The sequence below is a fragment of the Rhodococcus sp. KBW08 genome (assembly GCF_003852455.1).
Lineage (GTDB): Bacteria > Actinomycetota > Actinomycetes > Mycobacteriales > Mycobacteriaceae > Rhodococcus_F > Rhodococcus_F baikonurensis.
On record NZ_QAJJ01000005.1, the window covers coordinates 288,358 to 346,028 of the forward strand.

Here is a 57,671-nt window from a genome sequence, read left to right on the forward strand (position 1 = left end):
TGTATTCACGGATGGCGTCGCGGTTTTTCACAAGAAAGCTGATCTTGTCGTCAAGTCCCGACGCCTCCGCCTCGAGCATCGACAGCATCTCCGGTGTCACATCGCTCATGTGAATGACGCGTTCTTGGTCCAGGCAAGGAAGGATCTGCCGGATCACCCGCGTCGGGAAACCCATGTCCAACAATCCACGTATCTGAAATACCCTGTCAACCATTCGTTCGTCGTAGTCGCGGTAACTGTTTTCGGATCGTCTCGGAGCAATCAAGCTCTGTTCCTCGTAGTACCGCAAGAGGCGGCGGGACACCCGTGTCGCTTCTGACAGCTCGCCGATCTTCATTTGGTCGCCGATGTTTCGAGCGACGCTGCCTGGAGTCGCTCTCTCAACGTGCTCACCCGGGTGCTCGCCCCGAAGACAGCGGCAAGCTGTTCGAGGACAAGTGGGATGTCCCGGCCGTTGACCGCCGGCCGCAGTCGCACACCGTGTGCGCCAGCGGATACGAGTTCGTCGATCCGGTGGATCAGCTCATCTACCGAACCGACAAAGATGTCGGTGTCGGACGAGTACGGTGCGCCTGACAGCTCGTCGAGGGCACGCTTCTGCTGGACAGCCTCGCAGTGGGTCGTGCCGAGGAAAACCACGAGATCCACCAGGATCGCGAGCGGCTCATCGATCAAATTTCTTCGCACGGCATCACATTCAGCGTTGACGGCGTCGAGTACATCGCCGATGGTGACGCCATTTGCACTCGGAGTGGGTGTCACCAGGATGGCATCAGCCGACGCAACCGCCAACCGATAAGGAACTTGGGCGTGATGTGCGAGCGCGAGAACGACAGGCTTCAAGCCTTCGACGACAGGGATGGCGAGTGGTCCGGCGACCTCGAAAGTCTTTGTCACAATCAACTTGTCAGAGATCTTGTCGATATCGACAAATCGGCCATCGACGCCTTCTTGGAGTGCGCCTTCCGACCAGGTCGACCACAATCCTCGGAGTATTTCGATCGACTCGGTTGCGCTCGAGAAGACCGGTTCGAGTCTGGTTCCAATCCGTTCAGGGAAGTAGATGTCGGACTCTTTCAGCTCCGGCACCGGTTGCGGGCGAACGAAATGACGTCTGTCGATGCTTCGCGAAGTGACCTGGGCACGGAGGCCGACTCGGCCCCCGCTCAAGAGATTGAGCGATGCGATTTCGGTGGCGATACTGTATGGCTCACTGTGAGTCAGATTTCTCGTGGCGATCACGCCGAGTCTCTGCGTCTCGAAAACAGCCAGTGCCGTCAGCGCTACCGGCGACAACCGACCACGAACCTGGTCTTCCTTGTCATCGATTCTCCTGAAGTCCGACGACTGCAACCCAATCGATTCTTCGAAAGTGACAAAATCGACAACAGATGAGTCAATGTCGCGCAACAACTCCGACCAGTAACGAGCACTGAAGAGTTCCGCGGGGGCAATTCCCTGCAATCGCCAGGCCGCTGGATGCCAGCCGGCTGGTTCCAGCGCGATGCCGATGATCGGTGACCGATGGATCGACGGCGTTGTGTTCATGCGTGTGCCTGACCTTCCTGATGGATTTGGGCCGGAGATCGAAACCCGTCTCCGCGGGCGGTCCACATGATCACCACGGATAGCAGCGCGAGTGCTACCGTCCACCACGGGAGAGATCGAGCACCGTTGAGAGACAAGAGAACTCCACCCATAACTGCACCTGCTGCCATGGCAGCGTTCCACAGCGTCGTGAGAACCGCCTGAGCCTCGTCTGCGTGTGAGCCCGCAGCAACCGCTGCTGAGGTTTGCAACATAGTCGGAATTCCGCCCCACCCCAATCCCCATACGGCAGCTGCTATGTAGACGAGCAGCGCATCCTCAGTGGTGACTGCCAGTGCGGTTGCGGCGACTGAAATCAGGACGGCACTGACAAGGGCAAGAGTCCGTAGTCGCGTGTAGATTTGTTTGCCCACAACAACAATGCTGAATAGACATGCCACTCCGAAGGTCAACAGAACGAGGTCATTGTCATCTCCCATTCCTATCGATTCGAGAAACGGAGCGATGTACGCATACAGGATGGTGTGACCCAACACGGCGGTGAACGTCACGATCAGAACTGCGTCGACACCGGGAATGCGTGCCGCCTCGAGCATGCTTCGACGTTTACGGTCGCGGGGCCGACCCGGACGATCGGGAACCGACACCGCGATTGCAACGAGAAGCGCAACAGCCAGTATCGACATGAGATAGAACGGTGCCCGCCACCCGGTAGCGTTGCCCAAATATGTCCCGAACGGAACGCCGAGCGCGAGAGCGAGCGGAATTCCGGCCATCGCGAACGCGATGGCGCGACCCTCGAGATGTTTCGGGGCAAGACTTCTGGCGTATCCGGCGAGCAATGCCCAGGCGATACCTGCAGCAACTCCCGCAATGAACCGGGCGGTCATCGTCAGAAGGTAGTCGGAAGAAAATGCAGTGACCGTGTTGGCGAATGCAAACCCGAGAATCGAGTTCAGCAGTAACACCTTTCGCGACCACGACGCCGTCACTGCGACGAGGGGAATTGTCGTCAGAGCCGTCCCCAGCGCGTAGATCATGATCGTCTGCCCGGCGGCTGATTCACTGACATCGAGGCCTTCACTCATTGCCGGCAACACTCCCGCTGGGAGGGTCTCCGTCAGGCTGGTGATAAAGACGGACGCGAACAACGCCAGCAGGGGAACGAGTGGAAGTGCGTCCCCGCGATCCTGTTCCGCAAGAAACTGTTTCACTCCTGATGTGTGGTGCTTCGAATCGATGTCGTCTGCCATGAAACGATTGTCAACCTTCACATCAATGTGAAGGTCAAGCCCTCCGCGAAGATCAGACCGCGAATCAATCAATCTGATGCCGTGCAAGTTTGGTCTATCCAGTCGAGGAACTGCCCATGTCCACCGGCTAGCCCGTGAGGTGTGCCGTCAAGAGAAACAACAAACTTCCCACGGCGCGCCTCTGGTGATGCCGTCAACTTGGCATCGACTTCGGGCAAAACCCCGAGACCTTCGTTCGCTATCCAGCGACATGGCAAAGCGTGAACAGCTTCTGCGAATTCATCTCTGGCAGTTGGTATCAGATAGTTGAGTACCGCACTGTGAAAGACCACGATCGTTGTTTCCCGTGGCGCACGTTCGACGAGATCGGTAACAGCCGACGTAAGATCTCCGCGAACCAGATGAGGCGGATCCACACGAGCGAGTGCCGCTGCGTCGCGCAATCGCCGCCGGCGGTGGTCCTGTTCCGGCCACACAAGACTCTCCAACCATCTCATGTCGTCGGTGTCGCCTACATCGAGTGGGTTCAGGTCGATGCCCGCCCGGTACACCACGTCTGGGACTCTCTCCGGAATTGGCGGACTGCCGGTCGTCGCACACTCCAGCAGAACGGTGGACGGACCATCGACTGGATGCAGATACTTTGTGCCGTCGTAGAGAAAGCTGTAGCGGTCAGGGTAAAGGCACAGGCCCGCCGAAGCACCGACTTCGATGAGGGAGAGCGGGCCCTTCAACAACCCGAGGACGGGAAGCAACACGGCAGAGCGGCCAGCTTCATTCGTCTGTGTAGTCCTGGTCTGCGCGAGTTGTTCCACCTCGGACCAGTTGTCGCTCAGCCACCGGCGAAACAACGCATACGGCGCGACCGGGGCACCGAGGTGACGGCACGCCCCGAATATCAGGTTGGGTTGCCTGCGGGGTTCTGGGAGCCGATCTATCAGAGCGAGGACTGCTGGATCCTCCGATACGCCGGTGCCCCATTCCTCGTAGATCGCGGAGTTCCCTCGAGCCTCCACTTCCGCGAACGATCGGTACCAACGCGAAGTGTCCACCGTCGATGTCTACCGGATGGCGCGTGGTGCTGAAAGGTTTTCGATCAAGCCGTCGCGTAACTCGCAGACGTCCCCCACGTCAGGCGTACTGGCCTGAGAACCCTCCCCGAGGCCCACTAGGCCCGAACCCTGCCGACTATCCTGTGGGGCATGACCGAGCCTGTAGCGACCGCTGACCTTGCCGACGAGATCGGACCCGACATCCGTAGCTGCGACACGCAGTTCACCCAGTTCGGTGGACGTGAAGTGTTTGCCGGCCCCATCACCACCATCAAGTGCTTCCAGGACAACCTGCTCGTGAAGCAGACCCTCAGCGAACCGGGCAACGGCGGAGTCCTCGTCGTCGACGGTGACGCGAGCATCCACACCGCGCTGGTCGGCGACATCATCGCCGGCCGCGGCGTCGACAATGGCTGGGCCGGCGTCATCGTCAACGGAGCCGTCCGCGACTCGGCGATCCTGCGCACCCTCGACATCGGCGTCAAGGCTTTGGGCACCAACCCGCGCAAGAGCACGCAAACCGGTTCGGGCGAAAAGAACGTGCCGATCGAAATCGGCGGCGTCACCTTCAACCCCGGCGAGATCGCCTACAGCGACCAGGACGGCGTCGTCGTTCGCGAAAGCTAGTCGGAAGTCGCGGGATCAGGCGGGGGCTTCCACTTTGGCGGCCATCCCGCCGATCTCGACGACATCGCCGTCACGAAGCTGACGGCCACGACGATCTTCGACCTCACCGTTGACCGACACCATGCCGTCGGCGATCACTTCCTTGGCCTCCGCGCCCGATTCGATGAGGTTCGCGAGCTTCAGAAACTGACCGAGCCGAATCATTTCGTCGCGGATGGGTACTGCTGGAATGTTGTCGGTCATGTCAATCATCTTCCTCCTCCCACAAAACTGGACACGACAGACCACACTTAGCGTGAGGATCTGATCGACCGGTAGGAGAGGAAGCTCGATGGCACCATTGACCGAGGTATCGGACACCACTGCAGAGTTGGTGGAATCGCCACCCGAAAATCCGCGCCAGGCGCGTCGATTCCGCAAAGGGCGGTTCAGCCAGGTTCCCCATATCTCGGGACTGATCCTCGGAGTCTTCTCCGTACTGGTGTTCCTGTGGAGCATCTCGCCGGTACTGCGGCACATCCTCCGCGTCCCACGCGAATACATCGACAGCTACTACTTCGACGCACCGGATACGAGCCTGTCGTGGGCGCTCGTCGTCGCCTTGCTCGCCGCCGCCCTCGCGAGCCGCAAGCGCATCGCCTGGTGGCTGTTGACGATCTACCTGTCGCTGATCACCCTCACCAACATCGCCTCCGCGATCGTCGACAAGAACCCGAACAACGCCGTCGCCGTTGTCGTTCTGCTTGTCGTGATCGGAATCCTCATCGCGGCGAGGCCCGAGTTCTACACACGCGTACGACGCGGCGCCGGTTGGAAAGCGCTCGGCGTTCTGATCGGCGGCATGGCCGTCGCGACCGTGATCGGTTGGGGCCTTGTCGAACTCTTCCCAGGTGACCTGCCGCAGAACCAACGATTCCTCTGGGCCTTGAACCGCGTCACCGCGGCCGCTTCGGTCGACAACGAGGTGTTCGACGGCCACCCGCGCGTCTTCGTCAACACGGTCCTCGGCCTGCTCGGCGCCATCGCGCTACTCGCCGCGGTCATGACGCTCTTCCGCGCGCAACGCTCCAACAACGCCCTCACCGGAAACGACGAGTCCGCGATCCGCGGGTTGATCCAGAACTTCGGTGCCGACGACTCCCTCGCTTACTTCGCCACCCGCCGCGACAAGGCCGTCATCTTCGCGCCGAGCGGCAAGGCCGCGATCACGTACCGCGTCGAGATCGGCGTCTGCCTCGCCAGTGGTGATCCCATCGGCGATCCCGAAGCGTGGCCGCACGCGATTGAAGCGTGGCAGGGGCTCGCGTCGCAGTACGGCTGGGCGACGGCCGTCATGGGCGCCAGCGAAACCGGGGCGACGGCGTACAAGAAGGCAGGCTTGAGTGTCCTGCAACTCGGCGACGAAGCGATCCTGCGCACGCGCGAGTTCAACCTCAACGGACGCGACATGCGCCCGGTGCGTCAGGCCGTCACCCGCGTGAGGCGCCACGGCGTCACCGTCCGGATGCGACGCCATCGCGACATCCCGCCCGAGGACATGGCGGCCGTCATCATCCGCGCCGACGACTGGCGCGACACCGACACCGAGCGCGGCTTCTCCATGGCACTCGGCCGACTGGGCGATCACCTCGACGGCGACTGCCTCCTCGTCGAAGCCGTCATGGGCGAAGGCACGGAGGACGAAAGCGTCGTCGGCATGCTTTCGCTCGTGCCGTGGGGACCGAACGGCGTTTCGCTCGACCTGATGCGTCGCAAGCCGACGGCGCCCAACGGTGTCGTCGAATTGATGGTCTCGGAGTTGGCCACACGTTCGGACGAGATCGGCGTCGTGCGGGTCTCACTCAACTTCGCCGTGTTCCGCTCGGTGTTCGAGGAAGGTTCGCGCATCGGCGCCGGCCCGATCCTCCGCATCTGGCGCTCGGTGCTCGTCTTCTTCTCGCGCTGGTGGCAACTCGAAGCGCTCTACCGCTCGAATGTGAAGTACCAGCCGGATTGGGAGCCGCGCTTCCTCTGCTTCGAGGACAACCGTGAGCTGCCGCGGGTCGGATTCGCGTCGGCCATCGCCGAAGGCTTCGTGGTGCTGCCCAGTTTCGGGCGCAAGTCGAGCCAGGTCGTCAAGCACACCGGAACGCATGCGGCGGTGCCTGCAGCTCTGGTGACGTCCGAAGGGTTGCATGCTGACGGCAGCCCACCGGACTCGGCGCCGTCGTTCACGACCAACGGTCCGCGACGCCCCGAGCAGGTTCGGGTGCGTATGAACAAGCTCGCGCAACTCGCCGACGAAGGGATCGCCGCCTACCCCGTCGCCTATCCGCCGACGCACACGATCGCTGCCGCAGCGAAGTCGCCGGAGGGCACCCGCGTACGCATCGCGGGACGCCTGCTGAGGGTTCGCGACTACGGCGGAGTCGTGTTCACGGACGTGCGCGACTGGTCCGGCGACATCCAGGTTCTGGTCGACCAGGACAACGTCGGCCGGGAGAAGCTGGCGGAGTTCGCCGCCGAGTTCGATCTCGGTGACCTGATCGAGGTCAGCGGAACCATCGGGCGCAGCCGCAAGGGCGAGCTGTCGCTCATCGCCGTCGAGTGGCGCATGAACGGCAAGTGCCTCCACCCGCTGCCGGACAAGTGGAAGGGCCTCTCGGATCCCGAGACTCGCGTCCGCCAGCGGTACCTCGACATCGCCCTCAACCCGAAGGCCCGCGAACTGCTCGAGGCCCGAAGCGCCGTCGTGAAGTCGCTACGCGATTCACTCGGTGGTCGCGGATACCTCGAAGTCGAGACCCCGATCCTGCAGCAGGTGCACGGCGGCGCGAACGCCGCTCCGTTCCTGACACACATCAACGCATACAACCTCGACCTCTATCTCCGCATCGCACCCGAGCTGTACCTGAAGCGCTTGTGCGTCGCAGGTATGGAGAAGGTGTTCGAGATCGGCCGCGTGTTCCGCAACGAGGGCGTCGACTTCAAACACAACCCCGAGTTCACGATCCTCGAGGCCTACGAAGCCCACAGCGATTACGAGGGCATGATGCGGATGTGCCGCGAGCTGATCCAGGCGGCGGCCGTCGCAGCCTTCGGTCGCGAGATCATCATGCGACCCGGCCCGGACGGCGAACTGGTCGAGGTCGACATCTCCGGCGAATGGCCGGTGAAGACGATGCACGGCGCCGTCGCCGAAAAACTTGGTGTCGACGTCTCCCCCGAGACAAGTCTCGAAGACCTGCAGAAGCTGTGCGACGCCAACGAGATCCCGTACCAGTCCAGCTGGGACACCGGTGCCATCGCGCAGGAAATGTACGAGCACCTGGTCGAGGACTACACCGAGTTCCCGACGTTCTACACCAACTTCCCCACCTCGATGTCGCCGCTCACCCGGCCGCATCGCAGCATCCCCGGCGTCGCCGAGAAGTGGGACCTGGTGGCGTGGGGCGTCGAACTCGGCACCGCGTACAGCGAGCTGACCGACCCGGTGGACCAGCGCAACCGGCTCACCGAGCAGTCGATGCTCGCGGCGGGCGGCGACCCCGAGGCGATGGAGTTGGACGAGGACTTCCTCCAAGCCCTCGAACACGCGATGCCGCCGACGGGTGGTCTCGGGATGGGCGTCGACCGAATCGTCATGCTGATCACGGGTGGCAGCATCCGCGAGACGCTGGCCTTCCCCCTCGCGAAACCGCGTCAGTAGTCCGGATTCTCGCGTGCCGGAATTGTTCCACGTGAAACCACCGGGCGAGATCCTGCAGGTCGGCGAGAGCCGACTGCACGTTCTTGCCGAGGGCGACGGCCCCGTCGTCGTCCTGTGCGGTGGGCTGGCGGGCAACTGGTTCGACTGGGATGACTGCGCACGTCATCTTCAGTCGGACCACACCGTCGTCCGCTTCGATCGACCGGGCTTCGGGCTCAGCGAACCGTCGTCCGACGTGCCGACCGTCCGCGGCGAAGCTCAGCGGATCCGCGATGTCCTCGACACACTGGGACTGACGGGGTCGGCTGTGGTGGTCGGCCACTCCATCGCCGGCTTCTACGTCGAAGGCTTCGCCCGCTTGTTTCCGGACCGGGCAGCGGGCATGCTGCTTCTCGATTCGAGCGCCGAGAAAGAGCCGAAACGTCTCTTCCCCCGCGACCTTCTCCTGATCGCCTCCCGGGCTGCCGCGGCCTCCTTCAGCACCACCGGACTTCAACGCCTCCTCGGCACCACGACGCGCAAAATCCTCAACCAGTCCGTGCCGCCCAGCGGCTCGTCCGAAGCCACCCTCGAATGGGTCCGGAAGATCTACCGCGAGCCTCATTATCTGGAAGCGGCGATGATCGAATACGTCGCGTACACCGATATGGCGCTGGAACTCACCGCTTTACGACGGTCGAGCAAGCACCCCTTGCCCGACATCGACCTCAGCGTCGTTGCCGCTCACACGGGCCACACCACTCCCTGGTCCATCGCGTGGATGGCAAAGCAGCAGAAACTCGCCACCTACCTCGGCGGGAGCTTTCACGTCCTACGCCCGGCGCATCACCACGCCATGATCGATCAGCCAGAGGAGTTGGCGAACTTGATCCGGCGCCTCACGCAGCCGAACCGTCGGGATGACACTTAAAGTTACAACTCGGACAGTAGCCGGATCATTGCTAGTCTCGGACAGCTTCTGCTTTCTACGACAGGCTGACCATGGACCGTTCGACACGTCAGGTGCGCTCGTGCCTGATTTTCGTGGCGATCCTCGTAGTCGCTCTGGCGGGCATCGCCGCCCGTCCGCCCGGGTTTCTCTCGACCTTCTGGCCCGCCAACGCGATCCTTCTGGGCATTCTCCTTCGTAACCCTCGCTCGTTCGCGCCGATCGGACTGGCTGTCGGCGGCGCCGCGCTGATGACAGCGGATCTTGCGACCGGAAGCCCCGTACAGCGGGCCTTCGAACTGAATGCGATCAACCTGGTCGGAGTCACGACGGGATTGATCGCCGCGAACTTGCTCGGCTGCTTTCCACAGCGAGTCTCCGAAGCGAAGTACACCACCAGAATCTTTCTCGTTTCGGTTCTGGCATCTCTGACGGCCGGGTCCGCCAGCGCACTCCGCACTCAACTCCACGAAGGAAGTGGTGCGGCAACGGAATTGGTGGGGTGGTTCTTCGCCGACCTGTGTACGTATCTGATCGTGCTGCCGATCGTTCTTTCGGCACCGACGCTCGAACACATTCTTCGCACTCTCGGGCCCTCGGTACGTCAAAGCCTCCGGCTCAGGCGGCTCGCACAGATCCTCGCGCCGCTGGCCGCACTCCTGGCCTGTCTGCCGCTCGCGTTGGAGGTGCAGGGCGCCCTCGCGTTGCTGCTTCCGATGCCGGCGCTCCTGTGGTGCGCGATGCGCGTCTCGCTGTTCAGCACCTCGCTCCTGGCAGCCGGATGGAGTGCGTGGGCGCTGGTCATGGCGGGCAAGGGGCGCCTGGCGTTGGCAGATCCGGTTCACCTGCTGAGCGAAGGCGTGACCACCAGAATCTCCGTCATCTTGATGGCACTCTCCCCCATCGCCGTAGCCGTCGCCACGGGAGCGCAGCGGCGCGCTGAGCGCGAACTCCAACGCATCGCCGAATGCGACGCCCTGACCGGAACACTGAGTCGGCACGCGTTCTTGACCCGGTCGCAGGAACTCCTCGACACCCAGCACACAGCGCAACGATCGATCGCCGTCATGATGCTCGATTTCGACCACTTCAAATCGATCAACGACAACCTCGGCCACCTCACCGGCGATTCAGTCCTCGAACAATTCGGAAACACCCTCCTCGCCACCACCGAAGGGCTCGGCCTCTCCGGCCGCCTGGGCGGTGAGGAGTTTGCCGTCGCGATGGCCGATTGCACCTTCGAGGAAGCCATCCAGCTCGCGGAGCGTATCCGGCAGACCCAGGAGACCCACGCCCGTTCCATTCGCGGCTTCGCGGGGACGGTCAGTATCGGCGTCGCCTGGGTAGACCGGGCGATGCCGGGGATGGAGACCTTGCTCGACATCGCCGACAACGCGATGTACCAGGCGAAACGCGAAGGCCGAAACCTCGTGGTGGCGTTCGATCTCTACATGGCAAGGTGACGTGGGTGCAACTACTCCTGATCCGACACGCGCTCCCCGAACTGGCCGAGGTCACCGAAGGCCGCGCCGATCCCTCGCTCACCGACGAAGGCCGCGCCCAGGCACGTCGGCTGCCCGCAGCACTGGCGCCGTACCGGATCACCGGACTGTTCAGCAGCCCGCAGAAGCGTGCGCTCGAGACCGCGGACCCGGTAGCGCAGGCATTGGAACTTCCGGTCACCCAGCTCGAAGGTCTGGCGGAATACGACTACGAGCAGCCCCACTACATCCCGATGCACGAGGTCTTGGAACGCGCACCGGAAACGTATGCGCGCATCAAGGCCGGATGGCTACCCGAGTCGGTGGACGGCGACGCTTTTCGCGAGCGAGTACTCGGCGCGATCGACGACGTGGTCGCGGCGACCGACAACGACGCCACCGTGGCGATCTTCTGCCACGGCGGCGTCGTCAACATCGTTCTGCAGGAACTGCTCGGGCTGGAGCGTCCGTTGACCTTCCCGATCGAGTACGTCTCCGTCACTCGAATTCTTGTTTCCCGGAATGGAAGCCGAAGGGTCGGGTCGATCAACGAAACCGGTCACGTGCGAAACATGTTGCGCGTCTAGCACAACTCACACGTTGTGGCACGCCACCTGGTGTCCGCCCTCGACGAGACGAAGTTCGGGGACTTCCTCCGCGCAGAGATCGGTGGCCAGCGGGCACCGCGTGCGGAACCGGCAGCCACTGGGCGGATTGAGCGGCGACGGCAGTTCGATGACCTTCTGCTCGACGTTCTGCGCCGCGGTGACGGTGGCGTCAGGATCGGGAATCGACGACAGCAGTAGCTGCGTGTACGGGTGCAACGCACGGTTCTGCATGTCTTCCGCCGGAACGATTTCGCAGACGCGGCCCAAGTACATGATCATCACGCGGTCGCTGATGTTCTTCACGACGGCCATGTTGTGCGCAATGAACAGCAAAGACAGCCCGTGACGCTTCTTCGCATCCTCGAGCAGGTTCAGAATCTGCGCCTGCACGGAGACGTCGAGGCTCGAGACCGGCTCGTCACAGATCAGGACTTTGGGATCGAGCATCAATGCGCGGGCGATGCACACACGCTGGCACTGTCCGCCCGAGAGCTCGCGCGGGGTTCGGTCCCACACCATGTCCGGGTCCAACCCGACCTCGGCAAGAACCTCGCGCGCCCGAGCTTCGATGGCGGCCTTGTCTTTTCCGCCCCAGATCGACGGACCCTCGGTGATGAGAGCCTTGACCTTGCGACGAGGGTTCAGGGAGGAGATCGGATCCTGGAAGATCATCTGCAACTGAGTGCGACTGCGACGCAATTCCTCCGCGCCCAGTGCCGTCATTTCCGTCTCACCCAGGCGAATGGAACCCGACGTCGGTGAGGGCAGCTGCATGATCGCCCGGCCCGCCGTGGACTTGCCACAGCCGGATTCACCGACCACGCCCAAGGTTTCGCCCGGAGCGACGGTGAAGCTGATCCCGGACACCGCGTGAACGGTCTGCCCTTTGCCGACGTTGAATTCGACGACCAGGTCCTCGACCGTCAGGGCCGCGTCCACCGTCTCTGGCTTTCTGGTATCGGTTGCTGCAGTCATCAGACCATCTCCTTCACCGCGAGCGAGAGGCCCGCTGCGGTAGTACCGGCCTTCTCGTTGGCGACCAATGCCGTTGTGCCTTCCGGGGTATCGACCGGGTAGTGGCACGCGAACGTGTGGCTTTCGGTTGTGTTGTCTCCCGGACCGCCGGGAGCCAGAGCCGGGTCGCCGGTCAGACAGTCGTCCTGGGCGTAACGGCAACGCGCAGCGAAGCGGCAACCGGTGATCGGCTTCGTCATGTCCGGAAGTCCACCCGGGATTGTCTGCAGCACTGTGTGCGTCGGCGATTCGAGTCGCGGAATCGCGGCCATCAGCGCTTCGGTGTAGGGGTGACGCGGACGAGTGAACAACTCTTCTGTTGCCGACGTCTCCACGACGGAACCGGCGTACATGACCGCGACGCGATCCGATCGACCCGACACCACACCGAGGTCGTGACTGATCAGGATGACGGCCATGTTGAGCTTGTCGTTGAGCGAGGCGAGCAGATCGAGGATCTGCTTCTGCACGGTCACGTCGAGGGCGGTGGTCGGCTCGTCGGCGATCAGCAGTTTCGGCTCGCAGGCCAGCGCCATCGCGATGACGACGCGCTGTCGCATACCGCCAGACAGTTCGTGCGGGTACTGATCGAGCCGACGCTTCGGCTCGGGGATGCCCACCATCGACAGGAGTTCCGCAGCGCGATCGCGGGCCGCGTCCTTCTTCAGACCCAGGTGGAACTTCAAGGATTCGGTGATGTGGGTACCGATGCGCTTGAACGGATTGAGCGAGGTCATCGGATCCTGGAAGACCATGGCGATCTCCGGCCCCCAGAAATGCTTCATCTCCGACTTCTTCATGGTCGACATGTCGCGGCCGGCAAACGTCACCGTTCCGGTGATGTCGAGAGCCGGACCCTTCTGGAGCAATCCCATGATGGTGCGTCCGAGAACCGACTTGCCGGAACCGGATTCACCGACGATGCCGAGAGTCTCGCCGGCGGAGACGTGGATCGAGACGCCGTCGACTGCTCGCAACTGGCCACGGGGAGTGGCGAATACGGTTCTGAGGTTGTCCGCCTGCAGCAGCGGAACGTCGTGCTGAGCTGAAGTGGTCACAGCTTACTCCGATACTTCTCGCCGATGAGGTTGAAGGAGAACACCGTCAGGAAGAGGAAGACGCCTGGTACCAGGACGATGAACGGATGCTTCTCCACGATCCCGCCCTGACCTTCCGCAATCATGTTGCCCCACGTCGGATCTGGTTGTGCGATACCGAGCCCGAGGAAGCTGAGTGACGCTTCCGCGACGATCAGGCCGGAGACGGCCACCAGGCCGAGCGCGGCGACGGGGACGAGGACGTTGGGAACCAGCTCACGCCAGATGACGCGCCATTTGGTGGCACCCATGGCCCTCGCGGCAAGCACGAACTCCCGTTGGGCGACGACGATGGTGTTGGCCCTGGCGATTCGAACCATGCTGGGAATGCAGAGAATCGAGAGTGCGAGGGTGATGTTGCGCAGGTTCGACGTGAGCACCGCCGCCAGTGCGATCAACAGCACCAGGGAAGGAATGGCCAGCAGCGAGTTGGTCAGGATTCCGACGACTGCGTCGACCTTGCCGCGGAAGTAACCGGCCATGACGCCGATGGTTCCGCCGATGATCATGCCGATCAGTACGGCGCAGATGGCCACGGTCAAGGATGCTCGAGCACCGAACAAAGCGCGGGCAAGCAGGTCGAGACCGAAGTTGTTGGTACCCAACGGGTGATCTGACAGCAGGCTCGGCGAGGCGAAGCCCGGCTCGGCCAAGGTCTTGACCGTGTCCTTGTACTCACCGAGTGGCAGCAGCGGTGCGAAGATCGCGGCCAGGATCAGTGCGACCAGCCAGATGCATGCCAGCCAGTACGAGAGATCGAACTGACTGCCCCACTTGGACGTACCGAGTTTGCCGAGACCTTTGAAGAGGAAAACCAGGGCAACGAGCGCGAGCACGATGCGGACGGTCATCATGATGGCCGAACCGAAGAGTGCGGTGCCGAGCAGCGCAACGCCGACCACCGTGAGAATCGATCCGATCAGGACCAGATTCTTGGGCTGTTCCAACGTCTCGACGGGACCGGGAGCCAGCAGGACTGTCTGCTGCCGGTATGTCATCACCTCGGACGGGGCCGGCGACGGGGCCGCTCCGTCTGGCGTCACTTCAGACATGGACACGACGACTCCTCGGGTCAAGATAGGTGTACAGAACATCGATCGCGCTGTTGACGAGGACGTAGATGACCGCGATCACGACCACCGCGCCCAGCAGCATCGGTGAATCACCCTGCTGCGCTGCGCGGACGATGAGCGTGCCCATTCCGGGCAGCGAGAACAGCGTCTCGACGATCACGGTGCTGCCGATCATGCCGCCGAGAGCCAGACCCATCATCGTGATGAGCGAGAACGACGACGGGCGAAGCGCGTCACTGAAAAGCACTCGCAGCGTGGGCATTCCCTTCGCTTTCGACGCGAGGATGTAATCCTCACGGAGCGTCGTCACCAGGTCGGAGCGGAGAACGCGAGTGAACATCGCCATCTCGAGGAGGCTGATGGTGATCGCGGGAAGTATTGCGTGTGAGAGGTTTCCGGAGAGGCTGTCTCCGATGCGCACCCACTGTGATCGGGGGAACCAGCCGAGCCAGTTGACGGTGACCATGATCAGCAACAGACCGGCGAGGAAGCTCGGGACGGACAGAACACCGAACGTCGCGGCGCTGATGACGCGGTCGATGACGCCACCCTCGTGGTGCGCCGACCAGAGTGCGAGCGGAACTGCGACGACGAGGGCGATGACCAGACCCATCACTGCCAACTGAACGCTGACGGGGAGAGCGGAACTGATCGCGGTGAGGACGTCCTGCTGCGGGGGAACGAGCGAGTTGCCGAGGTCGCCCTGGAGAGCGCTGGTCAGCCAGTCCCAATAGCGAACCAGGAGTGGGTCGTTGAGCCCGAGCTGCTGGCGAACTTCCTCGTACTCGGCAGGCGTTCGGCCTTCCCCGAGAACGGAGACAGCGGGATCGCCGGGGATCAGTGATGCCAGCACGAAGGTTCCGAAGCTGACGATCAGGATCACAATGACGAGCTGGCCCAATTTCTTACCTATTGCGCCGATGTTCATCGATTTCGTCTCCTTCGGACAGCGAGCTCGCAATACACAGCAGTTCCTCTGATTTCATTTCTTCGTTCGCAGCCGGCCCCGATCCGCTGCGATATGGGCGCGGGGCCGGCCGTGAACTTCAGGCTCTCTAGGACTTCCAAGCTCCGTCGAAGAGCACGATTCCGTCGAGGCTCTGCTCGAGACCGTGAACGTTCTGGTTCCAGACATCGAGTGCGGCGACGTTGCCCCACACCTGCCACGGGACGGTCTCGTTGGCGCGCTCCTGGATCTGGGCCAGGACTGCCTTCTTGTCGTCGTCGGTCGTTGCGACGCCCAACTTGTCGAGGAGAGCGTCCATTTCGGCGTCGGAGTAGCCGGTCGCGTTGTTACGGCCGCCGGACTTGATGCCCGTGTACAGACGCTCGTAGGGATCGGCCTCGGCGAGGCTCAGTGCTGCGGTGCTCATGTCGTAGTCGTGATCGGCGTACATCCGCTTGACCAGATCACCTGCACCGGTGACGTATTCGATCTGAGCGTCGAAGCCGACTGCGTTGAGCATCGCCTGGATCGCCAGCGCCGTTGCCTGCGCGGACGGTTCCTGGATGGAGAGGAAGGTGATCTTGCCGTCGTAGCCGTCGGCCTTGGCCTGATCGAGCAGTTCCTTCGCCTTCGCGGGGTCGACGCCGATCGGTGCGACGTCGTTGTGCCAGCGCGAGGTGTCCTGGAAGATCTCCTGGCCGGGCAGTCCCTTGCCGTTGTTGACGCGGGTGTTCAGCGTCTCCGGGTCGACGGCCAGCGCCATCGCCTGGCGGACACGGACATCCGATCCCGGGCGGCCCGGGGCCATGTTCACGTTCGCGATGTAGCCGAGCGACGGGATGTCGACGAAGCCGGGGTAACCCGACTCGATCAGATCCAGGATCGGAGTGAGCGTACGCATGTACGCGGCGTCGATGCCGCCCGTCTTGAGAGCTTCAGCGGTGGGCTGAGCGCCGACGATGCTGATCAGCTTGAGTTTGTCGATGTTCGGTGCGCCGTCGTAGTAGTCGGGGCGAGCGGCCAACAGCAGTTCCTCGTTGGGAGCGAACTTCTCGAGGGTGAAGGCGCCGGCACCGATCGGGGTGAACTGGTCACCCTGCTGGGCGCTCGGGGCGACGATCATGCCGGGTCCGGTGGCGAGCATCGACTGGATGCCCGTCCACGGATCAACGAGATTGAAGACGACGGTCGTCGCATCGGGGGTGTCGATCGAGGCGACCTTGGAAGCCCACAGGCTCGACTGCGGTCCCTTGTTGGTGACGTAACGGTTGATGCTGTCCGCGACGGCCTTCGAATCGAAAGCCGTTCCGTCGCTGAACTTCACACCGTCGCGCAACTTCAGCGTCCAAGTCTTGCTGTCCGAACTCGCTTCGAGCGACTGGGCGAGCTTGGGCTCGAACTTCTGCGCGATGGGGTCGTAACGCATGAGCACGTCGTAGATGGCGCTGAGTTCGCTGCCACCGGTGGCGCCGGCAACCTGAGCCTTCGCGGGATCGAGAGTCGTGACTGCCGAGTAGCCGCTGAACGTCAGCGTGCCACCCTTGGTGGGAGTACCGGGATCGGCCTGCTCGTTGACCATGCCGATCTTCAGCGAGGAACCGGAATCAGCGGATTCGCCGCCGCCATTGCTCGAGCCGTTGTCGGCGCACGACGCCAGGAACATACTTGCGGTGATCGCCAGCGCAGCCGCAGCCAATCTGCGACTTCCGCGGCGGGAACTACGACTCATTCGAATGCCTCCAAGGCGGGGTAAGACCGTGACGTGATGTTGAACACGAAACAGTCTGTGACGGGAGGCACAGAAAATTGGATCGAGTCTCGCTCAGTGGAATCGGTTAAGTTGCAGGCCTCAACGGTCAGGTAAACCGACCCTGGCCAGCGAATACCCTCACCGACATCAGACCAGCCGGTCTAGTCTCGGTCGAGCGTGGCTTCCTCGAGATCGAGCTCTCGAAGCACCTTCCGAAGAACCTCGTCGTCGATCCGGCCCGCATCGCGCTCGGCGATGAACACACCTCGCTCGGCGTCGATCATCTCGAGGCGCAGCGAGCGGAAGGCATTCGACGGGCTCTCCCCCAGATCCTCGTCGCTGCGTCCGAGCCGCTCCCACGCCGAGTTCGCGCGGTGAGTGTTCCAGCTTCGCAAGATGTCGGCGGCGCGATTGCGGACCTGAGGGACGTCGTCGGCGTCGGCTCCGACCAACTCGTCCAGCCTCGCCGCAGCCGCGCGGGCAGCCTTGTCCTGAGCCGCCGCCTCGGCGCGTGCGTCCGACTGCTCTTCATCGCCCTGCACGCCGAGGACACGGATGACCCACGGCAACGTCAGGCCGTGCAGCAACAGCGTGCCGACCACGACGACAAACGTCAGGAACAGGATCAGCGAACGGCCCGGGAAGTCTTCACCACTGTTGACCGTCAACGGAATGGCGAAGGCAGCAGCCAGCGACACGACCCCTCGCATACCGGCCCACGACACGACGAACACTGCCCGCGCCGAAATCTCCGGCTCCCTCGCTCGGATACGGGGAGACAGCCAACGCGGTACGTACGTGAACGGGAACACCCAGGCGATCCGGACCACCACGACGGTCACGAGAACGGCAACCGATGCCCAGACGACGATCGAGGTGCTGTACCCCTGCAATCCGTTGACGACACTGGGCAATTGGAGCCCGATCAACAGGAAGACGAAAGACTCCAGGATCAGGTCGACGGCCCTCCACACTGCCGTGTCCTGCAAACGCGTCGCATAGCTCGCACGGGTGGAGCGCTGGCCGAGGAACAATCCGGCTACGACGACCGCGATGACGCCCGACGCGTGGACCTCTTCCGCAGCCAGGTAGGTGAAGAACGGCACCACCAATCCGATTCCGCTCTCCATCACCGGATCCTGGAGTTTGCCGCGAACCTTCGAGATGACGAAGCCCACCGCCAGGCCGATCACCGTTCCACCGACCGCTGCGACGAGGAAGGTCTCGAAGCCGCCGATCAGCGTCGCACCAGTACCCACGGCGGCGGCGAGAGCAACCTTGTACGCCGTCAGAGCGGTGGCGTCGTTGAGCAGGCTCTCGCCGCCCAGCAGGGTCATGATTCGGCGCGGCAGACCGAGCTTGCGTCCGATTGCGCTCGCGGACACCGCGTCCGGCGGCGCCACGATGGCGCCGAGAACCAGAGCAGCCGCTATCGAGAACTCCGGCACGATCAGGTAGGCGACAAAGCCCACCGCTGCCGTCGTCGCGAGGGGCAGCCCCACCGCGAGAAATCCGATCGGACGCAGATTCGAGCGCAAAGCCAGGTATGAACTGTCCAGTGCTGCCGAGTAAAGAAGTGGAGGCAACACGACGAACAGGACGAGGTCGGGATCGAGTTCCAATTCCGGAACACCCGGTATCTGACAAGCGATCAAACCGACCAGGACGAGGATCAGCGGCGAAGACAGCCCGAACCTTCGCGCGACCGCCGCCACCAGCAACGCCGCTACTACAACCCCCAGTAATATGCCGTTCACCCTGGCAGCATGCAGTATGGAAGGCGATGAAGAAAATCCTGAAGCGAGCAGCAGCTCGCACACAGCAGCCCGCACCCGCTCCGACCGGTTGCGAGGAACTAACCAATGCGCCCGAAACGGACCCGGCGGCGCTGACGCCCGGCGTCTGCCAGGAGTGCGCCGAGTTGGGCGAGGATAACTGGTCTCACCTGCGTATGTGCCTGTCCTGCGGCCACGTCGGATGCTGCGATTCCAGCCCTCATCAGCACGCCACCAACCACTACCGCGACACCGGGCATCCCGTCATGCGCTCGCACGAGCCCGGCGAATCCTGGCGCTGGTGCTACGTCCACGACCTGATGGATTGACCGCGCGCGACTCGCAGTGCACTGCGCATAGTGCCCACCTGTCACGGCGCACAGCCCTCGGTGTTGCGCACATTGCTCAATCCGTCGGGTAGCTATTGCCCAATCCGTATGCCGATGATGGACTTTGACGCAGAATCTGCACAACAGATCGACAGGTGCGGCTGGACTTTGCCGCACCGAACGGTTCGGCCTCAGGAAGTCCTGCCAAACATCACAACCACATCGTCGGCCCCACGATCTGGGGTACAGGCGGTGCGGTGATCGATGTCAACTATTGAAGGCAGGACCGGCCGTGAACAGCCCCAGCATCAACCAGAACGCTCCCGAATCACTGGCGGAGATCGAGAAGCGCGTTCTGTGGTTGTCGACCGCGATGATCCATCACGCCAACCGGGTTCGGCCGAATCCCAGCGGGCTCAAGGTCGGCGGTCATCAGGCCTCGTGCGCGTCGATGGTCTCGATCATGACGTCCCTGTGGTTCGGCCAACTTCGTTCCGGCGACCGGGTTTCCGTCAAGCCGCACGCGGCTCCGGTGCTCCACGGCATCAACTATCTGCTCGGTGAACTCGACGAGTCCTACCTGACAACGCTGCGCGAGTTCGGGGGCCTGCAGAGCTACCCGAGTCGATCAAAAGATCCTGATCCGGTGGACTATTCGACCGGTTCGGTGGGTATCGGCGCGACGGCTCCCATCTGGGGCGCCATCGCACGCCGATACGTCGACGCCTCCCTCGGCGGCGCCGGAACCGGACGTCAGTACTCCCTCGTCGGTGACGCCGAACTCGACGAGGGCGCTGTGTGGGAAGCAGTTCTCGATCATTCGGTTGCCGAACTGGGTGAGATCGTGTGGATCGTCGACCTCAACCGCCAATCACTCGACCGGGTGGTCCCGAACATCGCGGCAACCCGCCTGGAGCGCATGTTCTCGGGCGCCGGCTGGCAGGTCGTCACCGTGAAATTCGGCGCGCTCCTGGAATCGCTGTTCACCCGGCCGGGCGGCACCGCGTTGCGCGAACGAATCCTGGACATGCCGAATCCGGAGTATCAGCGTCTGCTGCGATGCACGGCCGACGAGGTACGTCTGAGACTGCCCGGCGACGCGGCGGACGCCGACGCGATCACGTCGCTGATCAACGAGCTCGACGACGCCACGGTGCTCGCGGCCATCCGCAATCTCGGTGGCCACGACCTCGACGCCCTGCGAGAGGCGTACGCGCAGATCGACGACACCCGTCCCACCGTGATCATCGCGTACACGATCAAGGGCCGAGGCCTGCCGACGCAGGGTCATCCACAGAACCACTCGTCGCTGCTCACCATCGAGCAGTACGAGCACCTGGCGGCGGAACTCGGCATGGATCCGTCGAAGCCCTGGGAACGGTTCGAGACCGACAGCCCGTCGGGCCGCATCTGCGCCGAAACCGCTGGGCGCCTGGCTCGCCCCAAGGTGGAGCATCTGGTGCCTCCGGCAGTTCCGAAAGATATCGGCCGCACTCCCTCCGGCACGTCCACCACTCAGGCAGCTCTCGGTCGGGTGCTGCTCGACCTCAGCCGCGAAGCGCCGGACGCCGCGAAACGTGTTGTCACACTGAGTCCGGACGTCAGTTCCACCACGAACCTGGCAGGCTGGCTGAACAAGGTCGGGGTGTGGTCCCCCGACGAGCGGCACAACTGGTTTGCCGACGACGCCGAAACGATCATGCACTGGCGTGAGAAGCCCACCGGGCAGCACATGGAACTCGGTATCGCCGAGACCAACCTGGTCGGGCTGATGGGCGAACTCGGTGCAACCTGGAGTCGCTGGGGCCAGCCGCTCTTCCCCATCGGCGTGATGTACGACCCGTTCATCGAGCGGGCTCTCGAACCGTGGTCGTACGGCATCTACGCCGGTGGACAGTCGATCATGGTCGGCACTCCGTCAGGCGTGACCCTGGCTGCCGAAGGTGGTGCGCACCAGTCGATCAAGACCCCCTCCATCGGACTGGAACAGCCGGGTTGCGTCAGTTTCGAACCGGCGTTCGCCGTCGACGTGGAGTGGACGCTCCTCGACAGCATCGGACGCCTCGGCCGCCCCGACGGCAGCTCGTCGTATCTGCGTCTGTCGACCCGTCCGGTCGATCAGGCCCTGGCCGCGGTGCCGACCGATCCGGCTGCGCGAGAACGCCGTCGACGTCAGGTGGTCGCCGGGGCATACACACTGCGACACAACCCTGATCCTGCCGTCACTCTGGTCGGCATGGGTGCCACTGTCACCGAAACGCTGGTTGCAGCCGAAAGACTCGGCGAGCAGGGCATTTCCGCCGACGTGGTGTGCGTGACCAGCCCGGGCTTGCTCTTCGAAGCACTCCAGTCTCGGCGCGGCCTCGCGGACGGTCCGTCGTGGATCCTGGATCAGGTCTTTCCGAGTAGCCGGTCCGCGCCGATGGTGACCGTTCTCGACGGACACCCGCACACCCTCGCGTTCCTGACGGGAATCAACAACGTTCCGGGTGCTGCGCTCGGAGTGAGCCGGTTCGGTCAGGTCGGTTCACTCGAGGACGTCTACCGGTACCACGGCCTCGACTCCGACAGCATCGTCCGCGCTGCCCTCGATCTCACTTCTTGACCAATCACACTCTCCGATGCCGAGAAGCGTCCCCGCAGGGACGCTTCTCGGGTCTGGTCAGTGCTTCAGGTTTCTAGTTCTTCCAGGCCTTGTCGAAGAACATGATTCCGTCGAGACTCTGCTGAATGCCGTGGACGTTCTGTCCCCACACACCGAGCCACGGCGTGTTGCCGTAAACCTGCCACGGCACAACCTCATTGGCGCGCTCCTGAATCTTGGCGAGCACCTCGATCTTCGCGTCGTTCGACGTCGCTACACCCAGCTGGTCGAGCAGCGTATCCATCTCCGGATCGGAGAAACTCGCGGCGTTGTTTCGCCCACCGGTCTTGAGGTTCGAGTACAGACGCTCGAACGGATCGGCTTCCGCGAGGTTGGCGGAACCTGTTGCCATGTCGAAGTCGCGGTCGGCGTACAAACGCTTGACGACGTCGGCAACCGAGTTGACGTACTCGATCTGGAAATCGAAACCGACGGCGTTGGCCATCGACTGCAGAGCCAGAGCCATCGCCTGCGCCGAATTTTCCTGCAGCGTCAGGTAAGTGATCTTGCCGTCGAAACCGTCGGCCTTGGCCTCGTCGAGAAGCTGCTTCGCCTTGGCGGTGTCGACTCCCATCGGAGCGACGTCGTTGTGCCAGCGAGAGGTGTCCTGGAAGATGACCTGCCCGGGCAGACCCTTACCTTCGTTGAGTCGGTTGTCGAGTGCGACGGGATCGGTTGCGAGGGCCAAGGCCTGGCGTACTCGCACGTCGGCACCGGGACGACCGGGAGCCGTGTTGACCAGCGAGAGGTACGACAGCGACGGGATGTCGACGAAGCCCGGGTAGCCGGAATCGATCAGATCCAGCACGTTCGGTAGCGACCGCATGTACGCGACGTCCGTGCCGCCGCTCTTGAGCGATTCGGTGGTGGACTGCGAACCGACGATGCTGATCAACCGCAGTTTGTCCACGTTCGGGGCGCCGTCGAAGTAGTCCTCCCGAGCGTCGAGGATCAATTCCTCGTTGGGAGCGAACTTCTCGAGAGTAAACGCACCGGCACCGATGGGGGCGAACTGATCGCCCTGCTGCGCGCTCGGCGCGACGATCATGCCGGGACCGGTGGAGAGCAGTGACTCGATACCGGTCCAGGGGTCGACGAGATTGAAGACGACCGTCGACGGATCCGGAGTGTCTACCGACGCGACCTTCGACGCGTACAGACTCGACTGCGGTCCCTTGTTGGTGACGTAGCGATTGAGGCTCGCCGAGACGGCCGCCGAATCCACCGGGGTGCCGTCGCTGAACTTCACGCCGTCGCGCAGTTCGAGGGTCCATGTCTTGAAGTCCGAACTCGGCTCCATCGATTCGGCGAGCTTCGGAACGAATTCCTTGGACGCCGGGTCGTACCGCAGGAGCGTGTCGTAGATCGCGCCCAACTCCGAACCGGCGACCGAACCGGCGATCTGAGTCTTCGCGGGGTCGAGATTCGTGACGGCGGAGTACCCGCTGAACGTGAGCGTGCCGCCCTTGACCGGGTCGCCCTCGCCGGATTGCTCGTTGACCGGGCCGATGGACAATCCTGAACCGGAGTCCGGTGCGTCGCCGCTCCCACCCCCGTTCCCGCTGTCAGCGCACGACGAGACGAACAGGCCGGCGGAGACTGCCAGCGCGACGGCGGCAACCTTGCGGTGACCGCGCCGAGAACTGCGACTCATTCAAAACCTCCAGGTCAGAAACTGTGATGTGAAGCATTGTCGAGACAGTTTGTGACTTAAGGCACAGGTATTAGTCGCAGGTCCCGCTCAGTGGAATGAAGCGCGACAATTGGTCAGTTTTCGAGCGACATTCGCAGGTCAGACCCTTAGCGAAGGTCAGGAATTCATTCTGATTCAGGCGCCTTTCAACGGATGAATCGCCGGAGCGCCGTCGAGGAGCGGACCAGCAGCGGCAAGCGCTGCCTGCAAATGCGGGGACTGCATATGGGCATCCAACTCCTCTTGCCCGCGCCAAGTTTCGATCGTGACGAAGGTGCCGGGCGCAGCCGCTGACTCGAACAGTTCGTACGACACACAGCCGTCCTCGGACCGACTCGCCTCCGCGAGAGTTGTCAGAGCCGATCGGACGTCGTCCTCGGAACCGGACTTGGCCGGGATGGTTGCAACTACACGAAGCTCGCTCATCGGATACCTTTCGCAGAGAGGAAGTCAGCTAGAGACGCACGCCACAAACGTACACACGAAAAGGGCAACCAATGGGGCTACTGAAGGACGTCACCGGCTGGCGACGCGGATCGAAGTTGCAGCGTCGCCTGCGCGATCTCACCGGCACGCTGGTGGTGATCACCGGTGCGGGCAGCGGCATCGGGCGTGAAACGGCCCTCGCCTTCGCGGCCCAGGGAGCTATCGTCGTCGTCTCCGACATCAACCTCGAAAGCGCGCAGGACACTGCGGCGCTCATCAACACACCCACTCAGGCCAGCGGAGCCGAAGCGGTGTTCGGTGGCGGTTCGCACGCCTACCAGGTGGACGTGTCCGACGAGCAGGCCGTGATCCGGTTCGCGGAGACCGTCGCGGCGCATCACGGCGTGCCGGACATCGTCGTCAACAATGCCGGGATCGGGTTCTCAGGGACGTTCGCCGACACCGAGCAACGCCAGTTCGAGCGCGTCATGGACATCAACTTCTGGGGAGTTGTCTACGGCTGCCGGGCATTCACCCCGATGATGATCGACCGGGGAACCGGTGGGCACGTCGTCAACCTGTCCTCGGCTGCCGCGTACACACCACAGAAGGCCCTCACTGCATATTCGACAAGCAAGGCGGCAGTATTCATGCTCTCGGATTGCCTACGGGCAGAGCTGCTTCCACACGGCATCGGCGTCAGCACCATCTGCCCCGGCCTCGTGCACACGAACATCCTCAAGACCACCGAGTTCGCCGGGACCACCGCCGAAGAACAACTCGAGAACCAGACCAAGGTCGACAACTTCTACCGCAAGCGCAACTTCACCCCCGACCGAGTCGCCAGTGCCATCGTGAAAGCGGTTCGCACGAACAAGGCGGTCGTGCCCGTGACCGTCGAAGCCAAGCTCGGACGCACGATCAGCCGGTTGTCTCCCGGGTCGATGCGCGTCGGAGCTCGGTTCGAGATCTAGGTCAGCTTCCGAAACTCAGGCTGCCCGTGAAACCCTGCTGCACATCGGCTTCCGAGCGGGGAAGAACCTCGTAGGTGCTGGCGTACTGGCCACTGAAACCGGTGACGGTGATCGGGCGTCCGACGGCGACGGCATCGACGTCGATTCCCGTCTGTGTGTTGACGAAGATGACGGTGTTTCCCTCGGCGCCCGAGACCAGGATCTTGTGGCCGTACGGCAGATCGTCGACGACGGGTCCGCTCACGATTCCGGACACCGTCACGAGACGACCTTCGCTGCCCTCACCGATTGCATTGAGGGGCAGTCGCGCCGGGCTGATCTGCGTAGTCGTGCCGATTACCTCGACGCCAGTCGGGCGGACGACGAGCAGGCCTTCCTGATCCGCGAGGACTCCGGTGACCTGAACCTGATCGCCGAGAGCAATCCCGGAGTTGTTCGGATCGCTGATGTAGATGCCCGAATTGCCGCTCTGGAGACCAAAGCCCTTGTCGTAGAAGCTGGATTCGAACACTCCAGACGGCGTAGTCGCGGTTCCCACGACGGTGACCGTCGTTCCGATGGCCTGCGCACGGGCTGCCGCGATGGAGTCCGCGGACACCTCACCGACAACTGCTGCCGGCTCCGCCGTCGCTGCAGTACCGACAAACATGGTGGCTGCGGCCGCAACTGCCAGTGCCGTCACACCCCGGCGCAGGACCGGACTCGCAAGAACGCTGTCTCGAAACATGTTTGAGGACTCCCCTGTGATTTCGTGGCCGCGCAGGTGCTCCTGATGGAGTGCCGCCTTCGCCCACCCTGAGGCACAGGTTATTACAGGTCGGACACCGCAGCGGTGGTGACATTCCGTCACCACCGCTGCGTCTAGGCTTCCGATTTTTCAGGAACCGGAGCTTCCGGACGAACCGCTCGAGCCACTGGAACCGCTGGATCCTGTTCCGCCACCGAGATCGTCGAGAGGATCGCTACCGGTGAGGCCGCCCGGGTACAGGTAGGCGTCGGAGATCGTGCTGAGCGAGGTTCCGGACGTGGCCGGTACCTTTGCTCGCCAGTTGACGATCGGGTTCAGCACTCCGAACGGTCCGCAACCACTGGCGGCGGGCAGCGCGAAGCCGGTGGCCTGGTTCCCGACCGGGCTCACCTTCAGTGCATTGTCCGGGAGCACCGTGTAGGTCGGTACCACCGACGGGTCAGGCGCGAGACGAAGATTCACCGGCGCAGCCGCGGAGCCCAGGTAGCAGTTGTCGCCGAGGAACGCGTTGTTGATCTTCATCCGCACCGGGATGCTCAGATCCATGTCGGTGATGATGCCGTTGAGGGTCGGGGCAGCGGTCGCCTCCACCTCGGCGGTGACTGCGGCGAGGCCGAACAGATTGCCGAACGGCAGGTCGATTCCGAGGACTCCACCCGGAACGGTCAACGGCTTGGAGTAGACACCGTGGTGTCCGTCGTCGCGCGGGAGAAGAACGGTGGACTCACCTTCACCGGAGCCGGCCTCGGCGGCGATGATCATGTCGCCTTTTCCGATCGGGAGGTTGAAGCCGTTGTTGTCGAAGGTTCCGCTCTGAACCACAACCGACACACAGGATTCGGCAGTAGCCGGACACACTGCGGCACCGGGTATCGAATTGTCGACCGGATCCTGAGCCGAGGCCATCGGCGCCGCGAACGCGAGGACCGCACCTGCGGTACCTGCAATGACGGCCACGCGCGTGCCGAGACGTCTGTTGCCGTTCTTGTGAGATTTCTGCACTGATTTCTCCCTGCCGTTTATGTGATGGGGGACGAAACTCGCAGTCATTGCTTGTGTTTCGACCGCCGCCGACAAGGTCTTTGCGGTGTGCTCCTACTCACAAGTAACAACTGAACAGATGTATATCACAGGACTTAGACTTAAAAACAGGGCAAAAGGGAGTTTCCTTAAAACGGACAAAATAAGCGGTACGGTGTGTAACACTCACGGGTGATGAACACGAACAGACTGGTCCTCTGCGTCGCGGCAGCGGGCCTACTCCTCAGCGGCTGCAGCAGCCAATCCGACAGCGACGCATCGGAATCCACTTCTGCTGCCACCAGCACGTCGGTCGCGGCGACGTCGAGTTCGACTGCCCCCAGTACGCTTTCCGAGCTGCCGACCAGCCCGCTCGCCGCAACAACTCCGGAAGCGGCGCCGAGCGTCGTCGAATCGACGCCACCGGCGGTATCACTACCGGTAGCGCCAGCGGCCAATGCACCGATCGACGCCCGCTCACCGGAAGAGATCGTCGCGAACGCCGGCGAGAAGGGGCAGCGGTACATCGCCGCTCTGCGTCTGGCCGGGATCCCGCCCGCCGGAATGGATTCCGCCGAGATCCTCTACGCCGACGGCACCTGCAAGGCGCTCGCTGACGGTATGCCTCGGTCCGAAGTGCTGGCGGAGTTCAACTCCGTCGGCGAGGTGTACTCACAGATCACGCCGATGTCCTCGCAGCGCGTTGCCGAGATCTACGTCGACACGGCGGAGCAGACGTACTGCTGATCAGGCCTTGCCGGCCAACCAGCCGTGCAGCCAGGATGTAGCCGAATTGCCTGCGCCGTCAACGACGTAACGCGTGTAGTCGGTGTGGACCTGCGAGCCGTAGAAGTCGACCAACTGATCGATGCGCCGCGAGTTCGCGCCCGGATCGAGCTGGGCCATCAGAGCGGGGAGACCGCCTGCGGTGATCAGATCATTGACGATCACGGCGGCCTCGTCGCGCAGCGCGAGCGCACTGGCCGGAGTGGGATCGGACGCCTGAGCCATGAATCCGGCCAGACGCATCACGAAATCGTCCTTCGGCGTCGAGCAGTACAGGTCACCGACCGCGCAGAGCGTCACCGTTTTGCCTGACAGCCAACCGAATCCACCGATGCGAGGGCCGCTGGCACCGTTACCGCCGACAGCGGGGCCGATCAGGACGTCGGACTCGGAACGACGGGGATCGGACAGCAAGCCGACGCCCTCGACGCGAGTCGGGGGGACCACGCCGATGCCGGTTCCGATCTCGGCGGCGAGATCGCCTGCCGCGTCCGCGCCCTGGCTGTATCCGACGATGGCGAAGCGAGTGTCACCGCACGAGGCGGCCATGGCGCCGATCATGCCGCGGGCATTGTCGACGGCCTGCTGCTTCGACTTGGCGTAGACGTTGGACTCCCACGGGAAGGCCGTCGCCGAGTAGGTGACGTAATCGGTGCGAACGGAGCCCGGAAGCCCGTTGGTCACCGGGGCGAGCATGCCGGCGCCGGGCCTGGTGCCCGAGGGCTCCCAGGTTCCCGGGATGGCCACGACGTACAGGCTGGGGCAGGGATCAGCCGACGCCACGGGAGCACTGACAACCGGTACCACTACTGCCGCAGCAAATGCCGACAACACCGCAACGAGACGCCTCGCACGCATGAAACTCCCCTGTTTTACCTTCAGCAACCCATACACCACTATCGGTGCTCCGGAATCATACTGTCTGGGCGTTGTGTCTGTCCGATGCACGATTGATGAAGGTTTGTTACAGATCTTGCGAATTGCTTGCAGAAACAAAGCCGCACCCCACCGAATGCGGTGGGGTGCGGCTTAGTGAGAGCCTCTAGCGCTGCGGAGCCGCTGTCGGGTGGATCGGTGACGGAAGGGCCGTGACGCCCTCGAGGTAGGTGTCCACAGCGGCTGCCGCGGAACGTCCCTCGGCGATGGCCCAGACGATCAGGGACTGACCGCGGCCCATGTCGCCGGCCACGAACACACCGTCGACGTTGGTGTTCCACTTGGACGTGCGGGCGACGTTGCCACGCTCGTTCAAGTCGACACCGAGATCGGTGAGCAGACCCGGCTTCTCGGGACCGACGAAGCCCATGGCCAGGAGCACGAGATCGGCTTCGAGCTCGAAGTCCGAGCCCTCGACCTTCTCGAAGCGACCCGACTTCATCTCGACCTCGTGAGCCTTGAGACCGGTGACCTTGCCGTTTTCACCGACGAAGTTCTCGGTGTTGACGGAGAACAGACGCTCGCCGCCTTCCTCGTGAGCGGAAGCCACGCGGAACATGAGCGGGTACGTCGGCCACGGAGTCTGCTCGGCGCGAGTCTCCGGCGGACGCGGCATGATCTCGAACTGGTGGACGCTGGTCGCGCCCTGACGGTGCGAGGTGCCGAGGCAGTCGGCTCCGGTGTCGCCGCCGCCGATGATGACAACCTTCTTGCCCTCAGCGGTGATGGTGGGAGCGTCGAGGTCACCCAACTGCACACGGTTGGCGATCGGCAGGAACTCCATCGCCTGATGGATGCCGTCCAGTTCGCGGCCCGGGATCGGCAGATCGCGAGCTGCGGTGGCGCCGCCGGCCAGAACCACTGCGTCGAACTGCTCGCGCAGCTCGTCCGCGGTGATGTCCACGCCGACATTGACGTTGGTCTTGAAGACGGTGCCTTCGGCTTCCATCTGCTCGAGACGGCGGTCGATGTGCCGCTTCTCCATCTTGAACTCGGGGATGCCGTAGCGCAGCAGGCCGCCGATGCGGTCTGCCCGCTCGAAGACCGTCACTGCGTGACCGGCGCGGGTCAGCTGCTGCGCTGCAGCCAGACCGGCCGGACCACTGCCGACAACTGCGACCTTCTTGTTGGTGGCGTGCGCGGCGCGAACCGGCTTGACCCACCCTTCGTCGAAGGCCTTGTCGATGATCTCGACCTCGACCTGCTTGATGGTCACCGGATCCTGGTTGATGCCCAGGACACAGGACGCCTCACAGGGTGCGGGGCACAGACGACCGGTGAACTCCGGGAAGTTGTTGGTCGCGTGCAGACGCTCGATGGCGTCGTGCCAGTGGTCCTTGTAAACCAGGTCGTTCCACTCGGGAATCAAGTTTCCGAGAGGGCAACCGTTGTGGCAGAAAGGAATTCCGCAGTCCATGCAACGGCTGGCTTGGGTCTTGAGGGTTTCCTTCGGGAACTCCTCGTAGACCTCTTTCCAGTCGAGCAGGCGCAACGGCACCGGCCGGCGAACCGGAAGTTCGCGCGACGTGTGCTTCAGGAAGCCGCTTGGATCACCCACGAGCTGCCTCCATAACTGCCTCGTCCACGTTCTTGCCATCCTTCTCTGCGGCCGCGATGGCCAAAAGAACCTTCTTGTAGTCGCGGGGCATCACCTTTGCGAAGTGACCCACCTGCTGCGACCAGTCAGCGAGGATGCGCGTGGCAACCTCGGAGCCGGTTTCGTCGCGATGACGTTCGATGGCGCCCTTCAACCAGGTGAAGTCGTCGCCCGAAAGATCCTCGAGGTCCACCAGTTCGGTGTTGAGGTTCTTCTCGAATGCCTTGTCGGGGTTGTAGATGTACGCGACGCCACCGGACATGCCGGCGCCGAAGTTACGTCCGGTGGCTCCGAGGATGACCACCTTTCCACCCGTCATGTACTCGCAACCATGATCGCCCACACCCTCGACGACGGCAGTGGCGCCGGAGTTACGGACTGCGAAGCGTTCGCCGACGACACCGCGAAGCAGAGCCTCGCCGCTGGTGGCGCCGAACAGGATGACGTTGCCACCGATGATGTTGTCCTCGGCGACAAAGCCTTCCGCTGCATCGAGCGGCGGGCGTACGACGATGCGTCCACCCGAGAGGCCCTTGCCGACGAAGTCGTTGGCGTCGCCGTGCAGGCGCAGGGTCATACCGCTGGGCACGAAAGCACCGAAGCTGTTACCGGCGGAACCGGTGAACGTGATGTCGATGGTGCCCTCGGGCAAGCCCTCTCCACCGAACGCCTTGGTGACCTCGTGGCCGAGCATGGTGCCGACCGTGCGGTTGACGTTGGTGATCGCGGACTCGAAGGAGACCGCCTCACCCTTGTCGAGTGCGTTGCGGGCCGAAACGATCAACTGCTGATCGAGTGCCTTGTCGAGACCGTGATCCTGCGTGCCGGTGCAGTGGACGTCCTGGTCCATGAACGCGGACTCGACCTGGGTGAGGATCGGCGACAGATCGAGATTGCCTGCCTTGCTTCCCTTCCAGTGATCGAGAGCGCGCGTGGTGTCCAGCATGTCGACCTGGCCGACGGCTTCGAGCAGCGTGCGGAACCCGAGTTCCGCGAGAAGCTCGCGAACCTCTTCGGCGATGAACATGAAGAAGTTCTCGACGAATTCCGGCTTGCCGCTGAAACGCTGACGCAGCAACGGGTTCTGCGTCGCGACACCGACGGGGCAGGTGTCGAGGTGGCAGACGCGCATCATGATGCAGCCCGAGACCACCAGCGGTGCGGTGGCGAAACCGAACTCCTCGCCGCCGAGCAGGGCAGCGACGACGACGTCGCGACCCGTCTTGAGCTGGCCGTCGACCTGCACGACGATGCGGTCACGGAGACCGTTGAGCAGCAACGTCTGCTGGGTCTCGGCGAGGCCGAGTTCCCACGGTGCGCCCGCGTGCTTGACGGAGGTCAGCGGGGTGGCGCCGGTGCCACCGTCGTGACCGGAGATCAGAACGACGTCGGCATGCGCCTTGGAGACACCGGCCGCGACGGTTCCGACGCCGACCTCGGAGACCAGCTTCACGTGGATGCGGGCCTGCGGGTTGGCGTTCTTCAGGTCGTGGATCAGCTGAGCGAGATCCTCGATCGAATAGATGTCGTGGTGCGGCGGCGGCGAAATCAGCCCGACGCCAGGCGTGGAGTGCCGAACCTCGGCCACCCACGGGTACACCTTGTGAGCCGGAAGCTGGCCGCCCTCACCGGGCTTGGCTCCCTGCGCCATCTTGATCTGGATGTCGGTGCAGTTGCTCAGGTAGTGCGAGGTGACACCGAAGCGTCCCGACGCGACCTGCTTGATGGCACTGCGTCGCAGATCGCCGTTCTCGTCCGGCGTGAAGCGCGACGGATGTTCGCCGCCCTCACCGGAATTGGAGCGGGCGCCCAGACGGTTCATCGCGATGGCGAGAGTCTCGTGAGCCTCGGCGGAGATGGAGCCGTAGCTCATCGCACCCGTCGAGAATCGCTTGACGATCTCGCTGGCCGGCTCGACCTCGTCGATCGAGATCGACGGCCGCTTGCCGATGTTGAAGTCGAACAGACCACGCAGAGCGGCAAGGCGCTCCGACTGGTCGTTGACCATGGTCGTGTACTCCTTGAACACCTCGTACTGACCTGTGCGAGTTGCGTGCTGGAGCTTGAAGACCGTGTCCGGGTTGAACAGGTGGTACTCGCCTTCACGACGCCACTGGTACTCGCCGCCGACCTCGAGCTCGCGGTGAGCGCGCTCTTCGGGGCGATCGAGGTACGCGATGCGGTGACGTGCTTCGACGTCGGCTGCGATCTGGTCGAGGCCGATGCCACCGAGCTGCGACTGCAGACCGGTGAAGTACTCGTCCGTCAGCTCCTGCGAGAGGCCGATGACCTGGAACAGCTGAGCACCGGTGTACGACGCGAGCGTCGAGATGCCCATCTTGGACATCACCTTCAGGACACCCTTGCCGGCTGCCTTGATGTAGTTCGCGATGCCCTTCTCGAGGGTCAGACCCTCGAGCTCGCCGTTCTGCAGGAACTCGTCGATGGTCTCGAAAGCCATGTACGGGTTGACCGCTGCGGCACCGAAGCCGATGAGGAGCGCCATGTGGTGCACCTCGCGGGCGTCGCCGGCCTCGACGATGAGTCCGACCTTGGTGCGCGACTTCTCGCGAACCAGGTGGTGGTGCACGGCCGAGGTGAGGAGCAGCGACGGGATCGGCGCGTAGTCCTCGGTGGACTCCCGGTCCGAGAGCACGACGATGCGTGCGCCACCCTCGATTGCCTGCGAGACCTGGTACTTGATGCCCTCGAGCGCACGACGGATACCGTCGCCGCCTTCCTTGACGGGGTACAGGCCGCGGATCACGACGCTGCGGAAGCCCGGGAATTCGCCGTCGTCGTTGACGTGAACGAGCTTCGACAGGTCGTCGTTGTGCAGGATCGGCTGCGGGAGCGCAATCTGCTTGCAGGAGTCCGCATTCGGGTGCAGCAGGTCGCCCTCGGGGCCGATGGTCGCGCCGAGGCTGGTGACAACCTCTTCACGAATCGCGTCGAGAGGCGGGTTGGTGACCTGAGCGAAGAGCTGCGAGAAGTAGTCGAACAGCATCCGGGGACGTGACGAGAGCACGGCGATCGGAGTGTCGGTACCCATCGAGCCCAGTGCCTCGGCACCGGAAAGTGCCATCGGCTTGACCAGCAGGTTGACCTCTTCGTTGGTGAAACCGAAGAGCTGCTGACGCAGCACGACGCGCTCGTGCGACATGTACGTGTACGGACGGTCCGGCAGGTCGTCCATGTGGATCAGACCTTCGTCGATCCACTGCTGGTACGGGTGCTCGGCAGCGAGTTCGTTCTTCAGTTCCTCGTCGCTGATGACCCGGCCCTGCGCAGTGTCCACGAGGAACATGCGGCCCGGCTGGAGGCGGACCTTGCGGACCACGGTGGACGGATCGATCGGCAGAACGCCGACCTCCGACGCCATGACGACGAGGCCGTCTTCGGTGATCCACAGACGCGACGGACGCAGACCGTTGCGGTCCAGCACGGCGCCGATGACGGTGCCGTCGGTGAAGCACACCGACGCCGGTCCGTCCCAGGGCTCCATGAGTGCCGAGTGGTACTCGTAGAACGCCCGACGAGCGGGGTCCATGCTCTCGTGCTTCTCCCAGGCTTCCGGGATCATCATGAGAACTGCGTGCGGCAAGCTGCGGCCGGCGAGGTGCAGCATCTCGAGCACCTCGTCGAAACGAGCGGTGTCACTGGCGCCCTGGGTGCAGATCGGGAAGATCTTGTCCAGGTTCTCGCGGCCACCGAAGACGTCGCTGTCGATGAGGGACTCGCGAGCGCGCATCCAGTTCTCGTTGCCGGTGACGGTGTTGATCTCACCGTTGTGAGCGACCCGGCGGAACGGGTGCGCCAGCGGCCACGACGGGAACGTGTTGGTGGAGAAGCGCGAGTGGACCAGGCCCAGTGCGCTCTCGACACGATCGTCCTGCAGGTCGAGGTAGAAACCCTTGAGCTGCGGGGTGGTGAGCATGCCCTTGTAGACGAACGTCTGGCCGGACAGGCTGGGGAAGTACACGGTCTCGCTACCCGGGCCACCCTTGCCGGCGCCTTCGGAGCCGAGTTCGTGCTCGGTGCGCTTACGCACCACGTATGCACGACGCTCGAGATCCATGCCGGTGTACTTGTCACCCTCGGAGCCGATGAAGATCTGACGGAACGTCGGCATCGCGTCGCGCGCCAGTGCGCCCAGCGATGAGTCGTCGGTTCCGACCTCGCGCCAGCCGAGAACCTTCAGGCCCTCTTCGACGACGATCTTCTCGACTGCAGCAGCAGCCTCGTGTGCATCGGCGTCGCCCTGCGGGAGGAATGCGATACCGGTTGCGTACGCGCCTTCGGCGGGCAGCGCGAAGTCCACGACAGCTCGGAAGAACTTGTCGGGAACCTGCAGCAGAATGCCCGCACCGTCACCCGTGTTGGGTTCTGATCCGGCAGCGCCGCGATGCTCGAGGTTGACCAGAGCGGTGATCGCCTTTTCGACGATGTCCCTGCTGCGGCGACCATGCATGTCGACAACAAATGCGACTCCACAGGAGTCGTGCTCATTGGACGGGTGATAGAGGCCCTGGGGGCCTGGAAGTTGCTTCATACCCAGCCTTCGTATGCCATAAAGATGCACCGACGACCAGCAGCGCTGATGGCCATCAACTTGCAATGCAAGTCCTTCAAAGCACCGACACGACGATGTGTTCGGTACCACCGAAGTAGCCGCCCTGCGCAGACGCGATGGTGTGCGTTCTGGCACCCGGCGACGTGAGTCTTCGGTCGGTTGAAACTTTTGTGAGTCAACCGTGTAACGAAAACGATAATTCAGAACCCCGGCACGGGCGCAACTAAGGTAGCCCTATAATTGCTCTGAACTGCGGCGATGCAGGGAGCCAGAAGGCCCCTCGACAGATTTCGGAGCTGCGTCTGTGCAGAGAAGTTCCGATTCACAGGATACCGAATCCGCAGGAAACAGGCGCGATGGGCGATGAATGCAACAACTGGCCGCAGCGATAGAAATCAGCTGCGGCCAGTGCGCCTCGAACTGTAACAAAAGTTGATCGATCAACCAAGGTCCAGGCCTGAATTGTTTGCTCGCAGAATGCCATCGCTGTAATTTCCGTAGGCTCACCCTTGAGAAGACGGGTGGCGAAGAGCAAATGACAACAGCAGTAGTGGTGGGCAGTGGTCCCAACGGTCTCGCGGCGGCGATCGAACTCGCCCGCGCCGGAATCGACGTTCATGTCATCGAGGGTGCGGACAAGATCGGCGGCGGCACCCGCAGCAGCGAATACATCGTCGACGGACTCGTCCACGACGATTGCTCCGCCTTCCATCCCACGGCCTTGGCTTCTCCCTACTTCAAGGAACTCGACCGCGAATTCGGGCTCGCCAAGCATGGCCTGACGTGGCTGTGGCCCGAGATCGATTTGGTCCATCCACTCGACGACGGCACCGCCGGGGTTCTGTGGCGTGACATCAACCGGACCGCTGAGGGACTGGGTGTCGACGGCAAGCGCTGGCTCGACGTCTTCGGATACCTCGCCGAGAACTTCGACGAGTTGGTGCAGGACGTCTTCAAGCCGATCGTGCACGTCCCGAAGCACCCGCTGATGCTCGCGCGTTTCGGGACGGGCGCTCTGCTTCCCGCGACTGGTTTCGCGCGGATGTTCAAGACCCCACAAGCCCGGGCACTGTTCGGTGGCGTCGCGGCGCACATGTTCGGGCGGTTGGACCTTCCCATGTCCAGCGCTGTCGCGTCGATGCTCACCGCGGCCGCTCATGCACACGGTTGGCCTGTGGCACAAGGTGGTTCGGGCTCAATTGCAGCCGCGCTCGCCTCGATTCTGCGCAGCCTCGGTGGCACCATCGAAACCGGGAACTGGGTCACCAACTACTCCCAGATCGCCGATTACGACATCGTGATGCTCGACATCGCTCCCGATGCGGCCGGTCGTCTGCTCGACGGTCGGCAGCCCGACCGCATTGCCCGGGCCTACCGCAAATTCCGCTACGGCACCGCCGCGTACAAGGTCGACTACGCCGTGCGTGGTGATTCCGACGGAAGCGTCGTGCCGTGGACGAATCCGCATGCCCGCAAGGCCGGCACCCTGCACCTGTCCGGGACGATTTCGCAAACTGCTGCTGTCGAACGTCAGACCGTGCGGGGTCAGATGCCGGACAAGCCTTTCATTCTGTTGGGCCAGCAATTCTTGGCCGACCCTTCCCGTTCCGTCGGAGACATCCATCCCGTGTGGGCGTATGCGCATGTGCCGCACGGATATCCAGGTGACGCCACCGATGTGGTCACGCGCCAGATCGAACGCTTTGCGCCGGGGTTCCGGGACCGGATCGTGGGCGTCCACGTGCGCAATGTGCCGCAGATGCAGGCGTACAACCCCAACTACGTGGGTGGCGACATCTCCGCTGGGGCGAACACTGCGCGGCAGATCATCGCGCGCCCCCGGTTCGGGCTGGACCCCTATGCCACCGGCGCCCCGGGCGTGTACCTCTGCTCGTCCGCGACTCCCCCGGGCGGCGGGGTCCACGGGATGGGTGGGTTCAATGCTGCGCGGGCTGCACTTCAATCCACGTTGATTCCATAATCAGTTGCGACACCCCTGAGACCAGATGCGTAGCCTTGCCCCACTGCTCGAAACTTCCATACCCCGGCGCGTCGATACAACTCCCCGACGACCAGCGCAGTTTCAGTCGTAAGTCCGTCGATCGGAAAGTTGATCACCGTCCGACCAGTGTCAAGATCGACGACGGTCGCATGAAGGCCACGAAGACTCGAGAACTGCCCACGGTCGACCGATCCGACAATCACGATCTTCTCGGTGTACATTTCCGCTCGGGGCAGATCCATCCGGATGGAATCACGACCGGCATTGCCGTTCTCCGCCTGGCGGCACTCGTAATTCACAGCGCCGGTGGGATGCACCGACTGGTTGTAGAAGACAAAATCAGCATCCGATTGCACTCTCTCGTTCGCGCCGAGAAGTAGGGCCGACGTGTCCACATTGACTTCGACAGGATTTTGGTGCCATGCAAGCGAGACACGAATCCGCATCGTCCCAATTGGGGTGTTCGAACCTTTGGCCAACGTCAAGATATTTGGAACGATGGATGTCTCGCCTGAGTCCAGGAACCTCCCTCGGTCGAGGACGCGTTCCGTCGCGGCCTGTACGTCCGCCAAGGAGGGAGACGAATACAGCGGTTTGATCAAGATGATGTGTTCGTATTCGACACCGATCAGGCAATCACCCAGATCGACACCACGCAAGCTCTCCGGAATCTGCCCATTCTCCGAAGGTCCGAGCACGAGAAAGACGGAGTATTTATCTCTCCACGGCGCAAAATACACATTCGAAATACCCGCCGGAGAAGATACGTCCTTCTTGTAACTGTCACCGTCGAGGGAGTCCCACCCGGCCCCCGACAACTCCCGCTTGAAAGCCCACGAAAGTTCGATCGGCCCGTGGTCGTGAGGTCTGAGATGTTGAAGACCTGGAAGGTGCCAAATACGACGGTGAACCGATCGGGCGAAGATTTCAGCAAAGGTGCTGGGCACCAGCGTTTTCTGTGCCAACCCCGTGAACCAAGGTGCCTCCAGCGCGTCAAGGGGATTGACGAATTCGCGGAGCACCCGACCAGAATCGGCATCCGGCAGAACAGTAACGATGATCGCGGAACTGTCCGCACTCTCGATCCCGAACCACAACACGTTCTCGATGCTCGGGAAGGATCCGAGCCATCCACCATCTGTCGCCGAACTGCGGAACGCGGGAATAACTCCGGCAACGGCTGTTAAGCAACTGGCCAGATTTGACGAACCGTAGACGACAAGGCTCAGACCTACGCTTGACATAAGCCCGAACGCCATCTGTATCGGGTCATTCTCGCCAAGGCCCGGGTCACTCAACCTAGCCGTGTCACTCGAGTCCGGAGACATAATTGGCAGCCCGTCAGGAGTGACATTCCCGGACCTCGAAAAGCGCCCTTCTCGTACCATCGCTTCATAAGTCTCGGCCATTTGCGGCCCGACCAGGATTCCACCGATATGTTCCGACACCGCAACACCTTTGGCGGCGCAATGAGTAAAGTAGTTCCAGATCTCGTCACGTTCGGGCCCGGGACGAGACATGATCGCCCTGATCGCTTCCGCACTTTCCGGAAGATGCTTCACGGCGAGCGATTCCACAATGTTGACAATAGCCTGGACAACCTTGTCCATATCGATGTCGTTGGAACTTCCCGAATAGCTGTCGACCAATGCCTGTGCCACGTCTGACAATCCTGGTCGCAGGGTTTGATGAGTCGCCCAGTTCGGAACGGCCGCTATTCGTTCCGTAGCCCAATCAGTGGTCGGCGCCTTCGTTCGGGAGAACATACCCATGATGCACAGCCCTTCTGATCCTGCTACAACCGAGCCTCGGACTCTCCTTCGAGTGCTGCGAGTTTCCTCAGCAACGTCCATCGTTTCGACACAACGCGGTCACAGGAAGACACGATCCCCGTACGAGTTGTCCACTTCGACATCCAGATTGACACCTCAGTGCCACCGTCAGCAGTGGGCGAAAGGCTGATTGACACCACAGGGTTCTCCGAGTTCCACGAACTGAGCCCGAACCCTCGCGATTGGAAGTTCATCAAACCCTCACCCTGGACGTTCTTCCATCCAACCCCACTGAAGTGGTTTTCGATTGTCTGTTGAACTGTCGGGGGGTCAGCGGAATGCACAACATCCATTTGCTGTTTGGCGTAGGCACCGAGAACGAAGCTGAAGACCACGACACCAACAACGAATACGCCGAGAAACCATAGGACCGCTGCCCCACCCATTGCAATTGTTCCGAAAAGTCCTGCTAGCCAAACGATCACAATTAGCAGAAAGATCTGCATCGAACTTCCTCTCACCTAATGTGCGACGGCCCCGGCCGGCTACTTCCAGTACCCACCGTGCTCATTGCACGTTGAGCCGGTGTTGTTGCACTTGCTGCACGTGAGCTTTCCGAACATGCCGCTCGCTCGGCCTCCATTGCAAGACGAGCAGTCATGAACTGGTCGCTGGCACTTCCTACAATTCGCCATGTCGAGTTCCTTTCAGTTGAAGTGGCGTTCACAACCATGCCTGACTCGGACGTCTCGCTCATATAGTCCGTTTGAACGACAGGCCGCAAACCAACCCTCCCAGATGCTCCGGGGGTTCGGTCTTCTCTGTGCACGGCGACAACACATCTCGCCACACGAGAGGAATATGTCCATGTATTCGACCAGTCCATCAGCAACCGCACCCGGCTCCGAACGTGCGTTGGCTACCTTCCGGCACGCCGTCGAGAACGTGCCCGCCTACACAAAATTCTTGTCGGCACAAGATTTCGATCCCGAGTCGGTGCGTTCGGTCGAAGACTTTGCCGATGTTCCGGCAACAACAAAAGGGAACTACGTCGCCGCTTACGGCCTTGACGAACTCATGCACCGTGGAGACGTCACCGGAGCACGAATTTGGTCGTCGAGCTCCGGATCTTCGGGGCAGCCGACGCATTGGGCTCGCTCCGATGTGTCTCTGACCCACAGTGTTCAGCTTCACGCACGCATCATGCGGCAATTCGGTGCGGACAAGCGATCGACGCTACTCGTCGTGTGCTTCGCGATGGGCAATTGGATCGGAGGAACCTATACGTTGCGCGCGGCGGAGGAACTGAACCAGAGAGGGTTCCCATTGTCCGTTGTCGCTCCGGGTGTGGATGTCGAGACCGTTCGCGAAAACGTCGCCACCCTGGGAAAACACTATGAGCAGGTTGTCATTGCCGGTTATCCACCGTTTGTCCGCGATGTTTTGGACGGCGCAGATGCGGCGGTCGTGCGCCAGGATCTGAAGCTGCTGCTCGCTGGCGAGAGTATCGGGGAATCATGGCGAGACGGAATTCTGGATCTGATCGGAAAGTCGGGGCGGACAGAGGACGTGTGTCTTGTTTACGGGACAGCAGACGCGGGGATGATGGGGCACGAAACTCCGACGTCGATTTCCTTACGCCGTCTCGCCCTCGAACACCGCGATGTCGACGAGGCTCTGTTCGGTGGTGCCGCCGCGTCATCGACTCTCGTCGAGTACGACCCCGCCTTCCGCTACACGGAAATCGATTCCGACGGTCGTCTGCTGTTCACAGTCGACAATTCGATTCCATTGGTTCGATACAGGATCAACGATGTGGGCCGGATCTTGAGTCCACACACCCTCGGCGTGAAACTAGCCGAACTCGGGCACCGCATGGATCTTCGAACATCCTCCGGCGAAGCAGGTTTTATTGTTCTCCAACGTCGTGCCGATGTAGCGGTGTCGTTCTACGCAGTCAATATCTATCCCGAACCTGTTCGTGTAGCCCTATCTCACCCGCAGTTGGTCGACACGATCACGGGAAAGTTCGTTCTCGCTCGACGATCCGGCATCGACCTTCGCGATGTGCTCGAACTGAGGGTCGAGTTGCGCCACGACACGGCTGCACAAGAGCGAGCGACGACAGAGAAAGCGCAACTGATTTGCCGAAAGGTGGTCGAAGCTCTCTCATCGTCCAGCAGCGAATACCGCGAACTACTGCAAATTCTCCGAGAACGGGCATTGCCCCGTGTGAGTTTTCATCTATTCGGCAGCACTGACTTTCAATATGAGATCAAACAGACCCAGGTGGAAAAGGTGAGCGCATAATGATCGAAATACTGCATCCAACAGAAGATTCCGCACGTATCAGGACACTGATGGCTGCGGATTCGGGGCTCCGGTTCGTCGATGCGTGGAGTACTGCACGCTCCGAACTTGCCGCCATCGATTCATTCGGCGACGCGGACCGACGCGACTGGAACGATGACCGCGTCGTCGAGTGCGCGAGTCGCTACATCGTGTATCCATGGCGATCAACGCTGGTCCGGTTGCCCGACGCAGAGATCTTCTACCGACTTCGCACCGCTCGAAACCGCTACTTGCTCGACGACGACGAGCAACACACATGGGGCGGGGCACTCATCGGGGTCGCCGGACTCAGCGTTGGATCCTCAGTCGTCTCCGTGTGTTCCTTGACGGGCGCGCGTCGGTTTCGCATCGCAGATCCTGACACACTGGGGCCAAGCAATCTCAATCGCCTAGCTGCGTCCGTCTGCGACTTGGGCGAGCCGAAGGTGACTCTTTCACAAAGACGTCTACTCGAAATCGATCCCTATACCCAGGTAGATTCCGTCTCTGACGGGTATTCCGAATCCGCTTCGGACAAGTTTTTGGGCGGTGAAGATACCGAGCGCCTATCGGTGCTGGTGGAAGAGATGGACGACCTGGCGATGAAGGTTGCCATTCGCAGGCAGGCGCGGGAAAAGCGTATACCCGTCATCATGGCGACTGACAACGGCGACAACGTCCTTCTCGACGTCGAACGCTACGATCTCGATGCTGACTATCCTCTGTTCCACGGTAACGCCGGCGAACTGGCCAGGTTGAATAGAAATGAACTCAACGACCCCGCGAACCGCGCTCGGATCGCCAACGCGATCGTCGGATGCCACGTCACCCCGCGAACTCGTTTCTCGCTCACCGAAGTCGGACGGACTTTGCCCTCCTGGCCCCAACTCGGTACGGCCGCCACAGCGGCCGGATCCGTGGCAGGGCTGGCTGCGCGCCTGCTGGTGTGCGGTGCGGACCTGCCCTCACGTCGATACCGCTTCGATCTTGACAAGATTCTACTCGGCGATGCTGCCAATTCGGCTAGTCGCTGGAACGAGCTCGACGAATACTCGTTCACAGCCCTCATGGAGAATCGCTGATCACGGGAATCGATCTCTCGTCAGACCATGTAGGAGCAGTCCACTGATGAAACTCGCCCGCGGGATCGAGTTCTGGCCTCGACCGAGCCAACACCCCATTCGCCAATTCTTGAGAGCAACCGCTATCTCGGGAGTTCGGTCACAGCCACCACGCGGAGTGACCCCGCGACGGTTCTCCATTCTCATTGGTTCTCAAATGCTGGCCTGGCTACCATGCACCCGATCGAGAGGACGCGCATTGCGCACTCCCATCTCCCATCTCCCACAATGATCCGGGTTTGAGCTCACGCGAAAAAGAGGTAATACTCGCCTGGATTCGGTGCGATTCCAAGTCGGTCGTCTCACGAACCTTGTTCATCGCACCGGGAACAGTCAACACTCACCTGACTCGGATTTGTTGCAAATACGATGAAGTCGGCAGAACGGCATCTACAAAGAGTGCCTTACTGGTACGCGCATTGCAGGACGGGTTGATCGCGATCGACGAACTCTGACGATTGGCAGGGGTCTCCTGTCGGTCCATCAGTGGATACACACCACGATCGTCGAGACCTAGGGTTGAGCGCGCAGCGTACAACCCTAGGTCTGCTGCCTCACAGGGAGCGATCTTCGATGGGCGACTACGGTGATACGGCTGATCCGCGATGGTCGATCTACATGGTTGCCAAGATCCCCGAATATACCGATGTGCGAGATGAAATTCTGCATCGCTGTCGATCTCAACAAGCGAGCATCGACGGTGACCGTCTGTTGCAAGCAGTCGTAGCTGCATCATGGGAACGCCTGCGCGAGTTGTCGATCGGGCGGCGCGACATCACGTGGGAGGCATTGTGCCTGCTTCGTGCCACGCCCGATTTCGACCATCGGAAGCTTGCCGCATACCTGAGCACCAAGGGTGCTGCAGGGATCGCTGTCAACGACAAGCTGAGCAACTACTTAACCCACGCGGTTCCCCGGCGACTTGCAGCCCTGGTCGACTGCGGGAACTTCGACATAGAGTGAGCTCGAATTCGCCTACTTTGCAATAGGTTCGGCAGGTCTGGCATCTGCAACCGTGTGGGTCAGCGATGCCCACACGATTGGGGAATAAGCCAGTTCACCCGAGCTGGATTCCCACTCCCGCAACCGGCTACGTTGCCACTCAGCCACAGCCTCAACCGGATTAGCTTGATTGTGTGCGCGGTCAACGCTGAGCGCCAGGTCAACCGTGGGAAGCACCGATCGCCTTACCCCTCCAATTCTGTGGAATGCATTGTCAGTCGGAAGTGTCCAACGGGTAGTGGTCACCAGAGAGGCGCCGGAATCCAGCAGAGCGACTACCAACCCAAAGGTTTCGGCAGACCGGAAGTCCACACCGCCCTCGCACGCGATGAGAGCGACCCGGCAGGGAATGGGCCAAATCTCGTGCCCGTAGTTCCGCCGCTTCGATCCGTAACGGCGCCAGACTTTTTCGTCCGAACATTGCTGAGTCCCCAGTAGGAAATCCAGTGCACACAGCGGCAAATGGTAGCCCTCCCGAATTGGTACCATTTCACCAGAGTCCATCGGGGGGCGCACGACCGCAGCCATTCCCCACATGGCATTATCTGATGTGCGGCCTCCCGCTGTATCAAAGAGGTGGATTGACGCAGATCCCGGCTCGTCCGGCCTCGCCGACACATGCCCGAAGTACAACATCCTCGATCGTCCTGTTTTCAGAGCTTCTGACAATGCCACCCGGTCAAATTTTCGTGGCACGCCTGCGCTGACATCGATGCCACCGGTCGCAGCGATTTCATCTGAAATACCGTCAAGCAATGCATTTTTCGAGAGCCCGGCCAGCGTCTGCCGAAAGCCGTGATCGATAGCCGATGCAGGCAGAAGCGGGTCTACAATGTGAAGCGGCGGGAGGTGGTGCACGTCGTCCCAGTGCGGAGGCAGGACGCTTCGATGAGCGTGAACTGTCGCCGGCGGATCGAAGGTCACCACGGCAATGTCGAGCAGTCGCCGATAGGTGTCTACGAATAGAAGTTCCCACGGCACCCGCGCAATTCGAGGACTAGGGGTGATCCTGACGTGAATAATGCCCTGCGCATCGAACCGCTCACCGAGTTGTCGACGCAACGCTTCGGGGAGCACCGCCTCGGCGAGCAGAGCAGCCAACCGTCGCTCGCCTTCGAGAGTAGCGAACGCACCGCTGCGAAGCGCGCGTGTAGCTGCCGACTCCTTGGACTCGATCCCAGTACTCGAATCTTCCAACAACAGCGGCGCAATCAAGGCACTGTCAAGCAAAGACACTGCTGCGAAAAGGGTTTCGCTGTCGAGACGGATGGCATGCGGCACGTTGGGCATATCCATCCACATCCACGACAGATACGTGGGGCCGGCATCGGCTGCCCTGACGAGGACAACCGGGGCGTCTCCGTGACCCACCGCTACCACCGCGCTCCCCCCACATCATGGTCGGATTCTCTACGCACGATCAACAATTCACACAGGAGGGGATGTCCCCCCGCCGGGACATCGTTGCCCGACTCCACAGCTCGCACATAGCTCTCGATCGCATCGATTCGCTTGGTCAACAGAACATTCAATACAGCACTGCCGTCACTGAATTCACGTACCAAATTCATCAGTATCTCGACCGCAAATTCGGCGGCCTCCAGAGATTCCCGGATGAACCCGCGAACTGCGGACATCGCCACTCGCCGCGTGGCGTAATCCGAAGACGAATCAACGGCATACCGTGCAGCAACTGCGGCGCGTCTCGAGCACCATGATTCGACCATGAACCTGTCTACTTCAACCAGCGCAGTGAGGGGATCGCCAACACGAAGATCACGTAGATCGGTAGAAGCGTGGAAGACTCCGAAACATGCGTCGGCGAAGGCGTCCTCGCTTAAATCCAACATCCCGACCAGGTTGTGTCCGTTCCACGTCATCGGAGCGGTCGACAGCAGCGTCCCCGATCTGCGATCCGCCGCATAGGCCGACATCTCACACGCTTCACGACAGTTCGAATCGACACCGGACGCCAACTGCGCCGACAGGATCACACTCCCGGATTCAGTTCCTGCCAGGAGCGTCGCCTCCAGATCCGGGGTGCCCGCGCCTTTCCAGGCGAGAATTCGTAGAGGAAGAACATGCGGATCAGAGTACCCGCTCGACACAGTGGTCCGGACTGTTCGAACACCGCCTGCCATGTCGGTGTCGACGAGACCATGCGACGCAGCGTCCACCAACTCTTCGATCCACCGTCGCAGCGTTTCGTCGTCGAATGTGGTGATTGCCTGTACTTGCGCAGCGATACCGATCATGACGTGGCCCCACGCGGTCTCCGATAGAACGTCAGCCGCTGCGAGAGCAACGATTGCCAGTTCATCGGCTGCGCTGCTGGACAACTCGCCACCGAGACTTTCGTCGCCAAGAATCTCCAGCATCGGAGATGCGATCGCAAAGCGCCCATATGACTCGACCATATCTCCGACCAGGTGTCGCGAAGTAGCGTCATCGAGCATCAGAACACCCTCGTCGATCGGCGCCACCGACCAACGAGCAATTGCTGCGGTCAACGCACGCCGAGTCCACAACGGATTTAAATGCACTGCAGCACAATATATTTCGCGACCATTGAAAGCACCTGCGAGACGCTCGTGGAAATCGGTTTCGGCGCATGCTCCTGACAGTGCCTTGGCGTCACTTCCCTCCGCAATGCGCCAGCGTACTACCGTCGATGTATCCGCCGCATCCACTACTACATCGATTCCGGCAGCAATCGGAACAACCACTTCTGCGACGGAAGGGGCAACGTCGCCGTCCCAGTAAAGATCACCGCCATCAAGTCGGATCGGTTGCAGAGTCATCGATTCACTCATCTGTTCATCTCCGTCAACTCGGTCCACCCGCGGCGATGCTTTCGAAGGTCCTGTAGAACTGCTGCGGATTTCTGTGCCCAGGTTTGCCCGACGGCTTTGTGCCCGACGAGTTCGATACCATCGCTACCGATAACATCGTCGTCGCCGATCGCCATCGCCAGGGAACCCTGCAGGAGTTGCAGAACCAGCGTGATCGACTTGTCGGGGGTTGGGGCGAGTGTGTTCGTAGGCTTATGAATGTCGAACAAGTGACGTACCATCGCCCGAGCCGCACCGCGATCGACGAACTCAGCGATTTCAGAAACAGAACCATCGGAAAGTGCCTGGGCGTCCGATGCCAAGATGTCGAGAACGATCTCGCGTTCCCAACACGGCCACGGCCCGTCGAACGCTCCGCCCCACGGATGATTCGATTCGATCAGACTTTTCGAGACGTACGCATGCGCGCGATCGAACAGGAGTCTCATCAGCACACCCCGATAGCCGAGTGAAACGCCGATCGAGTGTACAGACGACGAAGCATGGTCACTCTCTTGTTGTGCCTCAGGGCTTGTCGACTGCCTTGCCGATTTGAAGACCTTGCGCTGCAAATCCTGCGTCGCACGATTGAGGTTCGACTTGTAGACGCGCACTACGAGGTCATCAGTGAGCTCCACCTCGTCGATGTGAAGCCTCACAAGATTTCGGCGTGCACGACGCCATCCTTCACCGACAACGTCTGAGATCGTATACAGGTTGCTGCCCTGCACCAGTGGTATCTCCGAGTCGGTAGCCGCGATACCTGTCTGATCGAGATACCAGTGCAATCTGGCATCGGCGAATTCGATTTCCTCGACTGTGGGGAGGCGGTCCGCGATGTCGGGTTCACCGTACTCATCAGTCATTCTTTCGATTGCAGCACTGAGAATTTCGAGATCCTCCTGCTCGGACACATCGGCGATTCGATCGAGATAGTCGACCAGCCTGCCGCTGTACGCGCGCACTGCCGAAGCCACTATCGCGTTCTTGAATGGTTCGGCGTCAGCGACAAAACGATCAGCGTGGCCACGACTGGAAACGACCGCGCCACACGCTTCCGAACCGATCATCGCATTGCGAGCTGCCGTGCGTGGTGGTCCGTCCTCGTACTTCCGTATTGCCGACGCCATGGCCCGAGGCAAGTTCCGCGGCCGCTCCTTCCTCACATTCTGAACGACGTCTGCCGAGCATCGCGCAAACGGATCTCCGTACGCAGCGGCAATGCCGCACACCATGTCCCAGATTTCCACGCCGATGGCCGTTTGATTGGTACCTTGCCGCATCCGCCGTGCAGCCTCCGGGACGGTCAACTCCTCGACCCATGCTCTCGTTCCGAGTTCACTGGTCCACTTCGCCAGATCCTCGGCGAAGTGCTTGACGTTCGGCTTCGGTGACGGTGACGCCTTGACCCACAGCTCGATCAGTTCGTTTCTCGTAAGGGATGCTTCTGCCCGCCGGCCGTCGCCGAGTTCACGGCCGATCCACCATCCACTGGTGGTCAATTCGCTGTTTGGCAACATGTCACCTCCTCCCCGGAATAGAGATCAGAACTGAACTTCCAAGATTAGTCTCATTGAATGACTTTCGGTCGCGGGTGAACTCGTTCATCATTAACTCGATCGACAGGTAATCGTCCTTCTTGTTCGAAACCTTGCGACTATCGAATCAGGCAGAAGGCAGAGTCGACAGTGTCTACCGAAATCGCGTCATGAGCGCAATCGTCATCGTTCTTGCGTTCATGATGATGGTGACGTACTTCGTCCTCGGTGGGCAAGCCGGCCGCTCGGGTGGGCTGTCCCTCCACAAGAAGTCCGACAGTGGCGAGAACCGGTTCGGCCGATCTTTCCTGGCAGGATTCATAGTTCTGAGCGCACTCGTCGAGTTGGCGCCATCCTCGGGTTCGACCTTCGCCTCCCCCATTCAGATAGGCATAGCAGTCGCATTGTTTTCCCTGGCAACCGGCCTTTTCAGGGGGATTCCCGGCGTCTCCCTCGGGACCGACCTTCTCTATTCCGTCATCGGCCTTATTGCTCTGGTACCGGCATTGTCGGAACTCACCGCACCGAATATTTGTGGCATCGATTCGAATGTTCCCGTACGGATCGCCGGTGTCGCATTGTTCGTCGTAATCGGGTCGCTGAGCGGTACCGCGGCCTTCTTTCTCGGAGGCGCAAAAATCAGCGAGATGACGGTCGTTGGTCTCGCCTGGTTCGGGGCTATCGATATCGTGCTGGCATTGACCTCACCGGTCGGAGTCGCATCGGGCCCGACGCCTCTGATTCTCGGTCTGGTCGCCGCCGTTGTTCTGGGAGGTATCATTGGAGCGAAACCGGAGTTGGGTCTCCTGGTAGTAGGCACTGCGCTAGGGATTATCGTGCTGCTTACCTCGGCATCCGGGATAACCACTAGTTGCGACGAGGTTGATTCCGTGGGATCTGTGACAATGTTCGTCGCCTTTGCCGTGATATTCGGCCTCGGCCGATTGACGATCGGAAAACTCCTGCCCGGACGCGTCCGATAGCGATGGACGACCAACTCTGGCCAAGTCAGCTGTATCTGGACGGAACGGCGCTCGTCGCCGATGGCCGCGCCGGCGATGCACTCGGCCCTCTGCAACTGGCTCTCGACGTCTGCATCGAGACCGGAGAATTACACCAGATCGCGCAATGTCTGCGATGGATCGGGATTGCACAACACGAAATCGGACTGGCCGAAACTTCGATCGAGACGTTGGGCCACGCGTTGGACATGTCGGCCCATGTAGACGACCCCGAACTGACGGCCGACTGCTCGGGCTTGCTCGGTGAGGTCTACGAAGAGGTCGGCAGATTCGACGACGCAGTCGAGGCGTTTCGTCGAGCCGCAGTCGGATTCTTCGCCATCGGGAACCTGCCGGATTCGGCGGACTGCCGTGAACGCGCCGGATCATGCCTCATCGAGATGGAGGACGCCGATTCCGCCAGAGTCGAGTTCATCACGGCGCGTGCTCTTTACGATGAGAAAGGCGGTCCGTTGGACGTTGCTCGTTGCCAGTACTTCATCGGGCTCACCTCGACGGTCTCGGGGCTTGCCGAAGCCGAGATCGAGCTGCGCGCGGCAATCGAGTACCTCGCTTTGGTCGAGCACCGCGATGCCGAAGGTGACTGCTGGGAGCAACTCGGAGACCTCTACTTCGACGCCGGTCGCATTGCGGACGCGGTGTCGTCGTACAGTGCCGCGATCCCACTGCACACGAGCACTGGACAGACGAGTAGCAGCGCACACTGCTACAGACAGTTGGGACTCCTGCAAGTACATCTCCGCTCCCCACTCGACGCGATCAGTTCCTTGTCATCTGCACGCGAACTTCTGGCCGAGGAGCATCCGGATGAGGCAATCGGTATCGATATCGGACTCGGAATGATCTACGAGGATCTGGCTCGGTACCCCGACGCAATTTCCGCCTATAGCCGCGCGCGGCAAGCATATACAGATCTCGGTGACACCATCGGCGTGGCAACGTGCACCATGCACCTGGGAACTGTCCGAATGACGTCGGGCGATCTGACCTCTGCCGAGAACCTGTTGGCCAAGGCACTGTCGGAATTTGACGCGTCAGAGCAACCGGTGTTGCGTGCGACGTGCCTGCGGTATTGCGCGGCACTCTCGCGCGAGAAGTTCCAGTTTTCCGCCGCAGAGAGACTTTTGAACCAGTCGCTCGGGCTGATATCAAACTTGGACGAGCCCGAGTTGGAGTCGGATTGTAGACAAGATCTGGCAGTACTGCTGATGCAGAACGCCGAATACGAATCGGCAATCGAGAAACTCGAATCTGTTCAAACAGCATTCGCCGGCTTGGGCATCTTCGAGAAGTCGGCCCAATGTCTTCAAACCATCGGTGTATGTCTGCTCTCTCTCGGACGGTACAACGATGCCGAACGTGCACTACTCGAATCTCGAAAAGTATTTCTCGACAACGGAATCGAATACGGAATAGCAACAAGTGACTCACACGTCAGTCAGGTCTATCTCGAAACCGGAAGACTCACGGAGGCAGAGTCGGCGTTCTCCCGGGCTCTTGCGACCTTCATGGAACTCGGCTTGATCGACCGAGTTGCGATGGTCGAGCAGAACACCGGGGGCTTGCATATCGCTAGAAAGAACTTCGACGCGGCCGAAGATGCATTCACCCGGGCCGCAGTTCTGTTCGACAGACTCGGCCAACGCGGTCGAGCTGTTGTGTGCCGCTGCAACATCGGGGCGGTCGCCTTTATGAAATCGGATTTCGGTCGGGCCAAGAAACTCTTGACGGCAGCACTGGAAGACTTCGGACCAGAACTGGCCTATCGACGAAATGTCGGCTGGTGCGAACGCAACCTCGCGTGCGCCGAGATCATGGAGGGAAATCATGACCGGGCCTTGGTCCACCTCGGGACTGCTCGGAAGCAGTTCGAAGACCTCGAGACCATGATCGACGTTGCAAAATGCGATTTCCTGGCTGCTGCGTCCATCGACCAAACGTCCCGCGGTGAGCGTCTGCGGCAGGCCCTCGAGCTTGCGCTTCCGGCCGTTCGCTATCTCAACGCACAACGGTTCCAATTCACGCTTGCCGGTACGCGAATGGCCTGGGAAGCAACCATTGCGCAATGGATGGCCGAAATATTTCGATGGGCCGATCAATTGGGCGATCAGTCGTTGATGAGCGAGCTCATCGAATCGACTATCAACTCCGGAACACACGTAGCAGCGGTCTCGGTACATCCCGTCACGATGCTGGTGGACGTCGAATCGACATCGCCGGGGATGGTAACCGGCGCTGCCGCCTCGATGATGGGCGGAGCCGGTCTGCTCGTTGCCGGTGCGGTACTCCCGATGGTCCCTCCGCCACTACTGCGAATGCCTAACGGAAACATTGCACTTGAACGTTACCTCCACTCGATGACCACGCGATACGGCAGCACCGCGGCGTCTGCGATGGTGACGGTGGCTTGAGGCCGACCTTCACTGTACGTACGTCACCGCGCCCTACGAATCAGGCCCGACGTCATTCCGGCGATCGCGTCCGCGATTCCTCCGGAGTCCGCCATTCTCGCCGTGGAATCCCGCTCATCGGAGATCACGGCAAGCATCTCGGCACTGGCCATCCCCAAACCACAAGTGATGATTCGGATTCCGTCCGCCGTCAGAAGAGAAGCCGCTCTCTTTGCCGCGTCGACCGGCCCCAGGTCACCGTCACCGAAGATCGCGAGGACTCGGTCAGCGGCCGGGCGTGCCATCAGCATCTTGTGCGCCTCCACCAGGCACGGAACTATGTCATTGCTGCCGCGGACCTGCGCAGAATCGAGAAGCTCGCGTGCCGAGCGCGGCGACCGCTCCAACGGCGTGCGCCCCACCACGTCATGATCCCAGAGAAGCATGCCGACGGAGTACCCGTCCTCGACCGCCTCGTCGATGAATCGAGCGCAGCCCGTCTTTGCCTCCACGAGCCGCTCTCCGTACATCGACCCACTGACATCGAGCGCAAGAATCACCGAACCACTCAGGCTCGCCTGCAAGAGTTCCAGGTTCTCACCGGGAGGCGATTCGGTGACCGGGTCACCGCCGAACTTCTTCTTCGTCCAAGTTGCCATTCCACAGACCTTCGCTAGGTGGACAACATCAGGCCTGCAACAGCCTGCCGCTGCTCGACAATTTCGCCGTCGTCGAGTGTTCCTTCCATGAACGCTTCCATCGACAGTGGTCGATTTCGACCGTCGGTCATCTCCACGGACAGGCGACCGTCGACGGCGACCGAGATCAGTACCTTGATTTCCGATCCTGCTGGCGCCTTCTTCGGGCCGGAGACTTCACAGTCGAAAATGATCCGGTTGTCAGCGGGATCTTCGCTTTCAACCGCACCGGCCTGTTCGTACAGGCGGATACGAACCTTGTCCTGATTATCGAAGATGGTCGAGACCGCGGCCACGGCCTTCGTCACGGGCAACTGCGTATTTGCCTTGAGGATGTGTCGGACATACGGCTGCTCTCGCCACGGATGCGCACTCGAATAGATGAGCAGCCCAATCGAACGGGGCAAAACCGAGTTGATTCGATCAGCGCCCGACAACGCGTGCACCGCCGAAGCCCCCGCCAACCGACTCGCCAGCCGAGCAGCGCCCTGCGCCACAACTTTGTCCGGATCACCGATCAATATCGGGACGTCGAACATTCGGTTCAGTTCATCCCGGATCATCGGGAGTCGGGTCGAACCACCCACCATGAGGATCCGGGCTACCGGCGGCGCACCGAGGGACGCCGCTGCCCGTCGAACGCGTTCCACGGACGCATGACATTGCAGAACCAGGTCTCGGCAGACCGCATCGAACTCGCCCTTGGTCACGGTAATACCGAACCGCGCCTTACCGAAACGAAAACGGCCGCTGGCACTTTCACGCACACTGAGCTCCCGCTTCAGCCGTTCTGCCTCGGCCCCGACCACGGCAACAAATTCGTCGTCGTACCGGCAATCGTCGACGTCCTCGACGACAGCCTCGATCTTGTTCCACAGCAGCTCGACCATCCGCTGATCCCAATCGAGGCCACCGAGAGCAGACTCCCCGTCGACGGCCCAGATCCGCGGCGGACCGGACAGCGTTGCCGCCACAACCGCCACGTCGAAAGTCCCTCCGCCCAAATCGAATACCAGGGACGAACCGACCGCAGAGTCCGCAGCGTCGTAGGCATAGGCCGCTGCGGCCGGTTCAGCGAGCAACTCGAGACAGTTCAGGCCCGCGATTCTGGCTGCCGCGAACGTCGCTTCCTTTTCCGCAACACCGAAATACGCCGGTACTGTGATGACCGCCTGGATCTCGGAAATCCCGACTCCGAGAGCCAACGCGGCGTCCTCGGCAAGTCGTCGGAGAATTATTCCGGAAATTGCTTCCGGCGTGTACGCGACGCCGCTGAACTCCTGACGGTGGTCCTTTCCCATGGACCGTTTGATTCCGACCACCACATTGTCGGGGTCCTCACCCATCATCTCTTTGGCATCAAAGCCCACCGACACTTTCGAGCCGGAAAAATGCACCACCGACGGTGTGAGTTCCCGATCGTCGGGTGTTCGTACCAGTTCGATTCGGCCGGTGTGATCGGCTGTATACACGCACGAGTACGTGGTTCCGAGATCTATCCCAATGGCAACCATCGATCAATCCCAGGGGAACGGGATCAGGCTCGAAAGCTGCACACGGATGTTCTGCGCCCACGCGTACCACTGATCGAACAACTCCTGGCCGCGCCCGTCCTCGAGCAGATAAGCCGTCGACAGCCACGCCAGAATGATCAGCAGGACAATATGTACCGCGCTCCACGCATAGCGGAAGGTCCAATAGATTGCCGGGATTCCGTTTCGCAACTAAATTCACCTACCTAACTGGGACTCGCGACAGACGTCGCGAGGAGAGAGATCTTGGTGTTCGACACGTCGAGCACCCACTGCAGTACCGCGACGGGGTTCCGCGGATCGTCGAGAGCGAGCGCACTCATGGAGTCCACCGCAAAATAGGTCACCTTCTCGAAGTCGTCTTCGATACGCCGCACCAGACCGTCCTCGCCATGACCATTCAGCCACTGGCGAATTCCTGCGGAGTTTCCCGGCATTAGTTCACGACCGGCATTAAGGCTCTGCAGGACATCGGTTTTGGTAAGAACGACGGCCAGATTCCTTCGGCGCAAATCGACATTCTCGGCTCGTAGTCGGTCGACAACGCTGGCGTAAGCGTCCTCCTGATCACCGACCGCAATCTCGACGCGGCGTGCGCCTCCGCTCCGCTGTACCTCCTCGCGGACGTTCTCGAAAGCGAGCGGATCCAACACCACAAGCAGAACTCCGGCACTGTCCATGTAATGGAGACTCTGCGTCATATCCATATTGGTGAACGACTCTCCGGCCGCGTCCATCATCTGAATCTCGATGGTTCGACCATTGACATCGAGTCGATACGGGAGTCCCTCCGGTTGCGCCCGGACCGGAGTCTTGGCCGTCTTCTGTGATGTCTTCACAACATCTTTCGCGGCCGCCAAGAAGTCTGCCGACGCGGGCGACAATGGAACGATCTCCCCACCCCGAGTTTTCACGTGCGCGTCGAGAGCCACGGTACTGGCCGCGAACAGTCTGGTCTTGCCCGCACCGACACTGCCAATCGTCGGGATCTGAATTGTGTACCGCGTACCTGCTCCATCGGCAAGGGCGCTGTCACAAAACGGGCAGACGGCATCAAGCACTTTGGCTGCCTTACCGACCGTCGTCGGCAGGCTCGTCCGGCACGCGCAGCGTCGACGAATCATGCCCAACGGACCCGGTGAGATATCACGATGAATGACCTCGCAGATCGGATTCTTGCACTTGAAACTGGGCGTATCCGTTTCCCGGTAGCAGACATGGCACTTGAGAGACGCTTTGGCGCGTCGGCGTCCGAGCTTCTCGCTCCACCGATACAGCGTCACCCACACCACCTGGATCACGTACACCGCACCACCGAAGACCAGCATCGCGATCAACCAGAACGCGATGGACACCCAGGTGGCCACGAAGAATCCTGCAGTGGGTACCGCAGCGAAGAGTATCCAGAGAAAACCTGGAGCAGTCGTCGTCGCTGCAGACGCCACACCTTTCGAACCGGATGTGGCCGAGCCCTTGGATTTTCCAACCTTCATTACCGACGCAAGATTCGCCGGCCGAGTCCGGCTCCACACGGCGCGAAGGAGCAGCTTTGTCTCGGCGGTCACCGCGAGAGCGTCCAAACGAGCCTGGTACGGGTTGTACACGGGCCATGCCCGGTCCCAACCGAAGTGCTTCTGCATTCCCCTCGGCGGAATCTTCATTACCTTGTTGTCGACAACTTTGTCCGGAGTTGCGATCGCAGGCTTGACGGACGCTTTGCCGCTCAGTACCCGCAGCGGTATCAAGAGGCCGGCGATCAGTCCGGCGATCAGTCCGGCCGAGAAGGAAACAATCCAATAGAACACAAATAGCGCCAGCATTCTCATGAAAAGCGCAAGAACCACCCACGCGACGAAGACTGCTGCAGCAATTGCGATACCCACAAATATGAGTGAGCCCAGATCATCCACGGATCAGCCCTCCTTTCCGAACAGTCGCTTACCCCCGCGGACAAGATTTCGAGCCATGCGGCCTTTCTTGCTCTCTCCCAGCAGCTCGTCCCACGCGCCGGCCCACTCGTCAGGAAGACCCCGTTTGAGGTCCTCGACCTGCGTCCGGCTTTCCCGGCTGTCAGCCAATTCCGTGAGGAAATCCGTGGCACTGTCCGCCTGGATCCCGAGCCCCTCGACGCTGTGGAACAGCGCGACTTCAAGCGTCAACGCCGGCTCCCGCTCGAACCGTCGTCTCAATTCCTCTGTCATCGCAGTACCGCAGACATCGCCGGCCTCACGGATAAGCCTTCGCAGTGCTCGCGTATCACGCGCATCGATGAGCAAGCTGCCGATCTCGATCATGAAGAACGATCGACAGGATCCGATCCGGGCGGCAAACTCATCAAGTGCGCGATTCTCGGGGAAGTCGATAGATTGATTTGCCGCAGCGTAAGCTCTTGACAAGAAACGCATTTCGTTGAGTATCGGGTCGAGATCACGACTCTCGATCCGAACCCCTCGGCCGAGTAGCGCCCTCAGAACCGGCCGTACGGCCGCCCCTTCACTTCCGACTTGCTTCCGGATGCGATCGATTTCCTCGGCAAGCCACCGACCCAATGACGGCGATACAATTCGGGTGCGATCGATCCATTGGCCGATCAGACGAGCGTCTGCAGCCAATTCGACACCGGCCAACACCACACTCCATGCGCCCGGGGGAATCGACGCGGAACGACGCTCGTCACCGAGCAGAGTTGCGCGTTTTTTCGGCGGCACCACCGCAATGCGCGCCGCGGCGATCCACCCGTCTAGCGGCGTGCGCATTTCCTCGGAAACCCAATCCCATTGCCCACCAAGGAGATCTGCGGTTACATCCCGGTCACCCTCTTCAAGCAGGCCAACTACGCGCTTCACGGTTCCCACCGTGGTTTCGTGCCTATACATTCGGTGTACCCGATCGCCCGACAGCCCCGGATTCCTTGCCCAGTACTCCTCGAAGCGTGCGAGGCCATCACGGACAGCCTCCGGATGAGCCTCGAGTGCAAAGGCATTCGCAACCACCATCAGATCCGACATCGCCTCGGCCGGAGCACCGTTAACGGCTTCGACCCAGCTATTTTGGTACTGACGTATATACATTCCCAACGCCGGATCGGCCGGGGACTGAGTCGACAATTCATTCATCTCGTGTGCCCAGGCGATGACCAACGCGGAGTGGTCCGACACAGCTCGAAGTGTCTGGGCCGCAATACGGAAACCGAACTCGTCAGCACCTACCCGCCGCGCCGACCACAATGCCCGCGCAGCAGTTCTCACATAGTCCTCGGTGTCGAAATGTGCTTGCTGAGCGGCTGCAGAGAGCTCGTCCGCATACATAGCCAGATCGTCGGCTTGTCCCGAGTCGACCAAACTGATGACTGCCCGCATGGCGGCGTCACCGTCACCCTCGACCAGACCGGAACCGCCGAGTTGGACCAAGCGCGCCACCCGAGTCGCATCGTCGGCCCCCATCGCCGACTCCCAGGTACGCGCCAACTCGACAGCAGCCAGAGCGTCCTCGGCATCCAACTCGGTGAACCACTCGGCCTGATCACGAGCAGACCGAGACACCTGCACCGGCGTTGTTTGGCGATTGAGTACGTCGAAAACATTGTAGGCGCCGCCACCGACACCCAGCGGCGGCGGATCGAACACCGAACTGGTACCGACAATCGCCGCGTCCACCGCTAGCGGGTTCTTGACCAGCGCAGCGAATTTGACGGAAACAGCCAGTTCGAGATCGAGAAACAGCGTGCCCAGCGCAATCCACCTCATGACTACCTCGAGGTCGTCGTGGACGATGACCAATTTCTTCGACCGCTCGGCGACCGCCTCCTCGATCATCGTGAGGAATGCCGGAAACATCTCGATCGCCCACGGATCGTCGAGCAGTCCGTCCTTCAACTCGGACGCCTCGAACTCGGGATCGATCTCCAGCGGAGTAACCCAGGACTCGAGGTTTCGCTCTGCCTTCTCGAGACACCATCGCCGCGCACCGAACAACTGAGCGGGACGATAAGGCGCGAAGTCCGCGATATCCCCAGTCACGATCGACTGAGTCAGCTGATTTCCCGGTCGACCGTTGTTGGTCTTACCCGTCGAACGCCCGCGGGCCAGATAAAACCGGTCCCCGACCGGTCTATAACGACACGACGGCGGGTGAGCCAACGGATCGTTGTCGATCGACCAACCCGTCACCACCTGGTGCAGCAGATACTCCTGCACCGCACGACGATCCACCGGTGTGAAACCTTCGGACGCACCTTGGAAGTTGAACCCGTCGACCCCGTCCAAAGATTCCGCTCCGGTGCTGTCGGTGTAGATCGAGACGTCGAACAACGCTCAGTCCTCCTTCGCGAGGAACCCACGGTCCGCCATCAACCACAACAGTGGATCGGCGACTCGGTGCGGAAGGAGTCCACGGGTGTTGACCTTCAACTGCTGGTACTCCGGCTCCGCCCCGAGGGCCGACGCACCGAACAGGCGGTAATTCTCGTAGTTAGCCTCCAACAACCGCAGCAGCTGCCCACCGCCCCACCGATCGATCATCGCCGCCACATGGTCATGAATATCCCGAGATTCCGCGTCGTCGAAATACGGCAGACGCTGGGCCGGCCGACGCACCGGATGATCCGGCGGAATGTCGTCGAAGAACGCGTCGATCTTCGACACCACCACGGCCACCGGCTGCTTGATCCGCTTGTTCTTCTTCGTCCGCTCCGCAGTCTGGAGGACCGTGGTGATCGCTCGCAGAACCGTCTCCGGCTCGGTCTCGAGGCTCTCCGGATCCACCCCCTTGGCGACGGCAAGATCGCGATTGCCCGAGAATCCGAACGGATCGAGCAAGATGATCACACCGTCGGTCGCCCCGAGATAGTGCTGACCGAGAGCTCGA

44 protein-coding genes (2 of these 44 only partly in view) are annotated in these 57,671 nt (G+C 61.6%); 16 read left to right on the forward strand and 28 right to left on the reverse strand.

The features are described 5' to 3' along the window. The 4 genes from DBV08_RS06905 to DBV08_RS06920 form a co-directional block, all read right to left on the reverse strand. Positions 1-337: the 5' portion of a MerR family transcriptional regulator gene (locus DBV08_RS06905; protein WP_124566948.1), read on the reverse strand. Its footprint begins 44 nt before the window's first position; the window shows 337 of its 381 coding nt (coding positions 1-337); its start codon is at positions 335-337; its stop codon lies off the left edge, out of view. Beyond that, complete coding sequence (locus DBV08_RS06910; RefSeq protein ID WP_124566949.1) at positions 334-1,548, reverse strand: LLM class flavin-dependent oxidoreductase; 1,215 nt, start codon at positions 1,546-1,548, stop codon at positions 334-336. Before DBV08_RS06910 ends, DBV08_RS06905 begins: the two co-directional genes overlap by 4 nt. Then, complete coding sequence (locus DBV08_RS06915) at positions 1,545-2,801, reverse strand: MFS transporter (RefSeq protein ID WP_260395340.1); 1,257 nt, start codon at positions 2,799-2,801, stop codon at positions 1,545-1,547. Before DBV08_RS06915 ends, DBV08_RS06910 begins: the two co-directional genes overlap by 4 nt. Positions 2,802-2,869: 68 nt before the next feature. Next, the gene (locus DBV08_RS06920; RefSeq protein ID WP_095969363.1) at positions 2,870-3,853 is read right to left on the reverse strand and encodes a DUF2332 domain-containing protein; all 984 of its coding nucleotides are present in this window, start codon (positions 3,851-3,853) and stop codon (positions 2,870-2,872) included. Positions 3,854-4,003: 150 nt separating this feature from the next. On the opposite strand from DBV08_RS06920, the gene rraA reads away from it, so the two are divergent. Further along, entirely contained in the window at positions 4,004-4,480 is a 477-nt protein-coding gene (gene rraA, locus DBV08_RS06925) for a ribonuclease E activity regulator RraA (protein WP_124566951.1), read from the forward strand. 15 nt (positions 4,481-4,495) lie between these two features. Here rraA and DBV08_RS06930 read toward each other — a convergent pair whose 3' ends face one another. Continuing rightward, positions 4,496-4,723 carry an RNA-binding S4 domain-containing protein gene (locus DBV08_RS06930; RefSeq protein ID WP_003943569.1) on the reverse strand — a complete coding sequence of 76 codons (228 nt, stop codon included), beginning with the start codon at positions 4,721-4,723 and terminating at the stop codon, positions 4,496-4,498. 88 nt (positions 4,724-4,811) lie between these two features. Here DBV08_RS06930 and lysX point away from each other — a divergent pair, with 88 nt between their 5' ends. The 4 genes from lysX to DBV08_RS06950 all read left to right on the forward strand — a co-directional run bounded on the left by lysX (position 4,812) and on the right by DBV08_RS06950 (position 11,164). Next, positions 4,812-8,168: a bifunctional lysylphosphatidylglycerol synthetase/lysine--tRNA ligase LysX gene (gene lysX, locus DBV08_RS06935; protein ID WP_124566952.1), complete on the forward strand. Its 3,357-nt coding sequence runs from the start codon at positions 4,812-4,814 to the stop codon at positions 8,166-8,168. 13 nt (positions 8,169-8,181) lie between these two features. After that, complete coding sequence (locus tag DBV08_RS06940; RefSeq protein ID WP_124566953.1) at positions 8,182-9,078, forward strand: alpha/beta fold hydrolase; 897 nt, start codon at positions 8,182-8,184, stop codon at positions 9,076-9,078. A gap of 71 nt (positions 9,079-9,149) precedes the next feature. Then, positions 9,150-10,559, forward strand: a complete 1,410-nt coding sequence (locus DBV08_RS06945; protein WP_124566954.1) for a diguanylate cyclase — start codon at positions 9,150-9,152, stop codon at positions 10,557-10,559. Positions 10,560-10,564: 5 nt separating this feature from the next. Next, positions 10,565-11,164 (forward strand): histidine phosphatase family protein, encoded by a 600-nt coding sequence (locus DBV08_RS06950; protein ID WP_124566955.1) that lies wholly within the window; start codon positions 10,565-10,567, stop codon positions 11,162-11,164. A 6-nt stretch (positions 11,165-11,170) separates the two neighbouring features. On the opposite strand, the gene DBV08_RS06955 is transcribed toward DBV08_RS06950, so the two are convergent. The 6 genes from DBV08_RS06955 to DBV08_RS06980 form a co-directional block, all read right to left on the reverse strand. Continuing rightward, positions 11,171-12,160: an ABC transporter ATP-binding protein gene (locus DBV08_RS06955; RefSeq protein ID WP_095969359.1), complete on the reverse strand. Its 990-nt coding sequence runs from the start codon at positions 12,158-12,160 to the stop codon at positions 11,171-11,173. Next, complete coding sequence (locus DBV08_RS06960) at positions 12,160-13,257, reverse strand: ABC transporter ATP-binding protein (protein WP_124566956.1); 1,098 nt, start codon at positions 13,255-13,257, stop codon at positions 12,160-12,162. Before DBV08_RS06960 ends, DBV08_RS06955 begins: the two co-directional genes overlap by 1 nt. Then, positions 13,254-14,348 (reverse strand): ABC transporter permease, encoded by a 1,095-nt coding sequence (locus DBV08_RS06965; protein WP_007735813.1) that lies wholly within the window; start codon positions 14,346-14,348, stop codon positions 13,254-13,256. Before DBV08_RS06965 ends, DBV08_RS06960 begins: the two co-directional genes overlap by 4 nt. Then, a complete protein-coding gene (locus tag DBV08_RS06970; RefSeq protein ID WP_003943571.1) occupies positions 14,341-15,297 on the reverse strand; it encodes an ABC transporter permease in 957 nt (318 codons plus the stop codon). Before DBV08_RS06970 ends, DBV08_RS06965 begins: the two co-directional genes overlap by 8 nt. Positions 15,298-15,424: 127 nt before the next feature. After that, on the reverse strand, positions 15,425-17,044 hold the full coding sequence (locus tag DBV08_RS06975) for an ABC transporter substrate-binding protein (protein WP_124566957.1): 1,620 nt from the start codon (positions 17,042-17,044) through the stop codon (positions 15,425-15,427). Between the two features lie 182 nt (positions 17,045-17,226). After that, a complete protein-coding gene (locus DBV08_RS06980) occupies positions 17,227-18,822 on the reverse strand; it encodes a Na+/H+ antiporter (RefSeq protein WP_030536674.1) in 1,596 nt (531 codons plus the stop codon). A gap of 26 nt (positions 18,823-18,848) precedes the next feature. On the opposite strand from DBV08_RS06980, the gene DBV08_RS06985 reads away from it, so the two are divergent. Further along, positions 18,849-19,169 (forward strand): UBP-type zinc finger domain-containing protein, encoded by a 321-nt coding sequence (locus DBV08_RS06985; protein WP_124566958.1) that lies wholly within the window; start codon positions 18,849-18,851, stop codon positions 19,167-19,169. A gap of 292 nt (positions 19,170-19,461) precedes the next feature. Then, entirely contained in the window at positions 19,462-21,774 is a 2,313-nt protein-coding gene (locus tag DBV08_RS06990) for a transketolase-like TK C-terminal-containing protein (protein WP_124566959.1), read from the forward strand. A gap of 73 nt (positions 21,775-21,847) precedes the next feature. On the opposite strand, the gene DBV08_RS06995 is transcribed toward DBV08_RS06990, so the two are convergent. Both DBV08_RS06995 and DBV08_RS07000 read right to left on the reverse strand, forming a co-directional pair. After that, a complete protein-coding gene (locus DBV08_RS06995) occupies positions 21,848-23,467 on the reverse strand; it encodes an ABC transporter substrate-binding protein (protein ID WP_124566960.1) in 1,620 nt (539 codons plus the stop codon). 174 nt (positions 23,468-23,641) lie between these two features. Then, positions 23,642-23,932 carry a putative quinol monooxygenase gene (locus DBV08_RS07000; protein ID WP_003943546.1) on the reverse strand — a complete coding sequence of 97 codons (291 nt, stop codon included), beginning with the start codon at positions 23,930-23,932 and terminating at the stop codon, positions 23,642-23,644. Positions 23,933-24,003: 71 nt separating this feature from the next. Here DBV08_RS07000 and DBV08_RS07005 point away from each other — a divergent pair, with 71 nt between their 5' ends. After that, entirely contained in the window at positions 24,004-24,906 is a 903-nt protein-coding gene (locus tag DBV08_RS07005; RefSeq protein ID WP_124566961.1) for an SDR family NAD(P)-dependent oxidoreductase, read from the forward strand. A 1-nt stretch (position 24,907) separates the two neighbouring features. On the opposite strand, the gene DBV08_RS07010 is transcribed toward DBV08_RS07005, so the two are convergent. Then, the gene (locus DBV08_RS07010) at positions 24,908-25,633 is read right to left on the reverse strand and encodes a hypothetical protein (protein ID WP_124566962.1); all 726 of its coding nucleotides are present in this window, start codon (positions 25,631-25,633) and stop codon (positions 24,908-24,910) included. A gap of 150 nt (positions 25,634-25,783) precedes the next feature. After that, positions 25,784-26,656 carry a hypothetical protein gene (locus DBV08_RS07015; protein WP_003943530.1) on the reverse strand — a complete coding sequence of 291 codons (873 nt, stop codon included), beginning with the start codon at positions 26,654-26,656 and terminating at the stop codon, positions 25,784-25,786. Between the two features lie 213 nt (positions 26,657-26,869). Here DBV08_RS07015 and DBV08_RS07020 point away from each other — a divergent pair, with 213 nt between their 5' ends. Further along, on the forward strand, positions 26,870-27,421 hold the full coding sequence (locus DBV08_RS07020) for a DUF732 domain-containing protein (protein ID WP_124566963.1): 552 nt from the start codon (positions 26,870-26,872) through the stop codon (positions 27,419-27,421). Here DBV08_RS07020 and DBV08_RS07025 read toward each other — a convergent pair whose 3' ends face one another. The 3 genes from DBV08_RS07025 to gltB form a co-directional block, all read right to left on the reverse strand. Continuing rightward, positions 27,422-28,318 carry a cutinase family protein gene (locus DBV08_RS07025; protein ID WP_185564487.1) on the reverse strand — a complete coding sequence of 299 codons (897 nt, stop codon included), beginning with the start codon at positions 28,316-28,318 and terminating at the stop codon, positions 27,422-27,424. 184 nt (positions 28,319-28,502) lie between these two features. Continuing rightward, complete coding sequence (locus tag DBV08_RS07030) at positions 28,503-29,954, reverse strand: glutamate synthase subunit beta (protein ID WP_065456394.1); 1,452 nt, start codon at positions 29,952-29,954, stop codon at positions 28,503-28,505. Beyond that, positions 29,947-34,545: a glutamate synthase large subunit gene (gene gltB, locus DBV08_RS07035; RefSeq protein ID WP_083058061.1), complete on the reverse strand. Its 4,599-nt coding sequence runs from the start codon at positions 34,543-34,545 to the stop codon at positions 29,947-29,949. The genes DBV08_RS07030 and gltB overlap by 8 nt, the downstream gene beginning before the upstream one ends. A 556-nt stretch (positions 34,546-35,101) precedes the next feature. Between gltB and DBV08_RS07040 the strand changes: the two genes are divergently transcribed. Beyond that, positions 35,102-36,547: an NAD(P)/FAD-dependent oxidoreductase gene (locus tag DBV08_RS07040; RefSeq protein WP_124566965.1), complete on the forward strand. Its 1,446-nt coding sequence runs from the start codon at positions 35,102-35,104 to the stop codon at positions 36,545-36,547. Here the strand turns inward: DBV08_RS07040 and DBV08_RS07045 are convergent. Further along, on the reverse strand, positions 36,526-38,229 hold the full coding sequence (locus DBV08_RS07045; protein ID WP_185564489.1) for a TerD family protein: 1,704 nt from the start codon (positions 38,227-38,229) through the stop codon (positions 36,526-36,528). The genes DBV08_RS07040 and DBV08_RS07045 overlap by 22 nt on opposite strands. 804 nt (positions 38,230-39,033) lie before the next feature. Between DBV08_RS07045 and DBV08_RS07050 the strand changes: the two genes are divergently transcribed. From DBV08_RS07050 to DBV08_RS07065, 4 genes are all read left to right on the forward strand, one after another. Next, positions 39,034-40,650: a phenylacetate--CoA ligase family protein gene (locus tag DBV08_RS07050; protein ID WP_185564491.1), complete on the forward strand. Its 1,617-nt coding sequence runs from the start codon at positions 39,034-39,036 to the stop codon at positions 40,648-40,650. Then, complete coding sequence (locus DBV08_RS07055; RefSeq protein ID WP_095969345.1) at positions 40,650-41,753, forward strand: ThiF family adenylyltransferase; 1,104 nt, start codon at positions 40,650-40,652, stop codon at positions 41,751-41,753. The genes DBV08_RS07050 and DBV08_RS07055 overlap by 1 nt, the downstream gene beginning before the upstream one ends. Positions 41,754-42,031: 278 nt before the next feature. Further along, entirely contained in the window at positions 42,032-42,247 is a 216-nt protein-coding gene (locus tag DBV08_RS07060; RefSeq protein ID WP_260395342.1) for a LuxR C-terminal-related transcriptional regulator, read from the forward strand. A 118-nt stretch (positions 42,248-42,365) separates the two neighbouring features. Then, the gene (locus DBV08_RS07065) at positions 42,366-42,755 is read left to right on the forward strand and encodes a hypothetical protein (RefSeq protein ID WP_095969344.1); all 390 of its coding nucleotides are present in this window, start codon (positions 42,366-42,368) and stop codon (positions 42,753-42,755) included. 12 nt (positions 42,756-42,767) lie between these two features. On the opposite strand, the gene DBV08_RS07070 is transcribed toward DBV08_RS07065, so the two are convergent. From DBV08_RS07070 to DBV08_RS07080, 3 genes are all read right to left on the reverse strand, one after another. Beyond that, positions 42,768-44,090, reverse strand: coding sequence for a CHAT domain-containing protein (locus DBV08_RS07070; RefSeq protein ID WP_124566969.1), 1,323 nt, complete (start codon positions 44,088-44,090; stop codon positions 42,768-42,770). A gap of 77 nt (positions 44,091-44,167) precedes the next feature. Further along, the gene (locus DBV08_RS07075; RefSeq protein ID WP_095969342.1) at positions 44,168-45,607 is read right to left on the reverse strand and encodes a hypothetical protein; all 1,440 of its coding nucleotides are present in this window, start codon (positions 45,605-45,607) and stop codon (positions 44,168-44,170) included. Further along, positions 45,604-47,145, reverse strand: a complete 1,542-nt coding sequence (locus tag DBV08_RS07080; RefSeq protein WP_124566970.1) for a hypothetical protein — start codon at positions 47,143-47,145, stop codon at positions 45,604-45,606. Before DBV08_RS07080 ends, DBV08_RS07075 begins: the two co-directional genes overlap by 4 nt. Positions 47,146-47,333: 188 nt before the next feature. On the opposite strand from DBV08_RS07080, the gene DBV08_RS07085 reads away from it, so the two are divergent. Then, entirely contained in the window at positions 47,334-48,146 is an 813-nt protein-coding gene (locus tag DBV08_RS07085; protein WP_124566971.1) for a hypothetical protein, read from the forward strand. 2 nt (positions 48,147-48,148) lie between these two features. Then, positions 48,149-50,596 carry a tetratricopeptide repeat protein gene (locus DBV08_RS07090; protein WP_095969339.1) on the forward strand — a complete coding sequence of 816 codons (2,448 nt, stop codon included), beginning with the start codon at positions 48,149-48,151 and terminating at the stop codon, positions 50,594-50,596. A 23-nt stretch (positions 50,597-50,619) separates the two neighbouring features. Here the strand turns inward: DBV08_RS07090 and DBV08_RS07095 are convergent, their stop codons facing one another. The 6 genes in view from DBV08_RS07095 to DBV08_RS07120 are tightly spaced (at most 14 nt apart) and all read right to left on the reverse strand, a layout consistent with a single transcriptional unit that may run on beyond the window. Continuing rightward, positions 50,620-51,234 carry a VWA domain-containing protein gene (locus tag DBV08_RS07095; protein ID WP_095969338.1) on the reverse strand — a complete coding sequence of 205 codons (615 nt, stop codon included), beginning with the start codon at positions 51,232-51,234 and terminating at the stop codon, positions 50,620-50,622. Between the two features lie 14 nt (positions 51,235-51,248). Continuing rightward, a complete protein-coding gene (locus DBV08_RS07100; RefSeq protein WP_095969337.1) occupies positions 51,249-52,787 on the reverse strand; it encodes an Hsp70 family protein in 1,539 nt (512 codons plus the stop codon). Positions 52,788-52,790: 3 nt separating this feature from the next. Next, entirely contained in the window at positions 52,791-52,997 is a 207-nt protein-coding gene (locus DBV08_RS07105; RefSeq protein WP_095969336.1) for a hypothetical protein, read from the reverse strand. Positions 52,998-53,011: 14 nt separating this feature from the next. Beyond that, positions 53,012-54,715: a TRAFAC clade GTPase domain-containing protein gene (locus DBV08_RS07110; RefSeq protein WP_095969335.1), complete on the reverse strand. Its 1,704-nt coding sequence runs from the start codon at positions 54,713-54,715 to the stop codon at positions 53,012-53,014. Between the two features lie 3 nt (positions 54,716-54,718). Continuing rightward, on the reverse strand, positions 54,719-57,115 hold the full coding sequence (locus DBV08_RS07115) for a hypothetical protein (protein WP_095969334.1): 2,397 nt from the start codon (positions 57,113-57,115) through the stop codon (positions 54,719-54,721). Positions 57,116-57,118: 3 nt separating this feature from the next. Further along, a protein-coding gene (locus DBV08_RS07120) for a hypothetical protein (protein ID WP_221621590.1) crosses the window boundary here: on the reverse strand, positions 57,119-57,671 show its end. 653 nt of this gene lie beyond the right edge of the window; 553 of the gene's 1,206 nt are visible here — the last part of the coding sequence; the start codon falls outside the window, past its right edge; it ends in the stop codon at positions 57,119-57,121.

Bases quoted from the DNA above. Each gene is read 5' to 3' on its own strand.
- DBV08_RS07090 (WP_095969339.1), top strand. From the start codon at position 48,149: ATGGACGACCAACTCTGGCCAAGTCAGCTGTATCTGGACGGAACGGCG.
- DBV08_RS06955 (WP_095969359.1), bottom strand. From the start codon at position 12,160: ATGACTGCAGCAACCGATACCAGAAAGCCAGAGACGGTGGACGCGGCC.
- DBV08_RS07080 (WP_124566970.1), bottom strand. From the start codon at position 47,145: ATGTTGCCAAACAGCGAATTGACCACCAGTGGATGGTGGATCGGCCGT.
- DBV08_RS06910 (WP_124566949.1), bottom strand. From the start codon at position 1,548: ATGAACACAACGCCGTCGATCCATCGGTCACCGATCATCGGCATCGCG.
- DBV08_RS06995 (WP_124566960.1), bottom strand. From the start codon at position 23,467: ATGAGTCGCAGTTCTCGGCGCGGTCACCGCAAGGTTGCCGCCGTCGCG.
- DBV08_RS07100 (WP_095969337.1), bottom strand. From the start codon at position 52,787: ATGGTTGCCATTGGGATAGATCTCGGAACCACGTACTCGTGCGTGTAT.
- DBV08_RS07010 (WP_124566962.1), bottom strand. From the start codon at position 25,633: ATGTTTCGAGACAGCGTTCTTGCGAGTCCGGTCCTGCGCCGGGGTGTG.
- DBV08_RS07040 (WP_124566965.1), top strand. From the start codon at position 35,102: ATGACAACAGCAGTAGTGGTGGGCAGTGGTCCCAACGGTCTCGCGGCG.
- DBV08_RS06975 (WP_124566957.1), bottom strand. From the start codon at position 17,044: ATGAGTCGTAGTTCCCGCCGCGGAAGTCGCAGATTGGCTGCGGCTGCG.
- DBV08_RS06945 (WP_124566954.1), top strand. From the start codon at position 9,150: ATGGACCGTTCGACACGTCAGGTGCGCTCGTGCCTGATTTTCGTGGCG.
- DBV08_RS07070 (WP_124566969.1), bottom strand. From the start codon at position 44,090: ATGGATATGCCCAACGTGCCGCATGCCATCCGTCTCGACAGCGAAACC.
- DBV08_RS06985 (WP_124566958.1), top strand. From the start codon at position 18,849: ATGAAGAAAATCCTGAAGCGAGCAGCAGCTCGCACACAGCAGCCCGCA.
- DBV08_RS07065 (WP_095969344.1), top strand. From the start codon at position 42,366: ATGGGCGACTACGGTGATACGGCTGATCCGCGATGGTCGATCTACATG.
- lysX (WP_124566952.1), top strand. From the start codon at position 4,812: ATGGCACCATTGACCGAGGTATCGGACACCACTGCAGAGTTGGTGGAA.
- rraA (WP_124566951.1), top strand. From the start codon at position 4,004: ATGACCGAGCCTGTAGCGACCGCTGACCTTGCCGACGAGATCGGACCC.
- DBV08_RS07025 (WP_185564487.1), bottom strand. From the start codon at position 28,318: ATGCGTGCGAGGCGTCTCGTTGCGGTGTTGTCGGCATTTGCTGCGGCA.
- DBV08_RS07005 (WP_124566961.1), top strand. From the start codon at position 24,004: ATGGGGCTACTGAAGGACGTCACCGGCTGGCGACGCGGATCGAAGTTG.
- DBV08_RS07050 (WP_185564491.1), top strand. From the start codon at position 39,034: ATGTCGAGTTCCTTTCAGTTGAAGTGGCGTTCACAACCATGCCTGACT.
- gltB (WP_083058061.1), bottom strand. From the start codon at position 34,545: ATGAAGCAACTTCCAGGCCCCCAGGGCCTCTATCACCCGTCCAATGAG.
- DBV08_RS06930 (WP_003943569.1), bottom strand. From the start codon at position 4,723: ATGACCGACAACATTCCAGCAGTACCCATCCGCGACGAAATGATTCGG.
- DBV08_RS07085 (WP_124566971.1), top strand. From the start codon at position 47,334: ATGAGCGCAATCGTCATCGTTCTTGCGTTCATGATGATGGTGACGTAC.
- DBV08_RS07075 (WP_095969342.1), bottom strand. From the start codon at position 45,607: ATGAGTGAATCGATGACTCTGCAACCGATCCGACTTGATGGCGGTGAT.
- DBV08_RS06915 (WP_260395340.1), bottom strand. From the start codon at position 2,801: ATGGCAGACGACATCGATTCGAAGCACCACACATCAGGAGTGAAACAG.
- DBV08_RS07095 (WP_095969338.1), bottom strand. From the start codon at position 51,234: ATGGCAACTTGGACGAAGAAGAAGTTCGGCGGTGACCCGGTCACCGAA.
- DBV08_RS06965 (WP_007735813.1), bottom strand. From the start codon at position 14,348: ATGTCTGAAGTGACGCCAGACGGAGCGGCCCCGTCGCCGGCCCCGTCC.
- DBV08_RS07055 (WP_095969345.1), top strand. From the start codon at position 40,650: ATGATCGAAATACTGCATCCAACAGAAGATTCCGCACGTATCAGGACA.
- DBV08_RS07000 (WP_003943546.1), bottom strand. From the start codon at position 23,932: ATGAGCGAGCTTCGTGTAGTTGCAACCATCCCGGCCAAGTCCGGTTCC.
- DBV08_RS07020 (WP_124566963.1), top strand. From the start codon at position 26,870: ATGAACACGAACAGACTGGTCCTCTGCGTCGCGGCAGCGGGCCTACTC.
- DBV08_RS06970 (WP_003943571.1), bottom strand. From the start codon at position 15,297: ATGAACATCGGCGCAATAGGTAAGAAATTGGGCCAGCTCGTCATTGTG.